Origin of the sequence: Parachryseolinea silvisoli, assembly GCF_021190955.1 — a bacterium.
Lineage (GTDB): Bacteria > Bacteroidota > Bacteroidia > Cytophagales > Cyclobacteriaceae > Ohtaekwangia > Ohtaekwangia silvisoli.
Genome location: NZ_JAIOAO010000006.1, coordinates 345,157 through 390,202, shown reverse-complemented (window position 1 = coordinate 390,202; position 45,046 = coordinate 345,157). Strand labels below are relative to the sequence as shown.

Here is a 45,046-nt window from a genome sequence, read left to right as displayed (position 1 = left end):
TCCGAACAGAGCAGTTAAGCCCACCAGCGCTGATGGTACTGGGATAACACCCGGGAGAGTAAGTCGTTGCCTTTCTTTTACAAGAGAAGCCTTGATAGAAATATCAGGGCTTTTTTGTTTTATGGGCTTTCGATAGAGGAATCATCTGACAGGATAGGGAGGTATACCCTTTGAGTATATACATAGAATCACCTAACCAGGATGAGGCCTATTATAGCCTGCCTCGTGTTGATACGCCTTGAAGGTAGCCGGCGAAGGTTACCGCGTAGCGCCCGTGATTGGAGCGGCACGCAGTCGTAGACTGACGGGATGAAAGGCCGAGTTAGTGAAGAGTGCCAGATCCCATCAGAAGATGTTATCCGTAATGATGATAGTATTATCTCCCGCCTTCCCAATGTCATACCGTCGCAACGGCGTAACCGCTGGAGCAGACATCGGATTCCCTGAGAAATCAAACTGCGACGAGCAACAAGGATCAATCATGAAAAGCCCCGAAGAATGCACCTCCACCGTCGAACATGCCTCGTACGGTTGGAACGTACAATTTCGCTCGAAGGCATAATACTCCAGTGTATTAGGCACGTGATACAGAATCACCCCGCGAACGCCAATTGTGTTGATATACATCCACCCCTTTGTCCGAAGGTCATTATACGCGGGAAGATTCAGGTTGATTACTTCGTCAGGAAAAGAAGCCGGAGCAATTCCCTCATCACTCAAATCAGAGGAACAAGCACCCAGCAAAAGCATAAAAAACAAAGACTTACGTATCATACTATTTTGGAAGATCCGGGTACTCATAAAATCCCTTTCCCGTCTTGCGCCCCAGTTGCCCCGATGCAATTTTTTGTTGCTGCAGGCGACTCGGCCGGAACTTAGGATCGTAATGAAAGCCCTTAAAAATCGTTTCAGTTACTGCATAATTAATATCAATGCCGATCAGGTCCATCAAAGCAAATGGCCCCATACGGAAGCCTGTAGCCTGTAACAGCTGATCGATGCCCTCAATGGTACACACCCGCTCCTCAGCCAGCTTAAGCGACTCCGTATAATAATGCCGGGCTACGCGATTAACAATAAACCCGGGCGAATCGGCCGCCAGCACGGCTGTCTTATGTATACGCTCGCTGAAGTCTTTTAGTGTGTTGATCGTCGCATCACTCGTCGCCGTACCGCGAATGATTTCCACCAACTTCATGGTCGTGGCGGGATTAAAGAAATGAAGCCCGGCAAACTGCCCGGGATATTTAAGAGGCGCAGCAATCTGCGTAATCGCAATAGATGATGTGTTGCTGGTAAGAATGCAATGCTGGTCATTCAGCTTTTCGACTTCGGTCAACAGCATCTGTTTTACCTCCAGCCTTTCAATCACCGCCTCGATCACCAGGTCTACCTGCAGCAAGCGGAAGTCGCTGGTAGGAACGATGTTTTGTAAAGCAGCTTCTCGCTGCTCAGCCGTGATCTTTTCTTTTTGAATGGCCACATCCAGGCCGTGCGCAATGGCGGTTACAGCACTCTTGACAAGCTCGGGTTGAATGTCGTACAGAAGGACTTTAAAACCAGCCTGGGCGCATAATTGCGCAATGCCTTGCCCCATGGTTCCTGCTCCTATTACCGCTATGTGCTGAATAGGAGCCATGGCTATGCAATACTGCTGGTGTTGAATTGTTTCAGGAAGCGGATGTCGTTTTCAGAATACAACCGCAGGTCGTTTACCCGGTAGCGTAATTGCGTCACGCGTTCGATGCCCATGCCGAAGGCAAAACCGGTGTATTCTTCCGGATCGATGCCACAGTTACGCAGCACGTTGGGGTGAACCATGCCGGCACCGGCAATCTCCACCCAGCCGCTACGCTTACACACCACGCAGCCTTCTCCCTTGCAAATCAAGCAGGTCACGTCGATCTCAGCACTTGGCTCCGTAAACGGGAAAAAGGAAGGACGGAGTCTTAACTTAACATCTTTGCCATACATCTCTTTGGCAAAGTGGAATATGGTCTGTTTCAGGTCAGCAAAGCTGACGTTCTTATCCACGTACAAACCCTCCACCTGGTGGAAGAAGCAGTGCGCACGGGCCGAGATGGCCTCATTGCGATACACCCGCCCCGGCATGATCGCGCGGATCGGCGGCTTCTGCGACTTCATCAGACGAATCTGTACGTTGGAGGTATGCGTACGCAACAGCACATCCTGCGGCGCACCGTTAACGCCTTTCTTTTCAACAAAGAATGTATCCTGCATTTCGCGGGCGGGGTGATTCTCAGGGAAATTGAGGGCCGAGAAATTGTGCCAGTCATCTTCAATCTCCGGACCATCGGCCACATTAAAGCCTAATCGTTCGAAGATCTCGATCACGCGGTAACGCGTCAGGGTCAGGGGGTGCAGGTTGCCCGTTGTATTGGGAATGGGCGGCAGGGTTAGGTCCAGGGTATTCGCCGACGCGCTCGAAGTTTCCACTTGCTCTTGCAGCGCGGTCAACTTGGCTTCAGCGGCCTGTTTCAGCTCATTCAGGACCTTTCCGGCGGTCTTTTTTTGCTCGACAGGCATCTGCTTGAGCTCTTCGAACAGGTCCCCCACGACACCTTTCTTACTGGTATACCGCAGGCGATAAGCCTCCACGCCGGCCTTATCGGTGGCGGTGTAAGCGTTGATTTCCTGCAATAATGACTGAATCCTTTCTTCCATTACACCAATGCGTAAGCTTCAAAAATACAATATTGCTCCGGAATCCCTAAGCCTCTTCCCCCTCAACTTCCGGCTCGTCGGACTCCCTTTCGTCCACTTCTTTCGTAGAAAGCCTTCCAAGAATCATGCGGTCGAGCGTCACACTCAGAATGAATGACAAAACGATCACGCCGGTCAACACATAGCGCTCCGAGAAATCGCGGAAGATCAGAGCCAGTACGATGTACAGAATCTGGGCAGCACCCAGGATCATCGTGGTGCGGCCATGGGTCATGCCCAGGCGCATGATAGCGTGGTGGACGTGGCTCTTGTCGGGCTTAAATGGTGATTGTCCCTTTAGCAGACGCAGAATGACAATACGCAACGTATCGACCAGAGGTATGATGATAAAGCACGATGCCGTAGCAACCGAAGCGTTAAATTTATACGGCGAGTACTCCGACAAATTATAATTCAGGTCAATAAACCGGATGGTGAGTATCGCCAGCATCATGCCGATCACCAGCGCCCCCGTATCGCCCATAAAGACCTCCGATGGCTCCCAGTTAAAGATCAGGAACGCAAAGATGGCCCCCACCATCGAGAACGAAAGGATAGAAAAGATCGAGTCGTTGATCAAAAAGAACCACGTACCAAAACCGGTGAGGGCAAGGATGGCAATAGTGCCCGCCAGGCCGTCGAGACCGTCGATCAGGTTGAAAGAGTTTGTTATAACGATGATCGTAAAATACGTCATCGCATAGCTGATGATGTCGGGCAGCTCGTGTACGCCAAACAGTCCGTAGAATGACTTGATGCGAAGATCAAACAAAAAGATCAACAGCGATGCCGCCATGATCTGCCCCATCAGCTTGATCATAGCCCGCAGGGGAACTAAGTCGTCGCGAACGCCGATGAAGAAAATGACAAAAAGGGCAACGAGAATAAACTTGATATTGCCCCAACTTTGGATGTCAATCCAAATCAGCGAGGAAATAAAAAAGCCGAGAAAGATGGCAATACCACCCATCGACGGCGTGTCGCGTTTGTGAATCTTCCGGCGCCCGGGAATATCTACAAGTTTTTTCCGCAAGGAATACTTGATGATCACCGGAACGATCAGGAAAGCGATGACAAACGAAGTAATTGCAGCTGCTAGCTGGATGGCCATAAAATCAAATAACGACCAAAAATAAAGGTTTTGTACATTTAAACGCCCTGTTTGGCATAAAACTCGAGGATGTTTTTGCTCACATACCGCACCTGCTCGTCTGTTAATTCCGGATAGATGGGCAACGACAAGACTTCCTCCTGCAACTGGCTCGACACCGGGAAATCCTCCGGTCGATGGCCCAGATACGAGTACGCCGGCAGGTTAGGAAGCGCTACCGGATAATGAACAACGGTCAGGATGCCGTTGGCCTCCAGGTACTGTTTTAACGCATCGCGGCGCCGGGCCCGGATGGCGTAGATGTGATACGTGTGAACGGTGCCAGACCGTACCGCGGGTAAGACAATCTCCTCCACTCCCTGTAGCAAACTTTTGTACAATTCCGCTATCGCGATACGTCGCGTATTCCAGCGATGCAGGTGTGTGAGCTTAAGCGAAAGGATCGCTGCCTGTAGAGTATCCAGCCGGCTGTTGAAGCCTTCAAAGAGATGATCATCTTTCAACCGGGCGCCATGATTGGCCAGGCGGCGCATACGTTCGGCAAGGGCCTCGTGGCGTGTGACAATACATCCTGCATCGCCGTAAGCACCGAGGTTTTTGGTGGGGTAAAAACTAAAAGCTGCCGCTTCTCCCCACGTACCCGCATACTGCCCACCCTCCTGGGTAAAATGCGCCTGGGCACAGTCTTCGATCAGGTATACTTTACGCTCCTGACAAAGGGCCGCTAGTGTCGTCATGGGGGCCGATTGCCCGTATAAATGAACCGCCACAACCGCTGCCGTGCGATCCGTAATCCTTTCCGCTACACGCTGCGGGTCGAGTATATACGTCTCCGGGTCAACATCGCAGAATACAACGCGTGCACCAGCTTGCGTGATGGTCTCCGCCGAAGAGATCCAGCTTGTGGCCGGTGTAATAACCTCAGCACCGGCGGGCAGGTCAAGTGCCGCGAGAATGGTATAGAGCGCATCCGTGCCGTTGCCAACACCAATGCAATGATTGATCTGAAGCTGCTCGGCAAAGCGAGCTTCGAATTTTTTGACATGATGCCCCCCGATATACGACGCCTGCGACAGTACGCTTTTTACCACCGCGTCAACCTCTGACTGGATGGATGTATACTGCGCGTGCAAATCGATAAACGGAATCTTCATCACGCCCTATCCTTTCGTGTTTTCCATACCGCTTTTACAAAGCGGAAGTTACTGGTAGTAGCCCGCTCGAAAAGACGCAACGGCTCCAGGAAAAATCGGAACAGCCACTCTAAATAAAGCTTTCGGAAAATGTAGGGTGCCACCAGATTCTTGCCGGCAAAGAAGTCAAAGGCACCACCACAGGCAAAGAATGCCCACGAGTCGACATCAGCAAAATTCTCTTTTATCCAGGCCTCTTGAATCGGCATACCAAAACCTACAAAGATCACATCCGGCTTCACCGCGTTGATGTGGTCGATGACGACCTTATTTTGCGGACTGGTCTTTTTCTTATCGAAGAATCCATGGTGATGACCCACAATGCGAATGCGTGGCTCGAAAGCCTCAATGCGGGCAATGGCTTTCTGCAATGTCAGCTCCTCAGCGCCGAGAAAGTAAATGGTAAAGTTGTGGTCGGCCATAAAACGAGCAAAGCTCCAGAACCACACGTTGTAGGCAATCTTCTCTGGCACGGGTTGTCCGGTGAGCTTCGCGGCCAACTGTACACCAGCACCATCGCACATAACGTAGTCGACTGTATTGTTAAAGAAGTCCACGAGCCAGGGATCTGTCGTGTTCGCCAGCTCGACCAGCCGCGCATTAGCGTTCAGGAACATTTTCTTGTCCTTCCCGACAATGGCTTGCTTGACCTTCTCGTGCAGCGACGCTACTGTAAAGCGGTGCACGGGAATCTTAGCGATGGAAATTTTCGGTATCATAGCATTCGTCATACGTCACGCAGTTAACTTCCCGGGGCGATTATACAGGTGTCCCCAATAGACAGAAGCTGTAAAACAAAATAACGTCACACCTTTCTGAACGTTTAAAAAGCATTCGGTCAGGCAGACCACCAGGAAAATAAAAAAGAAAATAGCAAAGAGCTGATCGCCCACTTTCAGGCAGCGATACAACGGATAAGCCAGACACAGCAAGGTAACGACTAGCCCCAGGAGTCCCGTCTTCGCCCAACTATCGAGGTATTGATTGTGGGCATTATAGTTACGCAACTCGGTCAGTCGCCCGAGATCTTCGTAGCAGTCGTTCATCTTTTCTTGTACATCTCCAATGCCATGGCCTACTAAGGGACTCTCCTGAATAACACCGGCCGCACATCGCCAGTGTAACGTGCGATAGTCGGCACCGACTTGCTGCCCCGAGGCTGCATGCAGCACACCGTCAACCGCCTTTTTAAATCTCCAATAAATAACCGGGGTGTTATACGCCCCGACCAGTAGGAATACAATGATACCTATACGTATCAGCAACTGACGTTTCGAGTGGAGCTTGTAAATAAACGCCAGCACAAGGGCAACAGCAAAAAAGATCAATAGACCGATCTTAGCCCCTAATAAAATCAGAAACGCAAATAAGAATATCAGAATGAATACGTTTAATACTTTGCTTTGCACCGTAGTATAATCTCCTTTTAGGAGTACGGTGAAAAATGCAAGCAACGTCAATGCCGCAAAATAAGTGGGATGCAAGCCAATATGGCCGGCCAGGTGACTGTAGGAATACTCCCAGGTGAAGAAGTACCACAAGGGAACTTTTTCGGCACGAACATCCTGCACGTTTTGCACCACGCAATAGACCGCGATGCCGTAGGTAAGGGTAACGAGTAATATTCCAATGGTCCGCAGAGTTTTCGCGTCGAGTGTAGCGGCCGTCGCGAATAGCACTGGCAACAATAGGAAAGATATACCCGTCTCGAGGATCTTGAAGGCATAACGCGTGTCTTCACTATAGAGGGTTCCCAGGAGCAATACCCCATAATAGGCCGGATAAAGCCAGAGGCCTTTGTTTGTCTTCACCTTTTGCAGCTTGTCGGACAAGCTACTGCTGAGAAGCCCCAACGCACACATCACGAGTATACTGAAGTTTGCCCATTTCACCGAAAACGGATAGAGCACCATAAACGCATAGATGCTATAAGGCAACATGCGGCGGGCAAAATGATGTACTGGTTCAGGCAATGCCAGTCTCATGTTTCTGGAGGTATACCGTTTTGCAAAAACTTACCAGGATCAGTATGCTCAGCGACATCGACAGCTGGTCGAGCAGGTTTTCGCTCAGCATCGCAAAGAGAAGGCTGTAAAGGAAGTACCGTAGATACCGCGTCGTCGGGTCAATATGCTCGAGCGATCTCAGGTAACGCAACAGGGCGCGTAGGCCGATAAAGAACAACATCAGCCCAATCAAGCCAAAGTCTACCAATATGCCCAGGTAGTCGTTGTGTGTGCCGGGGGCCTCGAAGATATGAGTGAGGCTGCCGGGGTAGTCATTTAAAAAGATCGCCCGTTGTGTACCAATGCCCAGGCCAAAGAGCCATTTTAAGGGCGTGTCGAGCAATGAAAGGTACGATGCCCACGCCTCCATACGCCAAACGATGGAGGAACCCGAGTGTAGCTCGAACGTCTCGGTGTTAAACAATACCGCCAGGCGGGCAAGGATGGCATCCGCCTGCGCGATGATCACGGCGATCACCGAAGGGATGATGACCACGGCAGCATAATAAAACAATTTGCTTTTATACCACCGGTTGGCCATGCCGATAAAGAAAAGGAACACCAGGTGGCTGAGGATCATCGTCATACTGCCCGTATAGAAGAGCAGGATGTATTGTGCCCCCAGTAGAGTCCAGAACTTGATGCCCCTTTCGCGTCCGTATAAGACAATCGTGGCGACGATAAAGAAATGCATAAACGCTGCGAGCACATTGGGGTTGCCGAAGGGGCCGATGAGGCGCTCGACGCCCTGCACGTCCTCAAAGCTGGAGGTAGCAATTTGTAAATAGGAGATCAGGAAGATTAGTAGCAACGCGGGCATAAAGAAGATCGATCTGATCTTGCCCAGGTCACGCGTCGACCGCACATAGTTCCAAAAGAACACGGCGACCAGGATCTCCATCAGATAACGCATAATCACCACACCGATGCCGGTATAGCTCATGCCTAATTGATTAAACGTGTGCACCGCCAGGGCCGTATAGAAGAGTAGCACCGCGCCCCCAAACATCAACACTTGTTGGAGCGCGAACCTGACCTGAAGCCTTCGCAGGAACACAATGCCAACCATCATCATCAGAATAAACAACCCCGATACAATGCGGTTATAGTCATTGTCCGGCATGTTGGCCCAGCCTACGGCCGTGATAGAACGCGGCAATTCGGTAAAAAGGCGTATCAGCAATACCCACAGCGCCGTTGTGAAGAAAAAACCGTTCGCAGTGTACGAATAGCTAGGCATGGGAAGAGGATTGGAGACGTTGAAAATTAGTCAGAAATTCGTACAATCGCTCATTGCAATCTTTCTCTGTCAACTTTTCCTGGAGGAGTAGCGCTTTCGTAGCAGGTTTTTTCACGGTTGCGACACGATGTACGCGTTCCAATGCCTGGCGCACATCGGTCGGCGTGGGATTTACAACAAACAGGCCATAGGCCTCCAGTTCTTCGACTGTGAAAAGCTCCCGCAGGTTTTCTACCAGCCCAATCACATTCGTGGCAATAATAAACCGGTCGGCGGCCATGGCTTCCAGCAACACCAGCGAGTAGGTTTCGTACATGCCCGTCAACATCACTACGTGACTCTTGCGGTAGGCCGCCGGCATGTCAGGATACGGAATATTGCCGCCTACCGTCAGGTCATAAGCAAAAGGCAGGTTTGCTAGAGCGTTTTCCAGTAGCGCAAAACCTTTCTCCGGCCGCTCCGGATTGTGCGGAAAGAACACGTGTAGGAGGTGTTTGTCCATAACAAGCTTATCCTGCTCCAATGCTTCAAACCGTTGGACATCCACCCCCAGGTAGTTTAGCTGCACATACCGTTGTGTCAGCCGCGGGCTGATACGCTGGCGATTGTTCAGCACCAGCAACTTGTCAAAGAAGGGCAGGGGCCATTGTAAAAATTTGGTGTAACGTACTTTTTCTTTCACGCTTAGCATATCGCGATGCTCCCGCACAAACTGCCAGCCGAGCACCGGCTCCGTTTCGTGCAATGCCAGCACCGTGGTGACGCCTTTCTTGCGATAGAACCAACGCGACAGGACAAACGGATACGCGCAGATCACGTGATTGACATACACCACTGTGTAGGTGTGCTGCCGCATAAGCCGGCCAATGCGACGAATATTCTTCAAGTATGCCAACAGCCCCGCTGTATCGACTTCATAAAGATCGACATCGCCACCCGACAAGTGTTTCAGGTCCTCAAACTGCCGCTGAAGAACATCCGACCACTTGACGGTGTTAGCCTTTTTCTTGATGTATAGAATCTTCGCCACCGCGTACGATTACTTTAATGCCAGAATGCCGGCAATCATCTTTTTAAAATCTTCATGACCCATCCAAAGCGATCCTTCGATCGATCCGGCGTACAGGTTTTGTATAAATTTAACCGGCTCGTTGGGCGTGCGCGTCGTTGACAACAACTTGTCGAACACCTCACTCAGGTTTTTAGTAGCCGGGAAGTTGCCATAAACAACATACGGCCAATGCCCGATGACACACGTAGGCTTGCCCATGATGTAGCTCTCCAATCCTACCGTAGACGATACAATAATAACGCCCTGGCTGCTCTTCACGACATCAAAACTGTTGACCTTCGCGTGAAGCACCACGACGTTGGGCAGACGGCTTAGTCGGCGGTAACTATTAATCGAAAGGTGTCCCTCGACGCCCGGATGTGTCTTTACATAAAGCTTATAGCCTGCTGGCAGGTGGGCCGCCAACCGCTCGATAGCCCCTGCCTGGTCGATGTACTCGTAGTTCCGGATGTACAGCTCCGACTCGGCATCGACATTAAAAGGGTAATAAAAATACTTGGCGTCTTTATTGAAGTCGTGGAAAGTGCCCACAATCTTGGTATAAACGTCCTTGAACCTGCGGTCCACATGGATTATCCATTTGCTGGCGAAGTACGCACGTATGATATTCCAGTTGCCTCCCTTCATCAACGTGAAGAACTTCTTCAGCAATGGGGTTCGTACATAGCGCCGGTGCTCGGTCTCATAAAAGATCACGGGTTTGCGCTGGATCTTGTCATCAATAAACTTCTGCGCATCTTCTACCGCCATCGTTCGCTTCTCCTTTGGCTCCAGCATGGTGCGGTGTTCATCGTAGTACAAATTGATGGTGTGCGGAATGAACGTCTCGCCCAGGTAGATTACCCGTAGCTTCTTCTCGTCGGCAATCAGCGATGCACAGCGCCGTATCACCTCGCCGCCTTGCACCGCATGTAACACGACGCCGATCGTATATTCTTCAAACACGCGCGTGAAAGCTTCTGCATAGCGATAGGCGTAGCGGATAATGTGGTTGTTGCCTTGCTTATAGTAGGCCCGCTCTGTAGAGACATATTTTACCATGTCGTCTACACCCTTCTTCCGAAAGTACCCGTCAATCTCTGAGCGCGAAGGTGTCTTGTCGGGAAAGTAATCATTAAGGTAGACCGTATCAACGCCCTGCTTTGTGAGTACGTTGTATTCGTTCGGATTAGGCGTGATGATGAGACAGCGTTTGCCCATGCTTTGAATGGTGAAATACCAGTCGGCCGCCAGTATTTCTTCGTGGTATGAGCTAATGATCGCTATATCAAATTCCTTCATGATCAGTTTTCTTTTGTGTGTAATAGACAATAGTCCGGATGGTCAGAATCAGCAGCATGGCAACGATGGTCGACACCGTAGCACCGTAGAGCCCCAGGACCGGTATAAGCAAAATATTTAAAACGACGTTGGCAACCGCTCCTGTCAGTGCGCTGTACAGCAGGGCACGGTCGAAATGTTTGGCGTAAAGAATAGTTTGTACCACCACCTGCACGGCAAACATGATCACCTGGAGCAGCATCAGGTAGAACAAACTGATTTGATCCAACAGCTCCTTGCGATTGACATAGTCGAGCAGGAGATTGATCAACGCCAACGCTGCAACGCTGGTGATGATGGCCAGGCCGATACATTGCCAAAGGAACCGTTTGATCACGTCACGCTTTTCAGCTTCCGGCCGATTGAACTTATATACGTTGATAACCCGTGGATAGTATTGCGCCACAAGTACACTGGTGATCAGCGTTGTGGGAACACTGGCGATGCCATAATAAAAGCTATAAACACCAACCTCTGTCTTGCCCAAAAAATAATCGATCAGATATCGGTCGGCGAAATCCATGGTGATCTGTGCAACTGAAATGATCAAAAAAGGAAATGCAACGACAATGCCTTGCTTGATCCATGGCCAGTCCAGACGCACACTTCGGAACCTCAAGAGCCGCAATGTCCACAGCTTCCACATACCAAAAAGAAACGACAGGACCGTGCCTGCCAGCCACGCACCCAGGATGAGATGTATATGGATGTCTATTCCAAACACCAGGGGTAACAGCAGCAACGGATATACCCACAGGCCACTCTTGATCAGGTAAATGAAGTTAGCGAATTGTGATCGCTCCAACGCTATCAAGATGCGAAAGCACTCCTGCGACATTTGATCGAAGACAGTAATCAGAATAAAATAATGCAATACAACCAGGGGAACAAAATCCAGAACAACCAGAAACGGACTTAATACCAGCAGGAAGGAAAAACCTGTAATGTGAAAAGCCATCTGATTGAAGACGTGGCGAGAGATCACATCGGGTGATTCACCAACGATGTGTCGCAAAGAATAGGCATAAAATTCAAAGCCTATCACGTATACCGACCAGGCCACCGTTACAGCAACGATGTTATATAAGCCGAGGGCTTCCAGCGACATTTCCTTGCTGATATATACGACCAGCAAAAACTTCGCAAAAATGCCCCCGGCCCGGAAGCCAAAATTGAACAGCGTGCCCTTTACGTTTTCGAACGAAATACCCTTTAAAAAATTGGCGATGGTAGGCATGCTCTATACAAGGTGTTTCGATCAAAAACTTATTTCACCTTGTAGCGCTGATACACAAACGGGTAAGCGCTGGCAGCAGCCTTAAACTCAGGAGAAGGTTTGTCGATGTCGAAGTTCTCTGCGTTGATGCCGAACAGGCTGTTGGCAAATTCAAATTGCAGCAGTAACCGGTCGGCGCGGCTGAGATTTTTTCCCTTGTGAAAACCACTCGTGTCTACGGCAAGGATGGCACCGCGCTTGCCCGTTATCTCGATGAGCTTGTCGGCCGGGTATGCTTTTGTGATTTCGGCATCCTCGATGCGGCCATCGCGGCGCACGGATTCGGGGAATCCATTATTTGAACCTTTTACATAGCAATGTGGTCCTGTTTCAGTATCGACATCGGTGAGGTAGAAGAAGAATTTCAAAAACTTGATTCGCTCCATGTCCCAGTGGTATAATTGAGCCACTTCGGATGAGGCCTTTGCAGAGGCCGTTGACCACCACATCGATATCAAATCGAGGACAGGCTTGGAGCCAAGGAAAGATTGAGATACGGCAAGAATGCTGGGATCGGCGACGAGCTTCTGGATCACCGCATCCTGTACAAGGTCTTTTTCAAGAAATTGATACTTGATCGTCCTGGGAGCATCGCGTTTGAAGAAATCCTCGCCGGGACCACCGTCTTTTGGTTTCGGGATTAGGTTTGCTTTCGTGCGATAAGAAAGTTCTGTCAGGTAAGTTATAGTGGCTTCGTCGAGGAAGGTGGGAAATACGTAATAACCGTCCTGATGAATCTGCTGGCTGATTTTTGTCAGGTCGCTGTTGCTCAGATTTCCCAGCACGCCATTGGCAGCGCCTAAAGTATAACCCGGATTTTCCCTGGCAATGCGTTCGCTTAGCCTTCTATTGAATTGCGTATTCGAAGTATAAAACAATTTCCGCAGGCTCTGATACGAATACGAAGGTGTCTTGTCAAAAATTTTGTACCAATAATAGCCAGCCCAAAAAACGAGGTTGGCGAGCGCTATCTTAACGTTTTCTACCATAAAGATTAAACAATTTTTATACTGTTGAAACCGAGACAAAGTCTCTTGTCGTAAGGAACCGCAAAAGTAATAAAAGAAAAGGGATTAATTTTCCCTTCGGAGGGGGCCTGACCGGTCAGATGTACGTTTAGGTCGAAGGTTGCACCCTGCAGGGTATACGTTCCCACCGAATGGCCATCAACCGAAACCTCAACCGTAATGGCCTGCGCCCCGGTAATAAACCCACGGCATTGAATGGTGCCTGTAGGCGTGGCCGGTATGGCTACGGTGCTCTCTTCGAAGGCAAACATGCCCGGTGCGCCCGAAGGATTTTGGCGATGTACACCATAGTGGTCAAATCCACGGTAAAAGTACGGGCGGTGCTCATCGATGTCGGCGCGGATATGGACCGGTGGCCTAAACGCCAACCTGTCCTTTATCTTTTTTGCAGGGTTGCCACCCACGATTTCGTAAGGTCCGACGTCGTGCAGCACAACGGCGTTGGCGCCGATCACCGCGCCACGACCAACCGTAACGCCCTGTTTGATGAACACACCGAACCCGATCCAAACATCTTCTTCGATGTGCACCGGTTTTGAATGCTGGCGTTGTCCTTCTTCTGTTCCCAGGATCTTTTCGTCCTGTTGTCGGATCAGCAAATGGGGAAACCGGGTGGCGTAGTGCTGGCCCGACGATATAAAGATGTTGGCCGACAGCAAGCAATAACGTTCAATGGTAACTTCGCCGATGATCTTACAATGCGTGTTGAGCGTCGTGTAATCTTTCAGGATCAGCGCATCGTTCGTACCGACCGTGAGATCAGAAAAATTACTGACACGCACACCTTCGCCCAGCGAGATGGTTTGACGCGGCGTGCCCCCGGGTTCAAAGTAAATGCTGACCGTTTTCCCAATCCACGACGTTGCCGCGAATTTTAGTTTTTTAAAAGAGTTTGTATACCCACCCTTTACAATAAACTTCAGGTAAAACAGCCAGGCTTTCATGTGCGATCGCTTCGGATATAGAACGGTTTATAAAATATCGTTAAGCATCAACGGTGATCCTTTCTTCAAATCTTTTTTCGCAGGCAAGCCCAGCAAGCGTTCGTAGAACCGTGGTTCCAGGCCGTCGCCGGGGCGGATTACCTTCAGGTTCTTCTCTGAGTAAATTTCACCCGCACGAATGTCTTCCGCTATGTAGATAGAACGCTTGAACTTTTTACTGTTGACCTCGGCCTCCAGGATGCCGAACTCGACATGACCCATTGCCAGGAAGGCACGCTCGCTTTCTACCACCAACGACTGCAGCTCTTCCGGCTCCAGCGAGAAGGTACTGTCCACACCACCATCAGCACGACGCAGGGTAAAGTGCTTTTCAATGACGCGTGCGCCCAGGGCTACCGAGGCTACCGACGCGCCTACACCCATGGTGTGGTCCGATAATCCGATCAGACAGTCAGAGAAGATTTGCTGCAGAACGGGGATCGTCAGCAGGTTAGTATTTTCAGGTGTAGACGGGTACGTGCTGGTACACTTCAGCAGAGTTAAATGTTTACAACCGTTGTTGCGTAACACTTGTACCGACTCATAAATGTCCGCCAGTGTGCTCACACCGGTAGACATGATTACGGGCTTGCCGGTAGCGGCAATCTTTTTCAGCAACGGGTGATCTGTATTTTCAAACGAAGCGACTTTATACAGGGGCACATTCAGACTCTCCAGGAAATCGACCGCGGTGGGATCAAACGGCGAGCTGAAAGCGATCATGCCGAGCTCGTTCGCGCGCTTGAAGATTTGCTCATGCCACTCCCACGGTGTATAGGCCAGCTTGTACAGATCGTGCAGCTCCTTACCATTCCACAATGAATTTTTGTCCTGAATAGTATAGGCGCCTTTGATCGTCATGGTATCGGCCGTATACGTCTGCAGCTTGATCGCATGGGCACCCGCTTTGGCTGCGGCGTCGACAATGGCCAATGCCCGGTCGATGGACTGATTGTGGTTGCCCGACATTTCTGCGATCACAAACGGTTTATGATGATGGCCAATGGCCCGATTGCCTATTTTGAACTCCATGATGCTTATAGTTTATACTTAAATGCGTCTTTATATTTCTCTTCCGTGGGCACTTGCGTGAACCCCATGTTTCTAAAAATCGTGTTGGATTTTTCGTTCGAAGCTTTTACATATCCGATGATGCACACCGGCTGTGCATGATCCTTTCGGAATTGCTCGATACCGCGCTGAAGCACCCAGGTACCCAACCCCTTGCTGCGATAAGCAGCGTCTATACCGTAGCTGATGAGTGCCTCGCCCTCGGCCAGGTCAAAACGTATCTGCGCTACCGGCTGCTGTTTGTATACCACGATGTAGTAGTACGTAGCGCCCGTCGCGACCTTTCTCAGGAACCAGTTTTTATGATTGCTATACGGTATCGCATCGCTTTGAAAAGACTGGCTTCTCGTTTCCGGATCGTTCGCCCAGGCATAGGTCACGTCAACGTCCGCTTCCGTTGCCCGGCGTAACGTGGCGTGCAGGTCGTACTCCAACGACAAGAAAATCTTTGCCAGCCGCTGGTTGGAACGGCCGTCAAAGATCTTAGCCTGTTCCACGATGGCATGAGCAACGATAGTTGCCGGCACCGTTGGAAAGTCTGCAAAGACAAATGCCAGGGACGCGCGCAGCAGGTAGTTGCAGAGATCGTCCTGATTGTCGGCTGTCTGATGCAAGTACAACGCACCGCCCGCGCACAGATACTCGTACGCTACACCGCTCGGCGAGCATACCGCCGTACGGCAGCGCTGCATATACGTTACCATCTCCTCGGCACTCAGGTTAGACAGTATCCGGATGGCACCGTGCTGCGCAGCAAACGCCTGCAACGAAGCACTGTGTTGATAGGCAGCACCTACTACTACGATGTACTCGTCAAAGTTGTGGGGCAGGCATTTCTCCAGGACAAACCGCGTCTGGTTACCGGGATCAGCGCCACCCAAACAGATAAACAAAGCATTGCCGGCAGGAGTTTCATGCCGGTGCCGGGCAGCCTCCAGAAAAGGCTTCTTTAACAGCGTATAACGCGGGCCCAGGTAAAAACGGGTGTACGGCTCAGCACTGTACAACGAGGAATCAATACCGCCGGCATGGTTAATAACAGCGTGCGCCAGAAAATGATACCGGTGGATATCGTCCAGGCATACAATCTTACATCCCGTTCGGGCAATGGCTTGCTGGTAGGGCAGATCAAAATGATAGCCATCCAGCACGACGATGTCCTGGTTGGTAAGAATACTTTGTGCAATATGCTCTGCCTCTTGTGCGGGGTCGATATCGCCGAGGTCTATACAATCCTGACACACATCGGTAATCATCGTCTTCAGCGCGGGCAGTGGATTCCGGGTCACGAAGGTGCAGACAAAAGTGTCTGCCACCATCGAGGCCAGGGCCAGCGACCGGTGAATATGTCCCAGCCCCATGTGCGAGCTGCCGTCTGCGCGGAAGTAGATGTGTGTCTGCTGACTCAAGACTAGCGTACTTTAAAGAGCGGTTTAAGCGGCGTACACTGCAGTTGCTCGGCCAGGTTGCCCTTGGCCAGCGCTTCGTTGATCTTCTCAAAGCAAATGCGGTACGTAGCCATCAGGTACTCGACGTCGTCGGCGCTGTGCGCATAGCTCACGTTGTGGGTACCGATAAAGAATACACCGTTGGCAAACATCTCTTGCAGAATGAGCGTCTTCAGCTCCCACGAAGTGTATTTCTCGGTATCCTTGATCATCAGGAACGACCATACCGGGTAACCCGCCACACTCATGACGTGCTCAAGCTTGTATTCTTGAATGAGGGCGTTCAGCTTCGAAATGATCGCCTCTCCCGTCTTGCGCATCGTCTCGATCACGGGCTCCCGCTGTAGCTTTTTCATCGTAGCCAGCGAAGCCGCCAGTGATAACGTCTCGCCGCCGAAGGTGAACGAGAAGAAAATATCTTCCATCAGCTTCATGATCTCGGCCTTACCGGCAACGGCCGATACCGGATACCCGTTAGCCAATCCCTTGCCAAAAGTGGCAAGGTCGGGCACCACGCCAAAGAATTCTTGCGCACCGCCGTTGGCATACCGGAAGCCGGTAATCGTCTCGTCAAAAACCAACACGGCGCCATGTTGGTGCGTAAGCTCTTTCACCTGTTGCAGGAAATTGTTCTCCGGAGGAAACACGTTCACCGGTTCCAGGATTACAGCCGCCACCTGACCCTTTAACTCCTCCAGCTTGGTCTTCAGGGATTGAATATCGTTATAGGCAAACTTGTGTGTAAGCTCCTTCGTGGACGTGGGCACACCCAGGTCGCGCGTCGTGGTGCCGATATACCAGTCTTGCCAGCCGTGGTAGCCACACACCAGCACGTGATCGCGCTTGGTATATGCGCGCGCCAAACGAATAGCGCCACCCGTGGCATCCGAACCATTCTTTCCAAAGCGAACCATCTCGGCGCAAGGAACCATTTTGCAGATTTCTTCAGCGACTAAAAACTCCAGCTCGTGGGCCACCGAAAAGATGGTACCCTTCTGCAACTGCTCTGTTACTGCCTGGGTAACATCCGGATCGTTATACCCCAACGTCAGCGAGCAAAGGCTGTTGACGAAGTCGATGTAGCGGTTGTTGTCCACATCCCACATGTAGGCGCCGTCACCACGCGAAGCGAAGTAGGGCGATACATTCAGGGGCAGTTGGGTTTTGCTTTTGCTGAAGGTTTGTGAGCCCAGGGGGACCGTCTTCAGTGCCCGTTCCAGGTATTCTTCTGATTTCTTATAGCGCGTGCTCATGACTCGTTATTTATAGATTTTGTATAACCCTCGTTTCGGGTAATAGTCTGGTTAATATTTCGGATGTCGTCGTTCTTCGTCAGGAAGTTGGCATATGTCAGCCAGGTTTCCCCGGTGCCGACACGGTTGATCAGTTGCTCGATCAGGTCAAAGTCGCGCTGCTCGTCAATCGTCATGCGCAATCCTTCGAAGTCATACCCCTCCGAGAAGTTGCCGGACTGGAAAAGCGTGCCACCCTTATAGCTGGAGTTGCCCCAGATATACGGTGTCACATGCTCGCGCTCCGACTTCTTGGTGGCTTCCGTCCACGCCTTCTTCAAAGCAGCAAACCGGAATACCTCTACGTCCTGCCCGTCAGGGTAAGACGGCGTCAATACGTTGGAACAGTAGTCGAGCTTCTCGTCGATTGCCTTTTGAATAACCTTGTCGATCAGCTCGGCATCAATCAGCGGGCAGTCCGATGTCAGGCGTACGATGTAGTCGGCGTCTTTGGTTTCTACCGCGCGGTAGAACCGGTCCAGTACGTCGTCTACATCGCCCCGGTAAAATTCCAGCCCCATTCCTCTGGCGATGTCGGCAATCGCCACATCTTCCGGGTTAGTGGTCGTCGCCACTATCAATTGATCGATCTTCTTTGATTTCAGAATACGCTTCAGGTGAAGCTCCAGCAGGGTGTCATTGCCAATCTTCATCAGCACCTTGGCCGGCAGCCGCGTAGAGCTGGTCCGTGCTTGTGTTACCGCTACTATTTTCATGTTGTCGCTGTTAAAAGCAGCCGGCTACCCGACTGGCTCGCTATACTATTTGGCGTACTGTAGTACCGTGTCGATTACATACTGCTGCTCAGTATCTGTAAGCGTAGGGAACATCGGCAGGCTCAGGCACTTCTCGTAATACTTCTCGGCCTTGGGCATGCTGCCTTTCTTATATCCCAGCTCCTGATAATACGGCATGGTGTGTACCGGGATGTAATGCACCTGTGCAAAGATGTTGTGTTTCCTCAGCGCGTCGTACAGCTCCTTGCGATTTTCCACCTGGATAACATACAAGTGGTATGCATGCGATGTACCGGCGCCGGGCGTAATAAACTTCACGGCGGTGTTTTTAAACGCCGCATCATACCGTTGTGCAATCTGGTGACGTTTCTGCAGCCCTTCGTCCGCACGGCTCAGCTGGGACATGCCCAGGGCGCTTTGCATATCCGTAATGCGATAGTTGTACCCCAGTTCCTGCATTTCATAATACCAGTCGCCGTGGTTCTCATGCAACAGGTCTGGGCGTTTGGTAATACCATGTGTACGCAGCAGCAATAATTTTTCGTACAGCTCTTTGTCGTTGGTGGTGATCATACCGCCTTCACCACACGCAATATGTTTTACCGGGTGAAAGGAAAAGATGGCCAGCTCGGCGTAGGCGCCGTTGCCGCACATCTGCTTCACACCTTTGCTGTCTGTAAAATATCCACCGGGTGCGTGGCAGGCATCTTCAATGATCCAGAGACCATATTCGTCGGCCAGCTTGCGGAACGCCTCCAGGTCTACCGGGTACCCGGCAAAGTCAACCGGAATGATGCCCTGGTATGTACCACGCGGCGCCCCGGCAAGCTTTTGACGTACACGTTCTACATCCAGCAACACCGTGGCGCTGTCGATATCTTCAAACTCAACGTCACCACCACAATACCGCACGCAGTTCGCGGAAGCGGCAAACGTGATGGGAGTAGTAATAACTTTCTGTCCTGGGGTTACATCCAGGGCCAGCGTACACAGATGCAGGGCAGCCGTACCGTTGGCCACGGCCACGGCATACTGCGCACCCACATAGGCGGCAAACTTGTCTTCAAATTCTTTGATGCGCGGCCCCTGTGTCAGAAAGTCGGCCTGCAGAGCCTCCACAACAGCGTCGATGTCCTGGAGTGTTATATGTTGTCTGCCGTAAGGAATTGGTTTCATATGTATATTCCCGCTCGTTATAAAGGGTAATGCAAAAGTTTTAATCAGGGTTTCCAGGCGGAAGGGTTTAGTACTTCCGGGGTAGTAATGACGATCGACTCCAACGCGGCGGCAATGGTGTCCGGGTACTGCGCTACGATCGAAGCCATGTTTTTCTGAAGCTGCGCCGCGCTGTCTACACCAATGATCACCTTGTCGATGCTTGCGTTATGTAACGCATAATTGAGGCACATCGTTTGGATGTCGAGGCGATGGTGCCGGGCAACTTCCTGTAACTCCATCAAAGGCTCGCGAAATACCGTCAGGTTGCCGGTCAATGTCGCAGGGTCTTTGAAAAACAGGCCCTGGAAAAAGACCGACCGCACGTGTATCTCCTTGCCTTGCCGTTTGGCCTCGCGCAGCAACTCTTTCTTTCCTGCCGAAAAATCAAACGGGTGTACCGGCAGCTGGATCAGGTCGACAAACGGATCGCCCACCGCCTGCTCCAGTTCGTGCAGGTCATAGAGGGAGACACCGACCTTTTCAACAACCTTTTTCTTTTTATATGCCTGCAGCTCTTCACGGCACGCCCCATCGCGATAGTCCTGGAAGCGATGGTACATATAGCCGTACAGATGCGTGGTGCCCAGGCGGCTCAATCCCGCTTCCATCTTTTCAGCCAGGGATGTACCGGTGTGTATAAACTTGTTGACGATCACAAAGGACTTCTGTCCGTGTGTCCGTATATAACTTCCCAGTACATCCAGCGAGTCGCCGTAAGCATCGGCCGTATCCAGCAGGGTTATGCCACTGCGGTGCGCTTCGTTCAGGATGGCAAATGCCTCCTGCTGCGCCGGCTTGCCGGCCGGGTTATTAATGCCATAAGCCAGTCCCAGTTGTACGGTGCCAAGTCCGATCTTGTGGTGTAGCGTCAGCTTGCTCAAGCAACGAAATTTGGATCCAGGTAATCGCGAATCAGCTTACGCAGCTGCTCTACGCTTAGCCACTCGGTGTTGGTGCCTGAATTATATTCGAAGCCAGGCTCCACTTTCTTCGCTTTCCGGTTCACGAGATACTCGTCTATGTTCCACCCCGGGCTCTGCGGCAGGATCGCATAATAGTGATTCAGGTCTACGGTAAAGAATGAATCCGACTTGGTAATCATTTCTTCGTGGATCTTTTCACCCGGGCGAATGCCGACAATCTCTTGCTTGCACTTCGGACCGATAGCTTCTGCCAGCTCGGTAATGCGGTATGAGGGAATCTTCGGTACAAAGATCTCACCACCCAGCGCATGCTCGTGTGCAAAAAGCACCAGCTCCACGCCGTCTTCCAGCGAAATGTTGAAGCGAGTCATATTCACGTCCGTGATCGGTAGTACGCCGCTGTTACGCTTTTCGAGGAAGAACGGAATAACAGACCCGCGTGAGCCCATCACGTTACCATACCGTACGACCGAGAACTTCAGCTTGCGTGCGCCCTTGAAGTTGTTGGCCGCCACAAACAGCTTATCCGAACACAGCTTGGTCGCACCGTATAAATTGATCGGAGCAGCAGCCTTGTCGGTCGATAGCGCTACAACGTCTTTTACACCTGCGTCCATTGCCGCGTTGATGACATTCTCAGCACCGATGATGTTGGTTTTGATACATTCCATCGGATTATACTCCGCCGCGGGCACTTGCTTCAGGGCCGCAGCGTGAATGATGGTGTCTACACCTTCACAGGCACGACGCAGACGTTCGCCATCGCGTACGTCGCCGATGAAGTAACGCATCGCGGGGTACTTCGACTCCGGAAATGTCTGCGACATTTCGAATTGTTTCAGCTCGTCCCGGGAGTATACGATCAGTTTTTTGACGTTGGGATACTTCTGCAGGACCATTTCAACAAATTTCTTTCCGAATGATCCCGTTCCACCTGTAATTAAGATACTTTTGCCGTTTAACATCCTTGTAAAATAAGGTGCAAATTTAGCAAAAGTTTAACATGCTACAGTTTGATTATCAGTGTAAATACAGTTAAAAATTGCATCGTTAAACATCTGGCCGGATAAGATGAAAAAGATTGTAGAAATAGGAGGTCTGCCCCCGACAAAAAGACGTGGTTCCGTTGGTATAATCTTCTTGATGACCCTCGTTTTGCCGATTTTCTTTGGGAGTTCCTGCGATAGTGACGATGAAACGTCTGGCGTGGTCATTGCCCGCTATCCCAAAGACAAAACGGCAGCCCTATCGTTTACCTGGGACGATGGCTGTGCGTCAACCTTTACCAAAATCGTTCCCCTGCTCGACCAGTATAACCTCCAGGGGACGTTCTTTATTATTACCTCCAAAGCTGAACAAAACGGCGAATGGTCTCAATGGAAAGCATTGCACGAAGCAGGACATGAGATCGCCAGCCACTCCCTCACGCACCAATCCATGGGCACTATTCCGGACTCCACCTTCCTCAAGACCGAGATAGATTCCAGCTATAGTATGATCGAACATTACATCGGAAAAGCTCCGTTCTCATTCGGTCATCCCTATCACAGTACAAGTGCCCTCGTCGACAAGCTCGTCTTTCGCAAGTACTATGCCACTAAAATATCGCCCCCTGGGTTCTGCAACATGATTTCCCTCGAAGAGGTCGACATGTTCAAGCACCAGATCGACCAGGCATTGCAGGAGCGCGACTGGATCGTAACCACCGCACACGGCATTGACGATTGCCCGCAACCACTCACCCACGAGTTTTTTACGAAGCTTTTCGACTACGTAGCCCCGAACGATGACATTTATATCGATACATTCGAGCGCCTGGCGAAGTATAAAATCGAGCGTATCAATACCCGTCTGCGCGTCACCAACGCCGACGGCGATATCGTCGTACAACTTTCCAACGACTTGCCGCAAGACGTGTTCGACATGCCCCTTACGGTATCGATACCCGGCGTAAGCCTGAACGAATATCAGGTCATTGCCGAGGCAAACACCGCACCGGTAGCCTATGACAAAGACGGCAGCCTATACGTGGAAACTCTCTCTCAATCTACCTTCCGCTTGCGAAAAAAATAGCCATCGATGTTGATGTTATAAGAGAGCATCAACGATGAAAAGTTGAGTTTACTCGGAATCAGCTGATCGTAAGCATTGTCCACCACAGGAAACAGCGGTGTTACGCCATATAAATATTTTATGGAGATCGTACTCCGTCCCACGGTATAGCCGGCACCACCGGAAACGTCTACACCGATCTTGTTCGGGCTCTGAGTTTGCAGGATGTTGAGCTTATACCGTAAGTCTTTATCACAGGTCTTTTTGTCGCTGTCGCCCAATGTCATATTGACACGGCCGCCAAAGTCGACAAAGAAATGTTTGTTCAAGTGGATCAGCGCGCCGATCGGCAGCGTCACCGAGGAGAATGTTTTTTTTACTTCGATGTGCAGCGAGCGACGGTCCCACCGCGGAGGACGTGGGTTCTGCGCGAGCAGCGAGCGATCGGTATATTCATACTCCAGTTTCCGAAGGGAAAAAGATAATCCACTATAAAGCTCAATACGTTTGCTAATACTTCGGTTGACCTGATAGCCAACTGTAAAACCCAACGTCGGATTGGTTTTGGTCTTGACTCGTTCGGTATGAAGCTTGTAAACACCGCCGCGTACGGAGAGGTACGAGGGCAGTGCCTGATCAATGACCTGATCATACAACACGCCTGCGGTCACGCTGGAACGATACGTCTGCGAGAGGCCCGGAACGATGCAACCTATCACGAATAAAAAAGACACAAACCCGTTCCGTGTTTTCATAAACTTTTACAACTGAGAAGGGGTAAGGCTTCGGATCTGATGCGTGACCTCGATCGCTGCGCGCGCATCTTCCAACCCAAAGCCGTTTCCGGCGATGACGTCGGCATAGCTTGCCGTGTGGAGGTCAGTAAACCCCTCACTGAATTCAATTTCTTTTCCCTCCATCGTCAACGATCGGAAGGTTCTTTTACCAGAGGCTTTTACATCCACCGGCAGGTCGTTGGCATCAATGCTCAGCATCCAGTGCACACGCGCTTGCGCCAGCTCCAAATAGCCCGCCGCGGAATCTTGCGTCAGGCGGCTTACCCGCACATCTTTCACCGCGCCAAAAATCCAAATCAGCATGTCGAAGAAGTGCACGCCAATGTTGGTGGCAATCCCCCCCGACTTCGACAGGTCGCCCTTCCAGCTCGAATGATACCAGTTACCACGCGAAGTGATATACTGCAGATCGATGTCGTATACTTTGTCTTTCGGCGCCTGGCGCACTTGCTCGCGCAGGGCGATGATGCTGGGGTGCAGGCGCAGTTGGAGAATGGTATAAATACGCCGGCCGGTCTCTTGCTGAATCTCGGCCAGAGCGTCTACGTTCCACGGACTAAGCACCAGTGGCTTTTCACAAATAGCATCGGCGCCGTAGCGCAACGCATAGCGTATATGCGAGTCGTGAAGATAATTCGGAGAACAGATCGAGATAATTTCTACCGGCTCGTCTTTGCGTTTCAGCTTATCGAGATGTCGGTCAAATCGCTCGAACTCGGTAAAGAAATTGGTGTCTGGAAAATAGGAATCGAGTACGCCGACATTGTCGTGTTTGTCAAGGGCGGCGACCAGCGTATTGCCGGTATCTTTGATGGCTTTCAGGTGGCGGGGCGCAATAAAGCCGGCGGCACCGATCAGGGCAAAACGTTTCATACGGCCGGCGGCGTCAGTTTTTGAACTTTCCCTTGTTGCAGGCTGTAACGTTCGTTGCTTTCGGGGCAGGTAGCGATGCCTTCTTCATTGAACTTCAGCTTGTGACCAAACTCGCTCATCCAGCCCGTTTGGCGGGCCGGGTTGCCCATTACCAACGCATAGTCGGGCACGTTGCGTGTCACGACCGCGCCGGCGCCAATAAAGGCAAAACGGCCAATGTCATGGCCGCACACGATGGTGGCGTTCGCCCCAATCGAGGCCCCCGTTTTCACCAGCGTGGAGGCATATTCGCTTTTTCGGTTAATAGCGCTGCGAGGATTGATCACGTTCGTAAATACCATGGATGGGCCCAAAAAGACGTCATCCTCACATTGGACACCTGTATAGATCGAAACGTTGTTTTGCACCTTAACATTTTTTCCAAGCTGCACGCCCGGCGAAATGACCACGTTCTGGCCGATGTTGCAGTGCTCGCCAATCGTACAACCAGGCATGATATGCGAAAAATGCCATATTTTGGTGCCTTCACCAATCGTGCACCCCTCGTCGATCACGGCGGAAGGGTGCGCAAAGTATGCGGGGGTGCTCATAAGATTTAAAAAAATCGGGTTATTGCGTCGCCAATATACTCCAATTGGCTGGCTTCCATTTCGGTGTGGATCGGCAGGGAAATAACGGTCTGAGAGAGCTTTTCGGTCAGGGGAAACGTGCCCGGTCCGGCATCGGGCTGCTGGTAGGCCTTTTGTAAATGGAGCGGCACCGGGTAATAAATCATCGTAGGGATGCCCTGCTGCTCCAGGTGTTGTTTGAGGGCATCGCGCTTGCCGTTGCCGATCTGCAATGTGTATTGATGAAACACGTGCGTGGAATACGGCGCCCGCCACGGTATCGTCACGTGGGGCACGTTCGCTAAAACGCGGTCGTAAAATGCGGCCACCTCGTTACGCCGGCGTGCATAGTCGTCCAGGTAGGGCAGCTTCACTTGTAAGATCGCTGCCTGCAGTGTATCCAGCCGGCTGTTCACGCCCACCAGGTCATGATGATATTTTACCTGCTGGCCGTGGTTGGCGATCATCTTGATCTTCGTGGCCAGCGTCTCGTCGTTGGTAAAGATGGCGCCGCCGTCGCCGTAACATCCCAGGTTTTTCGAAGGAAAGAACGACGTAGTACCAATGGTGCCGATGGTCCCCGCCTTCTTAACACGCTTATCCGGAAAGGCATAGTCCGCACCCAGGGCCTGGGCAGCGTCTTCTATTATATGCAGGTTATGTTTTTGAGCGATGCGCAGCAGCGGCGCCATGTCGGCGCACTGGCCGTATAGGTGCACCGGTACAATAGCTACTGTGCGCGACGTAATCTTCTCCTCTAACCGCTCGGGGTCGATCGTAAACGAATCGCCCCGTACTTCTGCAAAGACCGGCGTCAATCCCAGCAAGGCAATGACCTCTGCCGTCGCCACGTACGTGTGGACCGGAAGAATGATCTCATCACCCGGCTTGAAGCCGAGTGCCATCATGGCAATCTGGAGTGCATCGGTACCGTTGGCACACGGTATGACCGCGCGTACATCCAGGTAGTGCCCCAGTGCACGGGCAAATTCCTGCACGTCGGGCCCCTGAATGAACGCGGTAGAAGTTAAGACTTTTTCAATAGCATGGTCAATCTCGGGTTTGATCCGGGCATACTGCCGGTGCAGATCAACCATTTGAATTTTTTCCATGGCTATCGCATCACAGACGAGCGGTGATCTTCGACTTGTCGAGAAAACCTTTCACATCATACACCACCGCTTTTGGGTGGCTCAGGCCCGCCAGGTCGAGTTCTTTAAACTCCTGGTGGCTTACAGCCAATACCACGGCGTGATACTTTTTGTCAGGTTTGCCGACCAGCGTCAGGCCATACTCGTGCTTCACTTCAGCAGCGTCGGCCTGCGGATCGTAGATGTCGATATTTGTACCAAAGCTTTGCAGCTCACGGATCACGTCCACCACCTTGCTGTTGCGGATGTCAGGGCAGTTCTCCTTGAAGGTGATACCCAGGATCAGCACGTTAGCTTTATGGATAGGCAACTCGTGTTGCGCCATCAGCTTGATGATATTGTTGGCGATGTAAACGCCCATGTTGTCGTTGATGCGACGACCCGCCAGGATCACCTGCGGATGGTAGCCCAGGCTGTCAGCCTTGTACGTCAGGTAGTAAGGGTCAACACCAATACAGTGACCACCTACCAGACCAGGCTTGTAAGGCAGGAAGTTCCATTTCGTGCCGGCAGCTTCCAATACCTCGTGCGTGTCGATGCCGATCCGTTCGAAGATCAGGGCCAGCTCGTTCACGAACGCAATGTTGATGTCGCGCTGGGAGTTCTCAATTACTTTCGCTGCTTCTGCAACCTTCAGCGACGACGCTTTGTGTGTGCCGGCAGTGATGATTTTTTTATACAGTTGGTCAACTTTTTCCGCAATTTCAGGAGTGCTGCCACTGGTTACTTTCTTAATCGTAGGAAGGCGGTGCTGCTTGTCACCGGGGTTGATACGCTCGGGCGAGTAGCCGCAGAAGAAGTCTACATTGAACTTCAGACCGCTTACTTTCTCCAGTACGGGCACACAGACTTCCTCGGTACAGCCAGGGTATACAGTAGACTCATAGATAACGATGTCACCTTTCTTCAGCACGCTGCCAACGGTCTTGCTGGCGCTTTGCAGTGGGCGCAGGTCAGGCGTCTTAAACTCGTCGACAGGTGTAGGAACCGTGATAACGAAATAGTTAACATCTTTCAGGTCGTTGGTTTCCGACGAAAAGCTGAGACCTTTCGAGCTCTTCAGCTCTTCCGATTCTACCTCCAGCGTGCGGTCGTGACCCTTGCGGAGCTCAGCGATTCTGTCCTGGTTGATGTCAAAACCAACTACTTGTAACTTCTTGCCAAACTCTACTGCCAACGGTAACCCTACATAACCAAGTCCAATGATACCGATCTTCTCCATGTTTTTTTATAAGCTAATTTTATAATACTCTTTATACCACTCGATGAAATTGCCAATGCCTTCCTCGATCGGCGTAGACGGCTTAAAATCTACTGCCCGCATCAGGTCGTCCACGTCGGCAAAGGTCGCCGGCACGTCGCCGTCCTGGATCGGCATCAGGTTCTTGATCGCTTTTTTGCCCAGCTTTTGTTCGATTACTTCAATGAAATACAGCAGCTCGGTCGGGCTGTTGTTGCCGATGTTGTAGATACGATAAGGAGCAAAGCTGGTTGCCGGGTCGGGCTCCATGCCGTTCCATTCTGGGTTAGGAACAGGGATATGTGTGGTCAGGCGGCTGATGCTCTCCACAATATCGTCCACGTACGTGAAGTCGCGGCGCATCTTGCCCTGGTTGTAAACGTCGATAGGCTTGCCTTCGATGATGGCTTTGGTAAAGATAAACAACGCCATGTCCGGACGGCCATACGGACCGTATACCGTAAAGAAGCGAAGACCCGTAGTGGGCAGGTTGAACAGCACGGAGTACGTGTGCGCCATCAATTCGTTCGACTTCTTCGACGCCGCATACAGCGAGATCGGGTGGTCGACGTTGTGGTGCACCGAGAACGGCATCTTGGTGTTGGCGCCGTATACCGAGCTGGAAGAAGCATACACCAGGTGTTTCACCTGATTGTGCCGGCAAGCCTCCAAAATATTTAGAAACCCGTGCAGGTTGCTTTCCAGGTATGCGTGGGGGTTAACCAACGAATACCGTACACCCGCCTGGGCAGCCAGATTTACCACATAGTCCGGCTTTTGCTCCGAAAAGATCTGGTAGATGGCTTTCTGGTCGTGCAGGTTGGCCTGAATAAATGTAAAAGCGGGCAGAACCTTCAGTATGGCCAGACGTGAAAGCTTCAGATTTACGTCATAATAATCGTTTACATTGTCGATCCCGATTACCTGGAAGCCCCGTTTGATGAGTTTTTGCGACAAGTGAAACCCGATGAAGCCGGCCGCGCCGGTCACCAGCACTTTGTGTTGAGATGTCATTATTTTTCGTTAAAACAGCGCCAAAGTAAGCGAATTTGAGGTAATATTAAAAATCTGCTAAACTTGCACCCTCATTACATCCCAATGGATAAAAACCTGTCTGACGAGATTGACCTGATGGAGCTTTTGGCCAAAGCTTATCGAAGCATAAAACGACACCTGGCGCTTTTCATTGCGCTGCCCCTGGCGGGCGCGGCCATCGCACTACTCATCTCTTTTAATGCACAGGACAAATATTCGTCCAGCATGATGGTCTCCACCGACCTGATCAGCAAGAACGAGGCGGAGTTTATCGTAAAGGAGCTCGAAGCAGCAGACTCTATCATGCCCGGACTCACCATGGAGGAGGCCAGGCGCCTCATAAACCTGAAGTTCACAGTAGATAGCAAGATCGAACGGATTCCCGTTCGCAACGAAGTAGTCATTGACCGGGAAGTGATTTTTCTAAAGATCACGGCCGAGGTGACAGACCCTTCCATCTTCCCGTCGCTGGAAAAGAAATTGATGCGTTACATGAATTCCATTGACCCCGTCGTGCAAAACCGTAAGCGGCAGGAACTCTTACATCATAAAATGATCGCCAAGCTCGACTCGGAGATTGTCACACTCGACGGCATCCGCCGGCAATCGGACAGCAGAGCCATGGCCGGGTACATCAACCCGGCATCGCTGTTCTCCAAAACGGTAGAGCTATACGAAGATCGCACACAGCGTGAGCTCCGGTTACAAGATATTGCCAACGTACACCTGACCAAAGGCTTTGGCTCGCTTATGAAAGACTCCAGGCTACCGCGCACCATCACCTGCATCATGGGCATTATAGGCGGTTTCTTCCTGTTCGTATTCATCATGTTTGTACAGTATTTCAATAAGTACAACCGCTCACTGAACGAATAAGCCGGCATGCTGCTGACACTCATACGAAAAGAATTTATGCTCGAGCTGCGCCGCAAGGCGGTGATCTCGGGCATAGGCCTGTACATGTTCAGCCTCATCTTCATTTGCTACCTTACTTTCAGCCTGCGGCAGAACTCCATCAACGAAGCTACCTGGTCGGCGCTGTTCTGGCTGGCCATTCTCTTCTCGGTGGTGAACAGCGTTGCCAAAAGCTTCATTGGCGAGAAGCGGGGTGTCTCCATCTATTATTACACGTTGGCTAGCCCCCAGGTTGTAATCCTCTCGAAGATTCTGTACAACACATTGCTCTGCCTGGTATTATCGTTCACGGGCTATGGGCTGTTTGCCCTCTTCATCGACAACCCGGTACAAGACACGCTCTACTTTTTACTGACATTGCTATTGACGTCGATGGGGTTTTCCTCTGCGCTGACGCTCATCTCGGGCATTGCCGCCAAGGCCAACAACAGCCACATCCTGATGGCCGTGCTCAGCTTTCCCGTGGTCATTGCCATCTTGCTGATGGCCATCCGCCTGACCAAAAACGTACTGGACGGCATCGACCGCAGTGCCAGTCTGGACGAGCTGCTCAACCTGCTGGCAATTAATTGTATCCTCACCGCGCTGGCGTATTTGCTCTTCCCGTATATTTGGCGCAGCTAACAGACCTTTGAAAAGCGGGCATGAAGAATTGGGTTAAAATACTGGGAATCTGCTTGTTGCTATATGTACACACGGCGGGCCTCCTGGCCGAGGTTCCCCGGCTGAACATTCTGAACGAAACAGTCCGGGCCTTGTACTTCCACGTTCCCATGTGGTTTGGCATGACCTTCTTATTTACCATGTCGGTCTATTATGCCGTCCGCTACCTGCGCAACCCGTCACCCGAATTGGATCGCAAAGTGCTGGAATATGCCAACGTAGGCACCGTATTTGGCATATTGGGCATTTTTACCGGCATGCTGTGGGCCAACTACACGTGGGGCTCACCGTGGCACGGCGACCCGAAGCAAAACGGCGCGGCCATCGCCCTGCTGGTGTACCTGGCCTACTTCGTGCTGCGCGGCTCACTCGACAATCAGGAGCAACGCGCCCGCCTCAGCGCTGTCTATAATATCTTTGCCTTTGCGGCCATGATCCCGCTCATATTTGTGATCCCCCGCATGACAAGCTCCATGCACCCCGGTAGTGGCGGTAATCCCGGTTTTAACGCCTACGAATTGGACTACCGCATGCGGATGGTCTTTTATCCCGCCGTGGCAGGTTGGATTCTGATCGGCCTCTGGATCACCTCCCTGCGCATCCGACTCAAAACCGTGGAAGAAACTATAATAGACATAGAAGATGAAAAATAAGCTCCTGACCACCCTCCTGTCTTTATTTATCATCCTCACGGCTCAAGCCCAGGCGGATGTTGAAATGGCCGACACCATGCGGTCGGAAGGAAAGATCTATGTGGTCGTCGGCATTATTCTGATCATACTCATCGGTCTGATTGTATACCTCGTGCTGATGGACCGCAAAGTATCGCGTCTCGAAAAGCAACTTTCTGATAGACAGCGCTAAAACCGCACAACACCGCCATTCCCCGACTGACTTTTTTCAGTTGAAATTCCCTTACATTCTAGGCTTTTGTGTCTAATTTTGCGCTGCCTTTGAAAGGGAGGAGGGAATTATGAAGAAATCGCACATTTTAATCATAGTGGTCATCGCCGTCGCCATCGGTATCATGGTGAGCACCGCCGGCGATGCCAGCACATACGTGAATTTCGACGAGGCGTACAAACTGGCATCCGCCGGTAAGACAAAAGACATACACGTGGTCGGCCAGCTGAAAAAAGATGCCGGCGGTCATATCGTAGGGATTGAAGAAGGCGCCGACCGGGTATCGTTCTCGTTCGTCCTGGTAGACGACGCCGGCAAAGAACAGCGGGTGGAGTACGACGAGCCCATGCCGGCCGACATGCTTAAATCCGAAAAAGTGGTGATCGTCGGCAGTTATGCAGGCGAACGCTTTAAAGCCAGCAAGATCATTCTGAAATGCCCCTCTAAATACCAGGAGCAAAGTATCAATGCATAAGGGCATGCGGCATAACTTTCGGTTGGGCCGCGCTATTATTTTCTTTTTTCGTCAAATCGCTACGGCAATATCATGATGCACTATTGGGTTGGTAACCTCGGTCACTTCTTTGTCATTACGTCATTTGTCACGGCCATCGCCGCGGCCTTTTCATACTTCCGCGCTGCCAGTATCAAAGACCTCCACAACAAAAACGCCTGGGTCGTTAACGGCCGCACGGGCTACTACCTGCATGCCCTGGCCACCGTCGGCATTTGCGTGATGTTGTTCGTCATTATCTGCCAGCACTACTTTGAATACCACTACGCGTACAGCCACTCCGATAAAAAACTGTCGACCGACTACCTCATCTCCACCTTCTGGAACGGGCAGGAGGGAAGCTTTCTACTATGGATGTTCTGGCAGGCGCTGCTCGGTATCGTATTGATCCATACTAACAAATTCTGGGAAGCCCCCGTCATGACCGTGTTTGCCCTCGTGCAGGCCTTCCTGGCGTCAATGATCCTCGGTGTCGTGCTGCCGGGCATCGCGGTAAAGATCGGTAGCTCGCCGTTTATCCTCCTGCGCGAAGTAATGCAAGACGCGCCCATCTTTAAGACCAACCCCAACTACATTCCCGAAGACGGCACCGGCCTCAATCCGCTGCTGCAAAACTACTGGATGGTCATTCACCCGCCCACCTTGTTTCTCGGCTTTGCCACGACGCTGGTACCCTTCTCGTTTTGTATCGCCGGTCTGTGGTTTAAGAAATACCGCGAATGGATTCGCCCCGCGCTGCCATGGGCGCTGTTTAGCGCCGCCATACTCGGCCTCGGCATCCTGATGGGCGGCTACTGGGCGTATGAGACACTCAACTTCGGCGGCTACTGGAACTGGGACCCCGTGGAAAACGGAGTATATGTACCCTGGCTTGTGCTGGTCGGTGCCATCCATACCATGATCTCATACAAGAATAGCGAGACCGCGTTGAAGGCCTCCGTCATACTGGCCATCGCGACGTTCGTCCTGATCTTATACTCCACATTCCTGACGCGCAGTGGCGTGCTGGGCGATACATCGGTGCACTCTTTTACCGACCTGGGCCTGTCAGGCCAGCTCCTGACTTACCTGCTGTTCTTTGCCGTTGCGGCTATTGTGTTGGCGATTGTACGCTGGCGCGAAATACCGTCAAGCAAAGAGGAGGCAGCGGTATACTCCCGCGAGTTCTGGATCTTCATCGGTGTGATCACGCTATGCTTCATGGCCTTCCAGGTGTTGATCCCCACGTCGTTCCCGGTGTGGAATCAATTTGTTGGATTGTTCGGCATCAAATCTTCACTGGCCCCTCCTGGCGATCAGATTACCTTCTATTCTAAGTTTCAGGTGTGGTTTGCTATCGTCATTGCCACCCTCTCAGGCGCCGTACAGTTTCTCTGGTGGAAAAAGATCGACCTGAAGACCTGGATGCAACAGCTCTTTATACCCTTTGTGGTAGCATTGCTGGCAACGCTCGTCATTGTCAACGTCCGCCAGGTATTTGACATTCGGTACGTGCTGATGTTGCTGACCGGGTTGTTTACCATCTGTGCCAATATAAAAATTGGCATTCAGCTCCTCCGCACAAGTGCCGGCCTGTCGGGTGGCGCCGTAGCGCACATCGGCGTCGGACTGATGCTCATCGGTGTCATGTTCTCGGCCGGCTACTCAAGAGTGGTGTCGCTGAACAACACGGGCATGATGATCTCCAAAGATTTCAGCGACGAGTTTAATCGCGACAACCTCATTCTCTTTATCAACGAACCCCGCACCATGTGGGGCTATGACATCGAGTATATGGGCGAGCGCCTCTCACCGCGTTACCACGCGGGCTATGTGCGCCGCAGTGATGTGGCCAAGACCCTCGACAAAGACCTCGTCATTACCAAAATTCCGCAGAACCTCGGCGGCGTGGCATACAATGCCGGTGATACCATTGGCATAAAAGGCGAAGACACCTACTACGAAATTCAGCTTCGCAAGAACGGGAAGACCTATGCCCTCTATCCGCGAGCACAGATCAATCCGGAGATGGGCGGCATGCTCGCGTCACCCGATATCTACCGAACCGTCAGCGCCGATCTGTACACGCACGTGTCGTCGGTCATGAATCCCGACGAAGAAACCGAGTGGAGCCCGCTGCAGCAAGATACCGTTAGTCAGGGGCAACAGTTTTTTGCCAACGACTATGTCACTGTGCTCGAATCGGTAGAACGAGTCAACACCGTAGAAGGCGTTACGTTGCGGGATCAGGACGTAGCCGTGAAGGCGCATATTAAAGTACAGGGCGAACATGGCCAGTATGTAGCCGAGCCGATCTTTCTCATCAGGGATAAACTGGTGGCCTACATTCCCGACGAAATCAACGACCTGGGACTGCGCTTTACACTGGTCAACATTCGTCCGGAGACCAACACCTTCATCATTGGTGCCAACACCCGGCAAAAGGATTGGGTCATTATCAAAGCCATGGAGAAACCCTTCATCAACATCCTGTGGATCGGGACCCTCGTACTGATGTTAGGCTTTGGTATCGCCATGGTGCGTCGCTTCCGCGAGTTCATCAAGATGAAAGCAAAGGGCCAGGAGTAATCAGCATCGCAATACCGTACATGGCACTACTGTTACACCAGTGGTGCCAATGCTTTTATGTTAAGCTCTGTCCGCTTATATTGAACGCGTGAATTTGCTGTGCAATTATTTCATCGGCGACTACCTGCGCCGCGAACCTGACCTATTAAAGCAGGCAAGCATCCGGCTGGTGTATCACATCCTGATGGCCGCCATTATTTCACTGGTATTTTTCTTTACCATCTACATCATCAAGCGGTATGATGCCCAGCTCATCAAGAACCTGATCATCCTCGCCCTATTTATCGGGACACTTTTCTACATCAAGTATACCGGATCAATCCGGTTTGTGTGTCATTTTCTCGTCGTCGTTTCATGGTTGAACAACAACATCACGATCTACCTCTTCGATGATTTTAACTTCATCGTCGCGCTGTTGACTGTGGCAGATATCATCTTTGCCTTTCATACCTTGGGTAACCGCATGGGTTTGATCTACTCCTTGTTGCACTTTCTACCCATTCTGGCGCACTTCATGATCCGCCATGCGGGTATTCACCTCAATCCCGGACCGCCGCAACAGCAGGCCTATACGGAGAGCATCCTTGCACTGTTCCTCGTTTTCTTTATCATTGTCTACCTCATCTACCACTACCACCAGGCGTACGAGCTGGCACGTCGCGCCATCGTACAGCATGTCGAGGATCTGGAAAAAGCGCGCGAGATCGCCAACGCCATGAATAAGCTCAAGGCGAACTTCCTGTCCAACATGTCGCACGAGATTCGAACACCCATCAACGGTATCCTCGGCCTTAGCCAGGTGATCGCCCTGGAGTCGAAGGAAGAGGAGACCCGCAAGTACGTAGAGATGCAACAGCAAAGCGGCCGTCGCCTGCTCGACACCATGACGAGCATACTCGAGCTGTCGCGCCTCGAGACCGAGCAGGAAGATCCCAAACGCAAGTCCGTAGCCATTAACCCCCTCGTGGAACAATGCCTGGCCGCGGTCGAGGGCCGCGCACGCGAGAAAAGGCTCGATATTACCTTCCGGCCCTGTCCCAACGCCCCGCAAGGACTATCAAACGAGCACATGCTGCGGCAGGTGATTGCCCACGTCATTGGTAACGCAGTAAAATTTACCGACAAAGGCAGTATACTCGTAGAGACCCGCCTGGCAGAGGCCGACCCCGGCATGATCATGATTCGCGTAACCGATACCGGCATTGGCATCGCCCCCGAGTTTATGACCCGCATGTATAAACCCTTCGAGCAGGAAAGTACCGGCCGCAGCCGCAGCCACGAAGGCACCGGATTAGGACTTGCCCTGGCGAAGAAGTACATTCAGTCACTGAAAGGCGAAATACGGGCCCAATCAGAAAAAGGCAAAGGCAGTGTATTTACTATCCTGCTGCCCGCCTATACACCTGCACCATGAAACGCATCCTATACGTCGAAGACGACCTGATCAACGCGTTGGTCATGGAGAAACTTTTTAAAGACACGTTTCTGATTACCCACGTGGAGAGTGGTGAAAGTTGCCTGGAGACTCTCGCCCGGAAAAGCTTCGACCTGGTGCTGATGGACATCAACCTCGGCCCCGGCCAGATGACCGGAGTCGACGCGCTGCGGGCCATCCGCAGTGAGCCCGCGACGGCCGGCATACCGGTGGTAGCGATAACCGCCTATGCCTTTTCCCACGACGAAGAACGGTTTCTGAAAGAGGGTTTTACCGGCTACATTCCCAAGCCCCTCGACTGGCGTGCATTGCCCGAAAAAATCGACCAATATTTTGCCCGGTAGTTTTACTTCCTGGGGGTTTTCGTAATTTCAAAGCTTTAGTGATAACCGATCGTGCTGTTGAATTCACGTCCCCCGTTAGCGGAGCGCATGCGCCCGGCAAAGCTCGATGAGCTGATAGGACAAGAACATCTTACAGGCCCGAATGGCGTCATCCGCCGGGCCATACAAATGGGCAGTATCCCCTCCATGATTTTCTGGGGGCCGCCCGGCGTCGGCAAGACCACCCTGGCCAACATCATTGCCCACGAAGTAAAGAAGCCCTTCTATACCCTCAGCGCCATCAATGCCGGCGTCAAAGACGTACGCGACGTAATTGAAAAAGCCAAACACTCGCAGCGTTCCATCCTGTTCATCGACGAAATTCACCGCTTCAATAAAAGCCAGCAGGACGCCCTGCTCGGCGCCGTCGAGAAAGGAACCATCACCCTGATCGGTGCCACTACCGAAAACCCTTCGTTTGAAGTAAACAACGCCTTGCTGTCGCGTTGTCAGGTATATACTTTGCGCGCCCTGACGGAAGACAAGCTGCTGGAGCTTGTGCACCAGGCCCTGACCCGCGACGAAGACCTCAAGACGCGCAACGTTGAAATACGCGAGCACCAGGCCCTGCTCAACATCAGCGGCGGCGATGGCCGCAAGCTGCTCAACCTGGTCGAGCTTATTACGGATGCCGTACCCGGCGATATCGTCGTCACCGATGAACTGGTGATGGACCTGGCGCAGAAACACATCGCCATCTACGACAAGAATGGTGAGGCGCACTACGACATCATCTCCGCTTTTATCAAATCCATCCGCGGCAGTGATCCAAATGCGGCGTTATACTACCTGGCGCGCATGGTAGACGGCGGTGAAGATGTGAAGTTCATCGCCCGCCGCTTAGTCATACTATCGTCGGAAGATATAGGCAACGCAAACCCTACTGCGCTGATTCTGGCCACCAACACCTTCCAGGCCGTGAACATCATCGGCTATCCGGAGGCGCGCATCATCCTGGCGCAATGCGTGGTATACCTGGCCAGCTCGCCCAAGAGCAACGCCAGTTATATGGGCATTGGCAAAGCGCTCCAGGCGGTGGCAGAAACCGGCGACCTCCCTGTGCCGCTGCAGATTCGCAATGCGCCCACCAAGCTCATGAAGAACATGGACTACGGCAAAGGCTATCAATACGCGCACGACTACGAAAACAACTTCATCGCCATGGAGTTTTTGCCCGACAAGATCAAAGGCACGAAGTTCTATGACCCTGGTAACAACGCGCGTGAAGAAGAATTGCGCAAGTACCTGCGCAACTTGTGGAAAGATAAATATCGCTACTAACCCGGCCGGCCGCCATGCAACAGATACTCTTTGACTCATCGCCCGCTTACCTGCTACTGTGCCTCGTCCTGGCCGCAGCGCTGGCGTACCTTATGTATCGCGCCAGCCACCCGTGGGGCAAAACATGGAACCGCATATTGCTAAGCTTGCGCGCGCTACTGCTTTTCCTGCTGCTCTTCCTGCTGCTGGGACCGATCGTACGGCAGATCAACAACCTCTTCGAGAAGCCCGTGTTCGTCATGTTGTATGACGACTCTGCCTCCGTGCGCGAAGCAACCGACTCTACCGTACTGCGCAACGTAGAACTAAAATTGCAAGCCACGCAGCAAGCGCTCGAAGAACAAGGCTACCAGGTGGTACGCACCGGCCTGGCCGGTACACCCCTGGACAACGTAACGTATACCGCCCCCACCACTGACCTGACGGGCGCGTTAAAAAAAGTAGCCAACCGGTACGAAGGGAAAAAGATTGCCGGCGTGCTGCTGGCCTCCGATGGTATCTATAACACGGGTCTTTCGCCGCTTTACGCAGCGTACGGATTCCCCGTCCATACATTGGGCGTGGGTGATACGCTGCAGCGCATGGACATTGCCATCAAGAACGTGGCCTATAACAAGATTGCTTACCAGGGCAACCAGTTCCCCGTGCGGGTGGAAGTCATGGCGCGCAACGTAGGCAATCGCCCGGTGCAAGTGTCGCTGCAGCAACGCGGCCGGGTGCTGTCGCAGCAAACCAAATCCGCCAACGGCGACCAGCTATTGATCTACGACTTCCTCGCCGCCGCCAACGATCAGGGTATACAAAAGCTCGACATAGAAGTAACCGTCCTGCCCGGCGAGTTCAACACACGCAACAACCGCACCTCGATTTTTGTGGAGGTAGTAGAAGGCAAGAAAAAGATCCTGGTAGTCGCCCCCGCACCACACCCTGACGTTAAAGCGCTGCGCGAAGTAATCGAGCAGAATGCCAACTACGAATGTGTACTGCACATACCCGGCCTGGATGAACAACCCGCCAGTGTATTGCAGTCAGATCAAACCGACCTCGTCATCTTCCACCAGGCACCCGACCTGCGCGGCACCACCCGCGAGCTCTTCCTGCGCTTGCTGAAGACGAAAGCCTCGATCTTCCTCATCCTCGGTGAGCTGTCTGATCTGCGCCTGATCGCACAGCAGAACATGCCGCTGAAGCTCGACGGCATGCCCCGTGAGTTCGACGACGTAACACCGGTAGTCAATCCCGCCTTTCCAAACTTTGAGCTGTCGGCCAGTACTACGTCGCTGCTGACAGACTACCCGCCGCTGTCGGTACACTTTGGCAAGATCAACGTACCGTTGCAAGCGGTCCCGTTGTTATACCAGCGCGTCGGCAACCTGGCCACGCAAAAGCCGCTGCTCGCGGTAAGTGTACAGGATGCACGCAAGACCGGTATTTTATTAGGCGCCGGCATCTGGCGCTGGCGCCTGAACGAGTTTGACCGCACGGAGCACACCGAAGCCTTTGATGAGCTGTTTGGCAAGCTTATTCAATTTCTCAGTACCACCGACGACAAACGCAAGTTCCGCAGCTATCCGCTGCAACAAGAGTTTTCCGATACGGAAGCCGTGGTCTTTGAAAGCCAGGTATACAACGACCTCTTTGAGCCGGTCTATGGTAACACCATCGCCTTGTCACTGACCGACGAAAAAGGCAAGAAGTATGATTACTCGTATGTAACCAGCCAGGGCAACAGCCAGTATTCCATCGGTGGATTGAAAGAAGGTGTATACCGGTATAGCGCGCGTACCACCATCAATCAAAAGGCTGAGGCCGTGCGCGGCGAGTTTGCCGTCGTGCACCGCCAGGCCGAGCTGCAAAACCTGACCGCCGACTTCGACCTGTTACGCCGCATATCGGCCAACACCGGTGGCACATTCTACAATGTTACCCAACTGGACAAACTGCAGGCCGACCTGCGCAAGACCGAGGTTACGAGCGTGATTCACACCGAAGAATCGTTCGAGTCGCTGGTCAATCTCAAGTGGGTATTCTTCGTGCTGCTGGCGCTGGTAACCGTCGAGTGGTTCTCGCGTCGCTACTGGGGCAGCTATTAAGGTCTGTCTACCGGCAGGCGGGCCTTTCGTATCTCCCAAACTGTTCGTATTTTAGAATTACCAACCTTCCCATGAGTACAAAAAAGAAAATCCTACTGGCAGTGGTGGCTATCCTGGTCATCATACAATTTATTCAACCCTCCAAAAACATCGCCCTTCCGCTGATCACGGACGACGACATTTCGAAAAAATACGCCATATCCGAAGATGTCCACCAGATCCTGATCAAAAAATGCTACGACTGCCACAGCAACAACACCGCATACCCGTGGTACTACAACATTCAGCCGATAGCGTGGTGGATGGCGCACCACATCGAAGAAGGCAAAGAAGAGCTAAACTTCTCCACCTTTAAAACATACCCCGACAAGAAAGCCGCCCACAAGCTCGAAGAACTAGGCGAAGCCGTAAACGAAGGCTGGATGCCCCTGGACTCCTACCTCTGGATCCACCACGAAGCCGAGATCACAGAAGCAGATCGTACGGCCATTAATGCCTGGTTAAAGACGCTGCCAAAATAACACCTGGTTCAAGTCTTCCGACCGAAGGAAGGGCGATCCGATAGCTATCGGAATGGACCTGAACCCAATGCCAGTCTTCAGACTGGCGAGAGCCTGCACATAAGGCCCGATATTTTATAGTACAAAAAACTAAACAAACACCACCATGCGCTGGACAGGCAGAAGACAAAGCTCAAACGTAGAAGACCGTCGCGGTAGCGGCGGTGGCGGCATGCTCAAAGGCGGCCTCGGCATTGGTGGCATTCTGATCGTCGTGGTCATTAGCCTGGTCATGAAAAAGAACCCCCTTGAGGTTCTCCAACAGACCGGCGTTGGTACCGGGGGCACTACCACCGAAGAACGCGCGCCTCTCACTGCTGAGGAAGAGAAGATGGGCGAGTTTGTCGCCACCGTATTGGCCGACACCGAAGACGTCTGGCACAAGCTCATGAGCGACTACCGCGAGCCTACCCTCGTACTCTTCACCGGCCAGGTAGCCTCCGGCTGTGGCAACGCCAGCTCCGCGACTGGCCCGTTCTACTGCTCGGCCGACGAGAAACTATACATCGACCTCAGCTTCTACGAAGAACTCCGCTCGCGCTTCCAGGCCCCCGGCGACTTTGCACAAGCCTATGTCATTGCGCACGAAGTAGGCCACCACGTACAACACCTCATGGGCACAACCGACCGCGTCCACAGCATGCGCGGCCAGCTCAGCGAAACAGAGTATAACAAACAATCCGTACGCCTCGAGCTGCAAGCCGACTTCTTTGCGGGCGTATGGGCGCACCACGCCCAGAAGATGCAGAATATACTCGAAGCCGGTGACATCGAAGAAGCGCTCGGCGCAGCCACAGCCATCGGAGACGATCGACTGCAGAAACAAGCCACCGGTGAGGTGGTACCCGACTCGTTCACCCACGGCACGTCGGCGCAACGCGTGCGCTGGTTCAAAAAAGGCTTTGAAACGGGTGACATCAATCAAGGCGACACCTTCAATACCGACGACCTCTAAAAAATCACGCAGTAAAAAATAGCGAATCCCCGCACTTGTTTGCCGCCGGTGCTGTTGTCAACGATATGACAATCCAATCGGTATGCAGTTGAAATTAAGTGTGCTGGATCAGACACCCATCCGGCGGGGAAGCACCGCCGTAGAGGCCTTACAGGAAAGCGTAGCCCTGGCACGCCTGGCCGACAAGCTGGGCTATACACGCTATTGGTTATCCGAACACCACAACATCACCACGCTGGCCGGCGCCGCGCCTGAAGTTCTAATCGCACGACTTGCTGCCGAGACCAAACACATACGCTTTGGCTCCGGGGGCATCATGCTGCCCAACCATAGCACCTTAAAAGTAGCCGAGAACTTTCGCCTGCTCGAAGCCCTCTACCCGGGGCGCATCGACCTGGGCATCGGTCGCGCCCCCGGTGGCGACCGCCTGACAGCCTCCCTGCTGAATCCTTCCAATACATTTGATCCGCAGGAATATTTAACCCAGATCATCGACCTCAAAGCCTTTCTTTCCGAAGACGCCCGGCCCGACACCGTACACGAAAAAGTAAAAGCTATTCCCCGCGTAGAGACCATACCCGACTTGTGGATGCTCACGTCGAGCGGTGAGAGCGCCTACCTGGCCGCCCATTTTGGTATGTCGCTATCGTTTGCACAGTTCATAAATCCGGTTGGTGGACCGGAAGCTGTCGCGGCCTACCGTAAATTATTTAAAGGAGATGGATCACAAACGCCGCGGGCGTCCGTCAGCATCTTTGCTTTCTGTGGTGACACCGAGGAAAAAGCAGCGCAAGTACAAGCAGTAATGGACTACCGCTTATTGAGCATCGAGCGCGGCAAGGTAGACGAAGCACCTTCGTACGAAGCCATCAAAGACTATGCGTATAGCCGTGAAGAGTGGGCCAGGGTGCAATACAATCGTATGCGGATGATAACTGGTACGCCTGACGTGGTAAAAGAAAAGATCACGAAGCTCGCGGAGCAGTTCGGAGTAGACGAAGTAATGATTGCTACATTTGCCGACCATCACGAAGATCGTCTGCGTTCATACACTTTATTAGCAGAGCAATTTTCGCTCGTGCCGGCGCCAGAAGCTATTATGCGTTAGTTAGGCGCAGCATGATTTTAATCATATTGTCACCGCACACGGTATATATTTGGTTTTCGCCCGGTGCGACTACGTAATTCGCGTGTGAATTTCCCCTTCTTTAAAATTTTCTGATACTTTTGTAGGCCGCCACGGGAAACCAACGCTGGAAATTTTTACTAAACATACCATAACACTATGTCGACCGTACTTGGATACTCACAAGCAAAGATCGTATTCGATCATGCCAAGGCCAATCAGTATGCACTACCCGCCATTAACATTTCGAACTCCAACACCATCAACGCCAGCCTGGAAACTGCCAAGAGTGTAGGGTCACCTGTTATCATTCAATTCTCGAACGGCGGCTCGTCGTTCTACGCCGGCAAGTCGTTGCCGAACAAGCAGCAAGAAGCTTCCATCCTGGGTGCTATTGCAGCTGCGAAATACGTACACGAAGTGAGCGATGCTTACGGCGTACCGGTGCTGCTCAACACCGACCACGCTGCGAAGAAGCTCATTCCCTGGGTTGACGGAATGCTGGCAGAAGGCGAAAAATTCTTCAAACAAGCCGGCAAGCCCCTTTTCTCATCGCACATGCTCGACCTGTCGGAAGAGCCACTGAAAGAAAACATCGAGACCAGCAAACGCTACCTCGAAAAAATGACCAAGCTCAACATGTTCCTCGAGATCGAGCTTGGCGTAACCGGTGGTGAAGAAGACGGCGTGGACAACTCGCACGTAGAAGCCTCCAAGCTGTACACACAGCCTGAAGAAGTATCCTATGCGTACGAAGAGCTGTCAAAAGTAAGCCCGAACTTTGTGATCGCGGCATCCTTCGGCAACGTACACGGCGTATACAAGCCTGGTAACGTAAAGCTGGATCCTACCATCTTGCGCAACTCACAGGAATTCATCCAAAAGAAATTCAACACCGGCAAGAACCCTGTAAACTTCGTGTTCCACGGCGGCTCAGGTTCTGAAGCGGAGAAGATCCAGGAGGCAATCGGCTACGGTGTCATTAAAATGAACATCGACACAGATTTGCAGTGGGCATTCTGGGACGGTATCCTGAAGTACTACAAAAAGAACGGCGACTATCTGCAAGGACAGCTCGGCAACCCGTCAGGCATCGATGCCCCGAATAAAAAGTACTATGATCCGCGCGTATGGTTGCGCGATGGCGAGACCAGCTTCAAAGAACGCCTTACACAGGCCTTCCAGGAGCTGAACGCCCTGAATCGCAACGTGCCGCTCTAACAGCAGGCATAAAAAAATATAAGGCAAAAGTCCACGGCCGCGTTTTAACGCATCAGCCGTGGACTTTTTTGATGTCAGCTGTTTACGGCTGGGGTGCTAGTGATGGTGTACGCATCCTGGCGGGTTATCGTGACGTTTTTCCATTTTCCGAGCTTGCGTACCCGGCCGTCAAATAACAGGTCTCCACGGTTCTTAAAACGTTTATTAAGATTGTCCTGGATCACCCAAAGACCATCGATCTCGGGGTCGCCTGATTGCAACCGTACGGTATCACCATAGTGGAACTTGCCTTTCCAGCGTTTTAACAGATCTCTTGACAGGGCCATCCAGCGAATTTCTTGCTTTAACAGCTTTCCCGTGTCAATTCGTGCATTGCTAGCCGTAATCAGGGGTGTTCTGTCACACTGACGTTTCTCCGGATTGTACACGGTTAGTGTTTCCAGCGTCACAGTTACCTCATTATGGCCCATTAAAGTGGTTTTATGGCTGATACCCTTTGTGTATGAGCCGATTATCGGCATCATCATAAAAGCAACCAAAAACACAACAATTTTTGAAATTTTCATACTTAGACGTTTTCAAACATTCACGGGCTACTGAGAAACTTCCATGCCAAAAAATGTCAATTCACCCGTTATTAATACCCGATATATCAGGTAAACGGTTGAATTGTACGTTTTGCCACGAAAAAAGTTACATTTTGTCAAAAAACTGACATGTAGAAACGGCCAAAATGGCTGTAGAAAAACCTGACACAATGGGGAGTTCCATCCTCATCACGATGTCAGGAAAACACCGCAACTCCACCGCAACTGGCCATTTCGGAGCCTGATCGAACGAGAACTATAGCTATAGTATGTATATAAAAAATATTTAGACAGGCAGGTGGTTACCTTTCAGACAATGGATGCGTCTTTTCACGTTCGACAGTATAATTAAAAAATACCGTGATCATGTGTGCCAGCATACCATCGGTGCGATGGTATAATGCGTATCGCATTTCAATGTCATTAAACGTGATGGCTTTCCCTCGTGTAAATGGCGCATAGCGAATACCTACACCCGGCTTGATACTTTCGAACGGAGAAAGATCATAGTCAGAAGTATAGTATCTCTCCGAGACATCGTGTTTATTATACGCCCTGAAGTAATCCGCGCCTTGTTGTGTATAAAGACGAACAAACGGTGTAATCGTAAAGACACGACTGATCTTCACCGCCGACTCCACATTCAACGCATGCGCGACAATGCCGAAGTCGTCATAAAAATAACGATACGATGTGCGCAGCACCCAGCGGTTGCCCAGGAAGGTATTTAACTGCAGGCCTACCGGTATTTTCAACCGGCCGCCGGGAAGCTTTTCAATGCCCTTCGAACCATCGGTAAAATAAATGCGGTGAAACGGTGTCGAGAGTAGTCCCTGCTGATATGTAATGCCTGGATAGATACCCAGGGTCATGCGACGATTGATGGTCTGTAGAAAACCCGCTTCGATGTTAATGGAATTACGCCGGTATTCATCAAACCAGTTTTTATACCGAAGCTCTTCCGGATATACCAGCTTCTGCGGATGGCCATTCTCCAGTCTGCCCCAACGCAAGTCATCGAAGTATGCCTGCACCGCGAGCGACACCTCGCGCTGCCGCGACGGGTTGGTATAATTCCACGAAAGCCCACCGCCAATCGAGAGGTAATCCGACTCAATAGAGAACGACGCCGTCGCGCCCACATTCATACGTTGCGCGGACAACAACCGGTTGTAGCCTATACGGGCGTGACTGCGGGCATCAACCTTCGAAGCCGACGACATCTCAAAGTCGATGCGATCGGTAGACGCCGAGCTGATCACATCCACACCGCCATCGAGGTGAAATGTATTGATGGAATCCTTGTTCACATCGATGGATACCTGGCTCGTATAAACTTGCAGGTCTTCCGTGCCTTGCCCACCGGTGACGGCCGAGTGGTCGTTGTCTTGTGTATAAAAAGAAAACAGCGCCTGCACATCGGTACGCGCGATACGCTTCTTCA

The 45,046-nt window shown here is 51.8% G+C and carries 42 protein-coding genes, 1 rRNA gene and 1 pseudogene (1 of these 44 cut by a window edge); 16 read left to right on the top strand and 28 right to left on the bottom strand.

From position 1 onward, the window contains the following. Window positions 1-75 (top strand): 5S ribosomal RNA (rrf, locus tag K7P01_RS32260); the annotation flags it as partial. 270 nt (window positions 76-345) lie between these two features. Here rrf and K7P01_RS29195 read toward each other — a convergent pair. The 20 genes and pseudogenes from K7P01_RS29195 to pseB form a co-directional block, all read right to left on the bottom strand. Continuing rightward, window positions 346-774: a hypothetical protein gene (locus K7P01_RS29195; protein WP_267298124.1), complete on the bottom strand. Its 429-nt coding sequence runs from the start codon at window positions 772-774 to the stop codon at window positions 346-348. A gap of 1 nt (window position 775) precedes the next feature. Further along, window positions 776-1,639: a 3-hydroxyacyl-CoA dehydrogenase family protein gene (locus K7P01_RS29190; protein WP_267298123.1), complete on the bottom strand. Its 864-nt coding sequence runs from the start codon at window positions 1,637-1,639 to the stop codon at window positions 776-778. A gap of 2 nt (window positions 1,640-1,641) precedes the next feature. Further along, the gene (pheS, locus tag K7P01_RS29185) at window positions 1,642-2,685 is read right to left on the bottom strand and encodes a phenylalanine--tRNA ligase subunit alpha (protein WP_267298122.1); all 1,044 of its coding nucleotides are present in this window, start codon (window positions 2,683-2,685) and stop codon (window positions 1,642-1,644) included. A gap of 46 nt (window positions 2,686-2,731) precedes the next feature. Continuing rightward, the gene (locus K7P01_RS29180) at window positions 2,732-3,835 is read right to left on the bottom strand and encodes a glycosyltransferase family 4 protein (RefSeq protein ID WP_267298121.1); all 1,104 of its coding nucleotides are present in this window, start codon (window positions 3,833-3,835) and stop codon (window positions 2,732-2,734) included. 38 nt (window positions 3,836-3,873) lie between these two features. After that, window positions 3,874-4,989, bottom strand: a complete 1,116-nt coding sequence (locus K7P01_RS29175; RefSeq protein WP_267298132.1) for a DegT/DnrJ/EryC1/StrS family aminotransferase — start codon at window positions 4,987-4,989, stop codon at window positions 3,874-3,876. Beyond that, the gene (locus tag K7P01_RS29170; RefSeq protein ID WP_267298120.1) at window positions 4,989-5,759 is read right to left on the bottom strand and encodes a WecB/TagA/CpsF family glycosyltransferase; all 771 of its coding nucleotides are present in this window, start codon (window positions 5,757-5,759) and stop codon (window positions 4,989-4,991) included. The genes K7P01_RS29175 and K7P01_RS29170 overlap by 1 nt, the downstream gene beginning before the upstream one ends. 3 nt (window positions 5,760-5,762) lie before the next feature. Next, window positions 5,763-7,013 (bottom strand): O-antigen ligase family protein, encoded by a 1,251-nt coding sequence (locus K7P01_RS29165; protein WP_267298119.1) that lies wholly within the window; start codon window positions 7,011-7,013, stop codon window positions 5,763-5,765. Next, window positions 6,994-8,274 (bottom strand): O-antigen ligase family protein, encoded by a 1,281-nt coding sequence (locus K7P01_RS29160; RefSeq protein WP_267298118.1) that lies wholly within the window; start codon window positions 8,272-8,274, stop codon window positions 6,994-6,996. The genes K7P01_RS29165 and K7P01_RS29160 overlap by 20 nt, the downstream gene beginning before the upstream one ends. Beyond that, window positions 8,267-9,304 carry a glycosyltransferase gene (locus K7P01_RS29155; protein ID WP_267298117.1) on the bottom strand — a complete coding sequence of 346 codons (1,038 nt, stop codon included), beginning with the start codon at window positions 9,302-9,304 and terminating at the stop codon, window positions 8,267-8,269. Before K7P01_RS29155 ends, K7P01_RS29160 begins: the two co-directional genes overlap by 8 nt. A 9-nt stretch (window positions 9,305-9,313) precedes the next feature. Next, complete coding sequence (locus K7P01_RS29150; RefSeq protein WP_267298116.1) at window positions 9,314-10,627, bottom strand: capsular polysaccharide export protein, LipB/KpsS family; 1,314 nt, start codon at window positions 10,625-10,627, stop codon at window positions 9,314-9,316. Further along, a complete protein-coding gene (locus K7P01_RS29145) occupies window positions 10,614-11,903 on the bottom strand; it encodes an MATE family efflux transporter (RefSeq protein ID WP_267298115.1) in 1,290 nt (429 codons plus the stop codon). The genes K7P01_RS29150 and K7P01_RS29145 overlap by 14 nt, the downstream gene beginning before the upstream one ends. Window positions 11,904-11,932: 29 nt before the next feature. Continuing rightward, the gene (locus K7P01_RS29140) at window positions 11,933-12,931 is read right to left on the bottom strand and encodes a phytanoyl-CoA dioxygenase family protein (RefSeq protein WP_267298114.1); all 999 of its coding nucleotides are present in this window, start codon (window positions 12,929-12,931) and stop codon (window positions 11,933-11,935) included. Between the two features lie 407 nt (window positions 12,932-13,338). Then, window positions 13,339-13,494 (bottom strand): annotated as a pseudogene (locus K7P01_RS32225) (DapH/DapD/GlmU-related protein); the annotation flags it as partial. Between the two features lie 447 nt (window positions 13,495-13,941). Further along, window positions 13,942-14,985, bottom strand: a complete 1,044-nt coding sequence (gene pseI / locus K7P01_RS29130; protein WP_267298112.1) for a pseudaminic acid synthase — start codon at window positions 14,983-14,985, stop codon at window positions 13,942-13,944. Window positions 14,986-14,990: 5 nt separating this feature from the next. Beyond that, window positions 14,991-16,433 carry a UDP-2,4-diacetamido-2,4,6-trideoxy-beta-L-altropyranose hydrolase gene (pseG, locus tag K7P01_RS29125; protein WP_267298111.1) on the bottom strand — a complete coding sequence of 481 codons (1,443 nt, stop codon included), beginning with the start codon at window positions 16,431-16,433 and terminating at the stop codon, window positions 14,991-14,993. 2 nt (window positions 16,434-16,435) lie between these two features. Beyond that, window positions 16,436-17,725 carry an aminotransferase class III-fold pyridoxal phosphate-dependent enzyme gene (locus K7P01_RS29120; protein ID WP_267298110.1) on the bottom strand — a complete coding sequence of 430 codons (1,290 nt, stop codon included), beginning with the start codon at window positions 17,723-17,725 and terminating at the stop codon, window positions 16,436-16,438. Beyond that, window positions 17,722-18,480, bottom strand: a complete 759-nt coding sequence (locus K7P01_RS29115) for a glycosyltransferase family protein (protein ID WP_267298109.1) — start codon at window positions 18,478-18,480, stop codon at window positions 17,722-17,724. Before K7P01_RS29115 ends, K7P01_RS29120 begins: the two co-directional genes overlap by 4 nt. A gap of 45 nt (window positions 18,481-18,525) precedes the next feature. Then, window positions 18,526-19,677, bottom strand: a complete 1,152-nt coding sequence (pseC, locus tag K7P01_RS29110; RefSeq protein ID WP_267298108.1) for a UDP-4-amino-4,6-dideoxy-N-acetyl-beta-L-altrosamine transaminase — start codon at window positions 19,675-19,677, stop codon at window positions 18,526-18,528. A gap of 44 nt (window positions 19,678-19,721) precedes the next feature. Continuing rightward, window positions 19,722-20,600 (bottom strand): aldo/keto reductase, encoded by an 879-nt coding sequence (locus tag K7P01_RS29105; RefSeq protein WP_267298107.1) that lies wholly within the window; start codon window positions 20,598-20,600, stop codon window positions 19,722-19,724. Next, window positions 20,597-21,607 (bottom strand): UDP-N-acetylglucosamine 4,6-dehydratase (inverting), encoded by a 1,011-nt coding sequence (pseB, locus tag K7P01_RS29100; RefSeq protein WP_267298106.1) that lies wholly within the window; start codon window positions 21,605-21,607, stop codon window positions 20,597-20,599. The genes K7P01_RS29105 and pseB overlap by 4 nt, the downstream gene beginning before the upstream one ends. Window positions 21,608-21,713: 106 nt before the next feature. Between pseB and K7P01_RS29095 the strand changes: the two genes are divergently transcribed. After that, window positions 21,714-22,715 carry a polysaccharide deacetylase family protein gene (locus K7P01_RS29095; RefSeq protein ID WP_267298105.1) on the top strand — a complete coding sequence of 334 codons (1,002 nt, stop codon included), beginning with the start codon at window positions 21,714-21,716 and terminating at the stop codon, window positions 22,713-22,715. On the opposite strand, the gene K7P01_RS29090 is transcribed toward K7P01_RS29095, so the two are convergent. From K7P01_RS29090 to K7P01_RS29065, 6 genes are read right to left on the bottom strand one after another with little or no spacing between them, the layout of a single operon-like run. Further along, entirely contained in the window at window positions 22,685-23,449 is a 765-nt protein-coding gene (locus K7P01_RS29090) for a PorT family protein (protein ID WP_267298104.1), read from the bottom strand. The two genes, K7P01_RS29095 and K7P01_RS29090, sit on opposite strands and share 31 nt — an antisense overlap. Window positions 23,450-23,455: 6 nt before the next feature. Continuing rightward, the gene (locus tag K7P01_RS29085) at window positions 23,456-24,364 is read right to left on the bottom strand and encodes a Gfo/Idh/MocA family protein (RefSeq protein WP_267298103.1); all 909 of its coding nucleotides are present in this window, start codon (window positions 24,362-24,364) and stop codon (window positions 23,456-23,458) included. Continuing rightward, a complete protein-coding gene (locus K7P01_RS29080; RefSeq protein WP_267298102.1) occupies window positions 24,361-24,954 on the bottom strand; it encodes an acyltransferase in 594 nt (197 codons plus the stop codon). Before K7P01_RS29080 ends, K7P01_RS29085 begins: the two co-directional genes overlap by 4 nt. Before the next feature lie 5 nt (window positions 24,955-24,959). Further along, window positions 24,960-26,084 carry a DegT/DnrJ/EryC1/StrS family aminotransferase gene (locus tag K7P01_RS29075; protein WP_267298101.1) on the bottom strand — a complete coding sequence of 375 codons (1,125 nt, stop codon included), beginning with the start codon at window positions 26,082-26,084 and terminating at the stop codon, window positions 24,960-24,962. Window positions 26,085-26,094: 10 nt separating this feature from the next. Beyond that, the gene (locus K7P01_RS29070; RefSeq protein ID WP_267298100.1) at window positions 26,095-27,345 is read right to left on the bottom strand and encodes a nucleotide sugar dehydrogenase; all 1,251 of its coding nucleotides are present in this window, start codon (window positions 27,343-27,345) and stop codon (window positions 26,095-26,097) included. Between the two features lie 6 nt (window positions 27,346-27,351). Further along, complete coding sequence (locus K7P01_RS29065) at window positions 27,352-28,377, bottom strand: NAD-dependent epimerase (RefSeq protein WP_267298099.1); 1,026 nt, start codon at window positions 28,375-28,377, stop codon at window positions 27,352-27,354. 84 nt (window positions 28,378-28,461) lie between these two features. Here K7P01_RS29065 and K7P01_RS29060 point away from each other — a divergent pair, with 84 nt between their 5' ends. The 14 genes from K7P01_RS29060 (at window position 28,462) to fbaA (ending at window position 43,015) form a co-directional block, all read left to right on the top strand. Further along, window positions 28,462-29,274 carry a Wzz/FepE/Etk N-terminal domain-containing protein gene (locus K7P01_RS29060; protein WP_267298098.1) on the top strand — a complete coding sequence of 271 codons (813 nt, stop codon included), beginning with the start codon at window positions 28,462-28,464 and terminating at the stop codon, window positions 29,272-29,274. Between the two features lie 6 nt (window positions 29,275-29,280). Then, window positions 29,281-29,937: a heme exporter protein CcmB gene (locus K7P01_RS29055; protein WP_267298097.1), complete on the top strand. Its 657-nt coding sequence runs from the start codon at window positions 29,281-29,283 to the stop codon at window positions 29,935-29,937. A 20-nt stretch (window positions 29,938-29,957) separates the two neighbouring features. Next, window positions 29,958-30,629, top strand: a complete 672-nt coding sequence (locus K7P01_RS29050; RefSeq protein WP_267298096.1) for a cytochrome c biogenesis protein — start codon at window positions 29,958-29,960, stop codon at window positions 30,627-30,629. After that, window positions 30,619-30,840 (top strand): CcmD family protein, encoded by a 222-nt coding sequence (locus K7P01_RS29045; RefSeq protein WP_267298095.1) that lies wholly within the window; start codon window positions 30,619-30,621, stop codon window positions 30,838-30,840. Before K7P01_RS29050 ends, K7P01_RS29045 begins: the two co-directional genes overlap by 11 nt. Before the next feature lie 109 nt (window positions 30,841-30,949). Beyond that, a complete protein-coding gene (locus K7P01_RS29040) occupies window positions 30,950-31,354 on the top strand; it encodes a cytochrome c maturation protein CcmE (RefSeq protein WP_267298094.1) in 405 nt (134 codons plus the stop codon). A gap of 72 nt (window positions 31,355-31,426) precedes the next feature. Further along, the gene (ccsA, locus tag K7P01_RS29035; RefSeq protein ID WP_267298093.1) at window positions 31,427-33,961 is read left to right on the top strand and encodes a cytochrome c biogenesis protein CcsA; all 2,535 of its coding nucleotides are present in this window, start codon (window positions 31,427-31,429) and stop codon (window positions 33,959-33,961) included. 88 nt (window positions 33,962-34,049) lie between these two features. After that, on the top strand, window positions 34,050-35,375 hold the full coding sequence (locus K7P01_RS29030) for a sensor histidine kinase (protein WP_267298092.1): 1,326 nt from the start codon (window positions 34,050-34,052) through the stop codon (window positions 35,373-35,375). After that, window positions 35,372-35,740, top strand: a complete 369-nt coding sequence (locus K7P01_RS29025) for a response regulator (RefSeq protein ID WP_267298091.1) — start codon at window positions 35,372-35,374, stop codon at window positions 35,738-35,740. The genes K7P01_RS29030 and K7P01_RS29025 overlap by 4 nt, the downstream gene beginning before the upstream one ends. Window positions 35,741-35,827: 87 nt before the next feature. Next, window positions 35,828-37,060, top strand: coding sequence for a replication-associated recombination protein A (locus K7P01_RS29020; RefSeq protein ID WP_267298131.1), 1,233 nt, complete (start codon window positions 35,828-35,830; stop codon window positions 37,058-37,060). A 14-nt stretch (window positions 37,061-37,074) separates the two neighbouring features. Next, a complete protein-coding gene (locus tag K7P01_RS29015) occupies window positions 37,075-39,153 on the top strand; it encodes a hypothetical protein (RefSeq protein WP_267298090.1) in 2,079 nt (692 codons plus the stop codon). Window positions 39,154-39,224: 71 nt separating this feature from the next. Continuing rightward, window positions 39,225-39,674, top strand: coding sequence for a heme-binding domain-containing protein (locus tag K7P01_RS29010; RefSeq protein ID WP_267298089.1), 450 nt, complete (start codon window positions 39,225-39,227; stop codon window positions 39,672-39,674). A 145-nt stretch (window positions 39,675-39,819) separates the two neighbouring features. Next, window positions 39,820-40,668, top strand: coding sequence for a KPN_02809 family neutral zinc metallopeptidase (gene ypfJ / locus K7P01_RS29005; protein WP_267298088.1), 849 nt, complete (start codon window positions 39,820-39,822; stop codon window positions 40,666-40,668). Window positions 40,669-40,750: 82 nt separating this feature from the next. Then, window positions 40,751-41,776, top strand: a complete 1,026-nt coding sequence (locus K7P01_RS29000) for an LLM class flavin-dependent oxidoreductase (RefSeq protein WP_267298087.1) — start codon at window positions 40,751-40,753, stop codon at window positions 41,774-41,776. Window positions 41,777-41,953: 177 nt separating this feature from the next. Then, on the top strand, window positions 41,954-43,015 hold the full coding sequence (gene fbaA, locus K7P01_RS28995) for a class II fructose-bisphosphate aldolase (protein WP_267298086.1): 1,062 nt from the start codon (window positions 41,954-41,956) through the stop codon (window positions 43,013-43,015). Between the two features lie 74 nt (window positions 43,016-43,089). Here fbaA and K7P01_RS28990 read toward each other — a convergent pair whose 3' ends face one another. Both K7P01_RS28990 and K7P01_RS28985 read right to left on the bottom strand, forming a co-directional pair. Next, window positions 43,090-43,581, bottom strand: coding sequence for an RlpA-like double-psi beta-barrel domain-containing protein (locus tag K7P01_RS28990; protein ID WP_267298085.1), 492 nt, complete (start codon window positions 43,579-43,581; stop codon window positions 43,090-43,092). Between the two features lie 323 nt (window positions 43,582-43,904). Continuing rightward, window positions 43,905-45,046, bottom strand: the 3' portion of a protein-coding gene (locus K7P01_RS28985; RefSeq protein ID WP_267298084.1) for a DUF3570 domain-containing protein. It continues 76 nt past the right edge of the window; 1,142 of the gene's 1,218 nt are visible here — the last part of the coding sequence; its start codon lies off the right edge, out of view — the gene reads right to left on this strand; it ends in the stop codon at window positions 43,905-43,907.

What these genes read in the sequence shown, in the direction of transcription:
- K7P01_RS29145 (WP_267298115.1), bottom strand. Translation starts at nt 11,903, where the DNA reads ATGCCTACCATCGCCAATTTTTTAAAGGGTATTTCGTTCGAAAACGTA.
- K7P01_RS29040 (WP_267298094.1), top strand. Translation starts at nt 30,950, where the DNA reads ATGAAGAAATCGCACATTTTAATCATAGTGGTCATCGCCGTCGCCATC.
- K7P01_RS29025 (WP_267298091.1), top strand. Translation starts at nt 35,372, where the DNA reads ATGAAACGCATCCTATACGTCGAAGACGACCTGATCAACGCGTTGGTC.
- K7P01_RS28990 (WP_267298085.1), bottom strand. Translation starts at nt 43,581, where the DNA reads ATGAAAATTTCAAAAATTGTTGTGTTTTTGGTTGCTTTTATGATGATG.
- K7P01_RS29000 (WP_267298087.1), top strand. Translation starts at nt 40,751, where the DNA reads ATGCAGTTGAAATTAAGTGTGCTGGATCAGACACCCATCCGGCGGGGA.
- K7P01_RS29115 (WP_267298109.1), bottom strand. Translation starts at nt 18,480, where the DNA reads ATGAAAATAGTAGCGGTAACACAAGCACGGACCAGCTCTACGCGGCTG.
- ccsA (WP_267298093.1), top strand. Translation starts at nt 31,427, where the DNA reads ATGATGCACTATTGGGTTGGTAACCTCGGTCACTTCTTTGTCATTACG.
- K7P01_RS29090 (WP_267298104.1), bottom strand. Translation starts at nt 23,449, where the DNA reads ATGAAAACACGGAACGGGTTTGTGTCTTTTTTATTCGTGATAGGTTGC.
- K7P01_RS29015 (WP_267298090.1), top strand. Translation starts at nt 37,075, where the DNA reads ATGCAACAGATACTCTTTGACTCATCGCCCGCTTACCTGCTACTGTGC.
- K7P01_RS29010 (WP_267298089.1), top strand. Translation starts at nt 39,225, where the DNA reads ATGAGTACAAAAAAGAAAATCCTACTGGCAGTGGTGGCTATCCTGGTC.
- fbaA (WP_267298086.1), top strand. Translation starts at nt 41,954, where the DNA reads ATGTCGACCGTACTTGGATACTCACAAGCAAAGATCGTATTCGATCAT.
- K7P01_RS29020 (WP_267298131.1), top strand. Translation starts at nt 35,828, where the DNA reads ATGCGCCCGGCAAAGCTCGATGAGCTGATAGGACAAGAACATCTTACA.
- K7P01_RS29195 (WP_267298124.1), bottom strand. Translation starts at nt 774, where the DNA reads ATGATACGTAAGTCTTTGTTTTTTATGCTTTTGCTGGGTGCTTGTTCC.
- ypfJ (WP_267298088.1), top strand. Translation starts at nt 39,820, where the DNA reads ATGCGCTGGACAGGCAGAAGACAAAGCTCAAACGTAGAAGACCGTCGC.
- pseB (WP_267298106.1), bottom strand. Translation starts at nt 21,607, where the DNA reads ATGTTAAACGGCAAAAGTATCTTAATTACAGGTGGAACGGGATCATTC.
- K7P01_RS29175 (WP_267298132.1), bottom strand. Translation starts at nt 4,989, where the DNA reads ATGAAGATTCCGTTTATCGATTTGCACGCGCAGTATACATCCATCCAG.
- K7P01_RS29170 (WP_267298120.1), bottom strand. Translation starts at nt 5,759, where the DNA reads ATGACGAATGCTATGATACCGAAAATTTCCATCGCTAAGATTCCCGTG.
- K7P01_RS29165 (WP_267298119.1), bottom strand. Translation starts at nt 7,013, where the DNA reads ATGAGACTGGCATTGCCTGAACCAGTACATCATTTTGCCCGCCGCATG.
- K7P01_RS29055 (WP_267298097.1), top strand. Translation starts at nt 29,281, where the DNA reads ATGCTGCTGACACTCATACGAAAAGAATTTATGCTCGAGCTGCGCCGC.
- K7P01_RS29160 (WP_267298118.1), bottom strand. Translation starts at nt 8,274, where the DNA reads ATGCCTAGCTATTCGTACACTGCGAACGGTTTTTTCTTCACAACGGCG.
- K7P01_RS29085 (WP_267298103.1), bottom strand. Translation starts at nt 24,364, where the DNA reads ATGAAACGTTTTGCCCTGATCGGTGCCGCCGGCTTTATTGCGCCCCGC.
- pseC (WP_267298108.1), bottom strand. Translation starts at nt 19,677, where the DNA reads ATGAAACCAATTCCTTACGGCAGACAACATATAACACTCCAGGACATC.
- K7P01_RS29070 (WP_267298100.1), bottom strand. Translation starts at nt 27,345, where the DNA reads ATGGAGAAGATCGGTATCATTGGACTTGGTTATGTAGGGTTACCGTTG.
- K7P01_RS29045 (WP_267298095.1), top strand. Translation starts at nt 30,619, where the DNA reads ATGAAAAATAAGCTCCTGACCACCCTCCTGTCTTTATTTATCATCCTC.
- K7P01_RS29060 (WP_267298098.1), top strand. Translation starts at nt 28,462, where the DNA reads ATGGATAAAAACCTGTCTGACGAGATTGACCTGATGGAGCTTTTGGCC.
- K7P01_RS29065 (WP_267298099.1), bottom strand. Translation starts at nt 28,377, where the DNA reads ATGACATCTCAACACAAAGTGCTGGTGACCGGCGCGGCCGGCTTCATC.
- K7P01_RS29150 (WP_267298116.1), bottom strand. Translation starts at nt 10,627, where the DNA reads ATGAAGGAATTTGATATAGCGATCATTAGCTCATACCACGAAGAAATA.
- K7P01_RS29190 (WP_267298123.1), bottom strand. Translation starts at nt 1,639, where the DNA reads ATGGCTCCTATTCAGCACATAGCGGTAATAGGAGCAGGAACCATGGGG.
- K7P01_RS29120 (WP_267298110.1), bottom strand. Translation starts at nt 17,725, where the DNA reads ATGAGCACGCGCTATAAGAAATCAGAAGAATACCTGGAACGGGCACTG.
- K7P01_RS29095 (WP_267298105.1), top strand. Translation starts at nt 21,714, where the DNA reads ATGAAAAAGATTGTAGAAATAGGAGGTCTGCCCCCGACAAAAAGACGT.
- K7P01_RS29180 (WP_267298121.1), bottom strand. Translation starts at nt 3,835, where the DNA reads ATGGCCATCCAGCTAGCAGCTGCAATTACTTCGTTTGTCATCGCTTTC.
- K7P01_RS29080 (WP_267298102.1), bottom strand. Translation starts at nt 24,954, where the DNA reads ATGAGCACCCCCGCATACTTTGCGCACCCTTCCGCCGTGATCGACGAG.
- pheS (WP_267298122.1), bottom strand. Translation starts at nt 2,685, where the DNA reads ATGGAAGAAAGGATTCAGTCATTATTGCAGGAAATCAACGCTTACACC.
- K7P01_RS29050 (WP_267298096.1), top strand. Translation starts at nt 29,958, where the DNA reads ATGAAGAATTGGGTTAAAATACTGGGAATCTGCTTGTTGCTATATGTA.
- K7P01_RS29075 (WP_267298101.1), bottom strand. Translation starts at nt 26,084, where the DNA reads ATGGAAAAAATTCAAATGGTTGATCTGCACCGGCAGTATGCCCGGATC.
- pseI (WP_267298112.1), bottom strand. Translation starts at nt 14,985, where the DNA reads ATGGAGTTCAAAATAGGCAATCGGGCCATTGGCCATCATCATAAACCG.
- K7P01_RS29140 (WP_267298114.1), bottom strand. Translation starts at nt 12,931, where the DNA reads ATGGTAGAAAACGTTAAGATAGCGCTCGCCAACCTCGTTTTTTGGGCT.